This is a genomic window from Chitinibacter sp. ZOR0017 (genome assembly GCF_000799095.1).
Lineage (GTDB): Bacteria > Pseudomonadota > Gammaproteobacteria > Burkholderiales > Chitinibacteraceae > Chitinibacter > Chitinibacter tainanensis.
The window spans coordinates 57,672-113,394 of the sequence record NZ_JTLG01000021.1 but is presented as its reverse complement, the minus strand read 5'-3'; the positions used below and the strand labels follow the sequence as shown (position 1 = coordinate 113,394).

At 56.6% G+C, this 55,723-nt stretch carries 56 protein-coding genes (2 of these 56 only partly in view); 30 read left to right on the top strand and 26 right to left on the bottom strand.

Annotated elements, in window-relative coordinates:
• The 4 genes from L991_RS07545 to L991_RS07530 form a co-directional block, all read right to left on the bottom strand.
• Positions 1-2,266, bottom strand: partial view of a heavy metal translocating P-type ATPase gene (locus L991_RS07545; RefSeq protein WP_047393758.1) — the 5' portion only. The gene continues 167 nt to the left of window position 1, outside the view; 2,266 of the gene's 2,433 nt are visible here — the first part of the coding sequence; its start codon is at positions 2,264-2,266; the stop codon falls past the left edge of the window.
• An 85-nt stretch (positions 2,267-2,351) separates the two neighbouring features.
• Complete coding sequence (locus L991_RS07540) at positions 2,352-3,209, bottom strand: HDOD domain-containing protein (protein ID WP_047393756.1); 858 nt, start codon at positions 3,207-3,209, stop codon at positions 2,352-2,354.
• 75 nt (positions 3,210-3,284) lie between these two features.
• Positions 3,285-3,725, bottom strand: coding sequence for a SufE family protein (locus L991_RS07535; RefSeq protein WP_051258703.1), 441 nt, complete (start codon positions 3,723-3,725; stop codon positions 3,285-3,287).
• Positions 3,726-3,731: 6 nt separating this feature from the next.
• A complete protein-coding gene (locus L991_RS07530; protein WP_047393755.1) occupies positions 3,732-4,940 on the bottom strand; it encodes an aminotransferase class V-fold PLP-dependent enzyme in 1,209 nt (402 codons plus the stop codon).
• Positions 4,941-5,012: 72 nt separating this feature from the next.
• On the opposite strand from L991_RS07530, the gene nudB reads away from it, so the two are divergent.
• The 5 genes from nudB (at position 5,013) to L991_RS07505 (ending at position 10,380) form a co-directional block, all read left to right on the top strand.
• A complete protein-coding gene (gene nudB, locus L991_RS07525; RefSeq protein WP_028448981.1) occupies positions 5,013-5,456 on the top strand; it encodes a dihydroneopterin triphosphate diphosphatase in 444 nt (147 codons plus the stop codon).
• Position 5,457: 1 nt separating this feature from the next.
• On the top strand, positions 5,458-6,234 hold the full coding sequence (locus tag L991_RS07520; RefSeq protein ID WP_052190716.1) for an endonuclease/exonuclease/phosphatase family protein: 777 nt from the start codon (positions 5,458-5,460) through the stop codon (positions 6,232-6,234).
• Positions 6,231-7,400, top strand: coding sequence for a cardiolipin synthase ClsB (gene clsB / locus L991_RS07515; protein ID WP_047393753.1), 1,170 nt, complete (start codon positions 6,231-6,233; stop codon positions 7,398-7,400). Before L991_RS07520 ends, clsB begins: the two co-directional genes overlap by 4 nt.
• Before the next feature lie 325 nt (positions 7,401-7,725).
• Positions 7,726-9,759, top strand: coding sequence for an NADPH-dependent 2,4-dienoyl-CoA reductase (locus L991_RS07510; protein ID WP_052190751.1), 2,034 nt, complete (start codon positions 7,726-7,728; stop codon positions 9,757-9,759).
• Between the two features lie 333 nt (positions 9,760-10,092).
• Entirely contained in the window at positions 10,093-10,380 is a 288-nt protein-coding gene (locus tag L991_RS07505; protein WP_047393749.1) for a hypothetical protein, read from the top strand.
• A gap of 80 nt (positions 10,381-10,460) precedes the next feature.
• Here the strand turns inward: L991_RS07505 and L991_RS07500 are convergent, their stop codons facing one another.
• A complete protein-coding gene (locus L991_RS07500; RefSeq protein ID WP_047393748.1) occupies positions 10,461-11,366 on the bottom strand; it encodes a recombination-associated protein RdgC in 906 nt (301 codons plus the stop codon).
• A 128-nt stretch (positions 11,367-11,494) separates the two neighbouring features.
• On the opposite strand from L991_RS07500, the gene L991_RS07495 reads away from it, so the two are divergent.
• The 3 genes from L991_RS07495 to L991_RS07485 all read left to right on the top strand — a co-directional run bounded on the left by L991_RS07495 (position 11,495) and on the right by L991_RS07485 (position 15,247).
• Complete coding sequence (locus L991_RS07495; protein WP_047393746.1) at positions 11,495-12,502, top strand: extracellular solute-binding protein; 1,008 nt, start codon at positions 11,495-11,497, stop codon at positions 12,500-12,502.
• A gap of 102 nt (positions 12,503-12,604) precedes the next feature.
• Positions 12,605-14,200 carry an iron ABC transporter permease gene (locus L991_RS07490; protein ID WP_047393744.1) on the top strand — a complete coding sequence of 532 codons (1,596 nt, stop codon included), beginning with the start codon at positions 12,605-12,607 and terminating at the stop codon, positions 14,198-14,200.
• A gap of 3 nt (positions 14,201-14,203) precedes the next feature.
• On the top strand, positions 14,204-15,247 hold the full coding sequence (locus tag L991_RS07485) for an ABC transporter ATP-binding protein (RefSeq protein WP_047393743.1): 1,044 nt from the start codon (positions 14,204-14,206) through the stop codon (positions 15,245-15,247).
• A gap of 76 nt (positions 15,248-15,323) precedes the next feature.
• Here the strand turns inward: L991_RS07485 and L991_RS07480 are convergent, their stop codons facing one another.
• Genes L991_RS07480 through L991_RS07465 form a run of 4 tightly spaced genes read right to left on the bottom strand, consistent with a single transcriptional unit; the run spans position 15,324 to position 18,210 of the window.
• Positions 15,324-17,027: a SulP family inorganic anion transporter gene (locus tag L991_RS07480; protein ID WP_052190715.1), complete on the bottom strand. Its 1,704-nt coding sequence runs from the start codon at positions 17,025-17,027 to the stop codon at positions 15,324-15,326.
• Between the two features lie 2 nt (positions 17,028-17,029).
• Positions 17,030-17,446: a DUF6691 family protein gene (locus tag L991_RS07475; RefSeq protein WP_047393741.1), complete on the bottom strand. Its 417-nt coding sequence runs from the start codon at positions 17,444-17,446 to the stop codon at positions 17,030-17,032.
• A 10-nt stretch (positions 17,447-17,456) separates the two neighbouring features.
• Positions 17,457-17,882, bottom strand: a complete 426-nt coding sequence (locus L991_RS07470) for a YeeE/YedE family protein (RefSeq protein WP_047393740.1) — start codon at positions 17,880-17,882, stop codon at positions 17,457-17,459.
• Positions 17,872-18,210, bottom strand: coding sequence for a metalloregulator ArsR/SmtB family transcription factor (locus L991_RS07465; protein WP_028448991.1), 339 nt, complete (start codon positions 18,208-18,210; stop codon positions 17,872-17,874). Before L991_RS07465 ends, L991_RS07470 begins: the two co-directional genes overlap by 11 nt.
• Before the next feature lie 87 nt (positions 18,211-18,297).
• On the opposite strand from L991_RS07465, the gene L991_RS07460 reads away from it, so the two are divergent.
• From L991_RS07460 to L991_RS07450, 3 genes are read left to right on the top strand one after another with little or no spacing between them, the layout of a single operon-like run.
• A complete protein-coding gene (locus tag L991_RS07460) occupies positions 18,298-19,167 on the top strand; it encodes an MBL fold metallo-hydrolase (RefSeq protein WP_047393738.1) in 870 nt (289 codons plus the stop codon).
• A 12-nt stretch (positions 19,168-19,179) separates the two neighbouring features.
• Entirely contained in the window at positions 19,180-19,608 is a 429-nt protein-coding gene (gene trxC, locus L991_RS07455; protein WP_047393737.1) for a thioredoxin TrxC, read from the top strand.
• Between the two features lie 25 nt (positions 19,609-19,633).
• On the top strand, positions 19,634-19,837 hold the full coding sequence (locus tag L991_RS07450) for a DUF2892 domain-containing protein (protein ID WP_047393735.1): 204 nt from the start codon (positions 19,634-19,636) through the stop codon (positions 19,835-19,837).
• A 129-nt stretch (positions 19,838-19,966) separates the two neighbouring features.
• Here the strand turns inward: L991_RS07450 and pbpG are convergent, their stop codons facing one another.
• Positions 19,967-21,010 (bottom strand): D-alanyl-D-alanine endopeptidase, encoded by a 1,044-nt coding sequence (gene pbpG, locus L991_RS07445; RefSeq protein ID WP_047393733.1) that lies wholly within the window; start codon positions 21,008-21,010, stop codon positions 19,967-19,969.
• A 226-nt stretch (positions 21,011-21,236) separates the two neighbouring features.
• Between pbpG and L991_RS07440 the strand changes: the two genes are divergently transcribed.
• Positions 21,237-22,955, top strand: a complete 1,719-nt coding sequence (locus L991_RS07440; protein ID WP_231550506.1) for an alpha/beta hydrolase — start codon at positions 21,237-21,239, stop codon at positions 22,953-22,955.
• Positions 22,956-23,048: 93 nt separating this feature from the next.
• Positions 23,049-24,227 (top strand): acetyl-CoA C-acetyltransferase, encoded by a 1,179-nt coding sequence (locus tag L991_RS07435; RefSeq protein WP_047393732.1) that lies wholly within the window; start codon positions 23,049-23,051, stop codon positions 24,225-24,227.
• A gap of 100 nt (positions 24,228-24,327) precedes the next feature.
• On the opposite strand, the gene mscL is transcribed toward L991_RS07435, so the two are convergent.
• The 8 genes from mscL to L991_RS07400 all read right to left on the bottom strand — a co-directional run bounded on the left by mscL (position 24,328) and on the right by L991_RS07400 (position 30,338).
• Positions 24,328-24,759 carry a large conductance mechanosensitive channel protein MscL gene (gene mscL / locus L991_RS07430; RefSeq protein WP_047393730.1) on the bottom strand — a complete coding sequence of 144 codons (432 nt, stop codon included), beginning with the start codon at positions 24,757-24,759 and terminating at the stop codon, positions 24,328-24,330.
• Between the two features lie 45 nt (positions 24,760-24,804).
• Entirely contained in the window at positions 24,805-25,854 is a 1,050-nt protein-coding gene (gene rlmM / locus L991_RS07425; protein WP_047393729.1) for a 23S rRNA (cytidine(2498)-2'-O)-methyltransferase RlmM, read from the bottom strand.
• Between the two features lie 83 nt (positions 25,855-25,937).
• A complete protein-coding gene (locus L991_RS07420) occupies positions 25,938-26,948 on the bottom strand; it encodes a sensor histidine kinase (RefSeq protein WP_156129020.1) in 1,011 nt (336 codons plus the stop codon).
• A 66-nt stretch (positions 26,949-27,014) separates the two neighbouring features.
• Positions 27,015-27,473 carry a hypothetical protein gene (locus tag L991_RS16495; protein ID WP_052190713.1) on the bottom strand — a complete coding sequence of 153 codons (459 nt, stop codon included), beginning with the start codon at positions 27,471-27,473 and terminating at the stop codon, positions 27,015-27,017.
• Positions 27,474-27,511: 38 nt separating this feature from the next.
• Positions 27,512-28,171 (bottom strand): energy-coupling factor ABC transporter permease, encoded by a 660-nt coding sequence (locus tag L991_RS07415; RefSeq protein WP_052190712.1) that lies wholly within the window; start codon positions 28,169-28,171, stop codon positions 27,512-27,514.
• 3 nt (positions 28,172-28,174) lie between these two features.
• Positions 28,175-28,822: an alpha/beta hydrolase gene (locus L991_RS07410; RefSeq protein WP_052190711.1), complete on the bottom strand. Its 648-nt coding sequence runs from the start codon at positions 28,820-28,822 to the stop codon at positions 28,175-28,177.
• 42 nt (positions 28,823-28,864) lie between these two features.
• Positions 28,865-29,176, bottom strand: coding sequence for a ferredoxin (locus tag L991_RS07405; RefSeq protein WP_028449001.1), 312 nt, complete (start codon positions 29,174-29,176; stop codon positions 28,865-28,867).
• Between the two features lie 70 nt (positions 29,177-29,246).
• On the bottom strand, positions 29,247-30,338 hold the full coding sequence (locus tag L991_RS07400) for a hypothetical protein (protein WP_047394174.1): 1,092 nt from the start codon (positions 30,336-30,338) through the stop codon (positions 29,247-29,249).
• Between the two features lie 127 nt (positions 30,339-30,465).
• On the opposite strand from L991_RS07400, the gene L991_RS07395 reads away from it, so the two are divergent.
• The gene (locus L991_RS07395) at positions 30,466-30,939 is read left to right on the top strand and encodes a WbuC family cupin fold metalloprotein (protein WP_047393728.1); all 474 of its coding nucleotides are present in this window, start codon (positions 30,466-30,468) and stop codon (positions 30,937-30,939) included.
• 58 nt (positions 30,940-30,997) lie between these two features.
• On the opposite strand, the gene L991_RS07390 is transcribed toward L991_RS07395, so the two are convergent.
• Both L991_RS07390 and metG read right to left on the bottom strand, forming a co-directional pair.
• Positions 30,998-31,276, bottom strand: coding sequence for an acylphosphatase (locus tag L991_RS07390; RefSeq protein WP_028449004.1), 279 nt, complete (start codon positions 31,274-31,276; stop codon positions 30,998-31,000).
• An 88-nt stretch (positions 31,277-31,364) separates the two neighbouring features.
• On the bottom strand, positions 31,365-33,389 hold the full coding sequence (metG, locus tag L991_RS07385) for a methionine--tRNA ligase (protein WP_047393726.1): 2,025 nt from the start codon (positions 33,387-33,389) through the stop codon (positions 31,365-31,367).
• A 196-nt stretch (positions 33,390-33,585) separates the two neighbouring features.
• Here metG and L991_RS07380 point away from each other — a divergent pair, with 196 nt between their 5' ends.
• From L991_RS07380 to typA, 5 genes are all read left to right on the top strand, one after another.
• Positions 33,586-33,951, top strand: a complete 366-nt coding sequence (locus tag L991_RS07380) for an Hpt domain-containing protein (protein WP_047393725.1) — start codon at positions 33,586-33,588, stop codon at positions 33,949-33,951.
• 51 nt (positions 33,952-34,002) lie between these two features.
• Positions 34,003-34,626: a trimeric intracellular cation channel family protein gene (locus L991_RS07375; protein ID WP_034618910.1), complete on the top strand. Its 624-nt coding sequence runs from the start codon at positions 34,003-34,005 to the stop codon at positions 34,624-34,626.
• Positions 34,613-35,245, top strand: a complete 633-nt coding sequence (locus L991_RS07370) for a CoA pyrophosphatase (RefSeq protein ID WP_052190709.1) — start codon at positions 34,613-34,615, stop codon at positions 35,243-35,245. Before L991_RS07375 ends, L991_RS07370 begins: the two co-directional genes overlap by 14 nt.
• A gap of 74 nt (positions 35,246-35,319) precedes the next feature.
• The gene (locus L991_RS07365; protein WP_047393723.1) at positions 35,320-35,796 is read left to right on the top strand and encodes a DUF3592 domain-containing protein; all 477 of its coding nucleotides are present in this window, start codon (positions 35,320-35,322) and stop codon (positions 35,794-35,796) included.
• Positions 35,797-36,035: 239 nt separating this feature from the next.
• A complete protein-coding gene (gene typA / locus L991_RS07360; protein ID WP_047393722.1) occupies positions 36,036-37,853 on the top strand; it encodes a translational GTPase TypA in 1,818 nt (605 codons plus the stop codon).
• A gap of 207 nt (positions 37,854-38,060) precedes the next feature.
• On the opposite strand, the gene bamC is transcribed toward typA, so the two are convergent.
• A complete protein-coding gene (gene bamC, locus L991_RS07355) occupies positions 38,061-39,185 on the bottom strand; it encodes an outer membrane protein assembly factor BamC (protein WP_047393721.1) in 1,125 nt (374 codons plus the stop codon).
• Between the two features lie 37 nt (positions 39,186-39,222).
• Entirely contained in the window at positions 39,223-40,098 is an 876-nt protein-coding gene (gene dapA, locus L991_RS07350) for a 4-hydroxy-tetrahydrodipicolinate synthase (protein WP_047393719.1), read from the bottom strand.
• Between the two features lie 471 nt (positions 40,099-40,569).
• Here dapA and nagE point away from each other — a divergent pair, with 471 nt between their 5' ends.
• Together nagE and L991_RS17680 are read left to right on the top strand one after the other, a co-directional pair.
• The gene (nagE, locus tag L991_RS07345) at positions 40,570-42,051 is read left to right on the top strand and encodes an N-acetylglucosamine-specific PTS transporter subunit IIBC (RefSeq protein WP_028449012.1); all 1,482 of its coding nucleotides are present in this window, start codon (positions 40,570-40,572) and stop codon (positions 42,049-42,051) included.
• A 26-nt stretch (positions 42,052-42,077) separates the two neighbouring features.
• Positions 42,078-42,563, top strand: a complete 486-nt coding sequence (locus L991_RS17680; protein ID WP_028449013.1) for a PTS glucose transporter subunit IIA — start codon at positions 42,078-42,080, stop codon at positions 42,561-42,563.
• An 82-nt stretch (positions 42,564-42,645) separates the two neighbouring features.
• Here the strand turns inward: L991_RS17680 and L991_RS07335 are convergent, their stop codons facing one another.
• On the bottom strand, positions 42,646-43,329 hold the full coding sequence (locus tag L991_RS07335; protein WP_156129019.1) for a hypothetical protein: 684 nt from the start codon (positions 43,327-43,329) through the stop codon (positions 42,646-42,648).
• Positions 43,330-43,347: 18 nt separating this feature from the next.
• Positions 43,348-44,094 (bottom strand): fumarate/nitrate reduction transcriptional regulator Fnr, encoded by a 747-nt coding sequence (fnr, locus tag L991_RS07330; protein WP_081986573.1) that lies wholly within the window; start codon positions 44,092-44,094, stop codon positions 43,348-43,350.
• 151 nt (positions 44,095-44,245) lie between these two features.
• Between fnr and hemN the strand changes: the two genes are divergently transcribed.
• Positions 44,246-45,661, top strand: coding sequence for an oxygen-independent coproporphyrinogen III oxidase (hemN, locus tag L991_RS07325; RefSeq protein ID WP_047393716.1), 1,416 nt, complete (start codon positions 44,246-44,248; stop codon positions 45,659-45,661).
• Positions 45,662-45,677: 16 nt separating this feature from the next.
• A complete protein-coding gene (locus tag L991_RS07320; RefSeq protein WP_047393714.1) occupies positions 45,678-46,340 on the top strand; it encodes a sulfite exporter TauE/SafE family protein in 663 nt (220 codons plus the stop codon).
• Between the two features lie 49 nt (positions 46,341-46,389).
• Here L991_RS07320 and L991_RS07315 read toward each other — a convergent pair whose 3' ends face one another.
• A complete protein-coding gene (locus L991_RS07315; RefSeq protein WP_047393713.1) occupies positions 46,390-46,878 on the bottom strand; it encodes a GNAT family N-acetyltransferase in 489 nt (162 codons plus the stop codon).
• 75 nt (positions 46,879-46,953) lie between these two features.
• Between L991_RS07315 and L991_RS07310 the strand changes: the two genes are divergently transcribed.
• On the top strand, positions 46,954-47,292 hold the full coding sequence (locus L991_RS07310; RefSeq protein WP_047393711.1) for a YkgJ family cysteine cluster protein: 339 nt from the start codon (positions 46,954-46,956) through the stop codon (positions 47,290-47,292).
• Between the two features lie 123 nt (positions 47,293-47,415).
• Here the strand turns inward: L991_RS07310 and L991_RS07305 are convergent, their stop codons facing one another.
• Positions 47,416-49,221 carry a DEAD/DEAH box helicase gene (locus L991_RS07305; RefSeq protein ID WP_052190708.1) on the bottom strand — a complete coding sequence of 602 codons (1,806 nt, stop codon included), beginning with the start codon at positions 49,219-49,221 and terminating at the stop codon, positions 47,416-47,418.
• A 372-nt stretch (positions 49,222-49,593) separates the two neighbouring features.
• On the opposite strand from L991_RS07305, the gene L991_RS07300 reads away from it, so the two are divergent.
• From L991_RS07300 to L991_RS07275, 6 genes are all read left to right on the top strand, one after another.
• Positions 49,594-50,625: a hypothetical protein gene (locus L991_RS07300; RefSeq protein WP_047393709.1), complete on the top strand. Its 1,032-nt coding sequence runs from the start codon at positions 49,594-49,596 to the stop codon at positions 50,623-50,625.
• The gene (gene recJ / locus L991_RS07295) at positions 50,625-52,337 is read left to right on the top strand and encodes a single-stranded-DNA-specific exonuclease RecJ (protein ID WP_047393708.1); all 1,713 of its coding nucleotides are present in this window, start codon (positions 50,625-50,627) and stop codon (positions 52,335-52,337) included. Before L991_RS07300 ends, recJ begins: the two co-directional genes overlap by 1 nt.
• 22 nt (positions 52,338-52,359) lie before the next feature.
• Complete coding sequence (locus tag L991_RS07290) at positions 52,360-53,688, top strand: chitinase N-terminal domain-containing protein (RefSeq protein WP_047393707.1); 1,329 nt, start codon at positions 52,360-52,362, stop codon at positions 53,686-53,688.
• A gap of 27 nt (positions 53,689-53,715) precedes the next feature.
• Positions 53,716-54,147: a gamma-glutamylcyclotransferase gene (locus L991_RS07285; RefSeq protein ID WP_052190707.1), complete on the top strand. Its 432-nt coding sequence runs from the start codon at positions 53,716-53,718 to the stop codon at positions 54,145-54,147.
• A gap of 81 nt (positions 54,148-54,228) precedes the next feature.
• Positions 54,229-54,984 carry a 23S rRNA (guanosine(2251)-2'-O)-methyltransferase RlmB gene (gene rlmB, locus L991_RS07280; RefSeq protein ID WP_047394160.1) on the top strand — a complete coding sequence of 252 codons (756 nt, stop codon included), beginning with the start codon at positions 54,229-54,231 and terminating at the stop codon, positions 54,982-54,984.
• A gap of 194 nt (positions 54,985-55,178) precedes the next feature.
• Positions 55,179-55,723: the beginning of a DUF3422 family protein gene (locus L991_RS07275; protein ID WP_052190706.1), read on the top strand. Its footprint extends 790 nt past the window's final position; only the first 545 of its 1,335 coding nucleotides appear in the window; it begins with the start codon at positions 55,179-55,181; its stop codon lies beyond the right edge, outside the window.

Below are 55,723 nucleotides of genomic sequence, written 5' to 3'. Positions count from 1 at the left end.
GGCGAATGATCTGCCGGGTTTTGCGTGCCAATTGCAGTGCGGGTGGCAAAATGGCGAGCTCATTATTTAACAGCACCATATCCCCGGCTGCTTGGGCAATGTCGACGCCGGCACCCATGGCGACTGATACATTGGCTAGCGCTAACACCGGCGCATCATTGACACCATCCCCCAGCATCAAGACTCGGTGCTCCTCAGCTTGTAATGCTTGGATGTAGCGCAGTTTATCGGCCGGCTGTGCACCGCCTTGCTGCTGCGCAATACCCAGTTGCTGCGCCACTTGCTGCACGATGGCAGGCGCATCGCCAGATAATAAATGCACGCGGTATCCTGCAGTTTGCAGCGCCTTGATCGTCTGGGCGGAAGTGTCGCGTAGTTGGTCGGCCAGCTCAAACACCGCCACGATGGTATTGGGGGTGGCCAGTACAATCTGCGTCGCGGCTGAGTCGCTTAAATCTGCGGTCGACAGGCCAGTTTGTGCGGCGATAAAGCGGGGCGAGCCGATCCAGTAATGCTGGCCTTGCACTTGTCCACTTAAGCCTCCGCCTGGATGGTTGTGAAATTCATGCACCGGCAAGGCTGGCTCTTGCGCGGGCAAAGCAAAAGCGCTGGCAATAGGATGCTCGGAATGGCTTTCTAGTGCAGCAGCAATTGCTAGTGCTGTGGTCTCGCTGCCGTGGCGCACATGGGTATGGATTAGTCGTGGTGTGCCATGGGTGAGCGTGCCCGTTTTGTCGAACACAATGTCGGTGATACTGGCGAGCTGTTCGAGGCTATTGCCGCGGGTAGTCAATAAGCCCAGCTGGGCCAGGTGCCCGGTGGCAGCGGTGAGCGCGGCCGGCGTGGCGAGCGATAAAGCGCAGGGGCAGGAAATCACCAGCACCGCCACTGTATAGGGTAGGGCATGTTGCGGGTCGTGAATGTGCCAATACAGGTAGCAGGCGGCCGCGATCAGCAGCAATATCACAATAAAATACCCGGCAATCCGGTCGGCTAGCTGGGCTAGGCGGGGCTTTTGCTGGGTAGCTTGATCGAGCAGGCGCACCATATGCCCAAGGCGCGTTTGGCTACCTACTTGGCTGACGGCCACGGTGAGGGCCGAATGTAGGTTTTGGCTGCCGGCAATGACATTGGCGCCAGCTGTTTTAGCCACGGGTCGGCTTTCGCCGCTGAGCATGGCTTCATTGCATTCGCTCTCGCCCTGAAGCACCACGCCATCCACCGGGATCGTTTCCCCAGCTTTCACCACAATCTGCTCGCTCGCTTGCAATTGGTACACCGCCACTTCTTCAAGCTGACCTGTGGCGGTGAGCCGATGCGCGAAAGCAGGCACGAGCTTAACGAGCATTTCCGCCGCTGCGCCGGCTTTGCGGCGGGCTTTAAATTCCAGATAACGCCCACCCAGCAGCAAAAACACAAACATCGACACCGAATCGAAGTAAATATCGCCGTGGCCGGTGATTAGCGCATACAGGCTGGCAAAAAAGGCCACCAGCACGCCAATGCTGACCGGTAAATCCATGCCCGCACGGCCATGGCGCAATTCGCGCCAGCTGTTCTGATAAAACGGCCAGCAAGAATACAGCACCACCGGCAAAGTCAGCAGCAGACTGCCCCAATGCAATAAATGCAGCCACTGGGCGTCAATCTCGCCTGCGGCGGAGGTGTAGATCGGCACCACAAACATCATCACCTGCATCATCGACAGGCCGGCCACCCATAGGCGCAGCAGCGCGCTTTTGCGCTCTTGTTGCCACTGCTGGTCGGCGCGCTGATGGTTGTAGGGGTGGGCGTGATAGCCAATCGCCGCGATGTGCTCAAGGATGGTCGAGAGCTGAACTTGGGTGTTGTTCCAGCGGACCCGCGCACGGTGCGTGCTGTAGTTGATCGACACCGATAACACACCGGGCAAGCGGGCTAAGTGCTGTTCATTCAGCCAAATACAGGCGGCACAGCTGATGCCTTCCAAAATTAACGCGGCCTCGCGCTCATCGCTACCTAGCTGTTCAACGAAATCCTGCTGCAGCTGATCATCATCATACAAGCGCAGTTGCGCGCGGATTTCGGCGGGCAAAGGCTCGTTGCGGCTAGCGGCTTCGGTGCGCTGGCTGTAGTAACTCTCCAGACCACTGCTGATAATCGTTTCGGCCACAGCCTGACAGCCGACACAGCAAGCCGGATGTTGTTGTTCGCGATAGCGAATCTGGAAAGGGCTTGGGCTGGGGCAAGGCTCGCCGCAGTGAAAGCAGGAAGTCGTGTCGTTCATGGCGTGCTATTGTACTGCGAAATAGCCGGCGACGGGCGGTGCTGGGGTATCAGGCTGTAGCTTGAGCGTGATGAGCCTTTGCAGGCTATACATGGGTATGTAATAGGATAGAGACTTCGTCTACGATGTCTTCGTATTCTTCCAGCTTAAGCGCGAGGTGATCGAGTAGTACCGGCTCGATGGTGCGCCACTCGACATGCTCGAACTGCTCGATATTCATTTTGAGAATATGTTCGGCCAAGCCGGTCAGCGCGATCAGGGTGCAGATGTGATGCCACTGCGGGCTATGGCGATGCGCAAAGACTTCGAAATCATGATGATTCAAAATCGCCAGTTGCATATCTTCGGGCAGATACCAGGCGCGGCTGAGCAGATAGCCGACCACATTGTGATTGGTTTGGTAGATTTTATCTTCGTGCGCAATAAACTCGGCCCGGCTCATACGCTCGCCGCGCTGTAGGGTGCGCACATAATTTGAATAGCGCGCCGCCATCACGGCTTTGCCGCAACCACGAAATAGCCCAAAGGTGTAAGCCTCTTCGGCCTGAATGCCATGCACCCGGCTGGCCAGCTGGCTGGCGATCATCGCAGTTTGCGTGGCCTGATCCCAAAACAGGGCCATCCGTTCGCTTTGCTTGGGATCGAGAGTTTGTTTGAGGACCAAGCCTTCCAAAATGGTGCAGATATTGCGTAAACCTAATAACTGCAAGGCTTGATCGACTGAGGTGATTTTCTGGGTGAGCTGGTAAAACGGTGAATTTACGGCCTTGAGCATGGCCAGCGAGAGGGTGAGATCGTGGTTGATCAGGCGGCCGATCTCGCCAAAATCTGGGTCGCTACTCTGCTGGGCTGCCTGCAGGGCATCCAGAATGGCGGGCCGCGGCGGAATCACCAGATTGCGCAGCAGTTGCTCAGATTCAACATTCGGCAATTCACGTAGCATGGGTGTGCCTTCCAACAGATTGTCTTCAATTTAGCAGCCCGCTGGCCGAAATTAAATGCCCATGCTGGAAAAAACTTACTGGCGTTGCTTTTCGATGGTTTGCACAATCGCGCGCAGTCCATTGCCACGGCTCGCCGTCAGAAAGCGTTGCATGCCTCGCGCTTGCAGCCAGCCTTCAAAATCAAAGGTTTGTACGGCATTGGTGGGTTGGTGGTGATAGGCCGTGAGCACCAGTGCCAGCAGGCCTTTGACGATGCGTGAATCACTATCGGCGGCGACTTGCCAGTGGCCGTCGGCGCTGCGGTCTTGGCGTAGCCAGACCTGACTTTCGCAGCCGCTCACCTTGCAGTCGGCGGTTTTATATTCCGCCGGCCAATCGGGGAGTTGGCGCGATAGTTGCACCAAAAGGCGGTTTTTCGCTTCCCAGCTGGCAGCCGCATCGAGGGTCGCGGCCAGCTGCGTCAGGGTGATGGTTTGGCCAAATGGGTGGGCCAATAGCTCGGTAGGGATCATCATGGCGCCTTAATTGAGCATCTCTAAAGTCTCGGCCAGCACTGCCAGGCAGCGTGCCACATCGTCGGCGGTGTTGTAGGCGGCCAGCGAGATCCGCAGGCTGCTACTAATGCCCAAGGCCTGTTGCAAAGGCTGGGCGCAATGATGGCCGACCCGCACCGCAATCTGCTGTGCATCTAAAAACTGTGCGACGTCATAAGGGTGAACGTGGCCAAAGGTCAGCGCCGATAGGCTCAGTTTATGCGTCGCCTGCCCATGGATCACCACCCCGGGTATCGCGCGCAAGCCATCTTCCAGCTGTTGATGCAGGGCGGTTTCATGCGCCAGCAAGGCGGTGCGATCTTGTTGCGCCAGCCACGTTAGCGCCGCGGCCAGCCCCACTGCTTGCGCGATTGGCGGGGTGCCGGCTTCCAGATGCCCGGGTGGCGCGGCATAGCGGGTGCCGCTAAATGCAACCGTCTCAATCATCTCGCCACCGCCTTGCCACGGGGGTATACGCTGCAAAAGCTGATTACGGATATGTGCTACGCCAATACCCGTGGGGGCATACACTTTATGCCCGGAAAAAACATACATATCGCAGCCCAAAGCCTGCACATCGACCGGCAAATGGGCGACCGCCTGCGCGCCATCGACCGCGGTCAGGCAATTATGCTGGCGTGACATGTCACAGATGGTTTGAATGTCCTGAATACTGCCAATCGCGTTGGAAGCATGGCTGATTGCCAGCAGGCGGGCGCGTGGGCGAGCCAGTAATGTGGCCAGCTCCGTGAGATCAATCTCGCCGCTGTCGGTAATGCCCAGTGGCATGAGGCTCAGCTGACGGCGCTCGGCCAGCATTTGCCAGGGCACCAGATTGGCATGATGCTCCAAGGTGCTGACAATGATTTCATCACCGGGCGAGAGCAACATGCCGACGGTGTTGGCGAGTAAATTCAGCGCCTCGGTGGCGCCACGGGTGAAAATGATTTCGTCGCTGCTGGCGGCATTTAAAAATCGCGCCACAGTGTCGCGCGCGCCTTCATAAGCCTCGGTGGCGGCCACCGCCAAACGATGCGCGCCGCGATGCACATTGGCATTGCTGGTTTCGTAATACGCACGCTCGGCATCCAGCACACAGCGGGGCTTTTGCGTAGTGGCGGCGTTATCGAGGTAGATCAATTCCGGGTAGTGGCCCAACAGGGGGAATTGCTGCTTGAAGGCGGCAACGTCAAACATAGGCAAGAAAGGCTAGAGGGATTAAGTAGCGATTGTATAATGCCAGCTCCTGATCTGCCGAATAAAAGCCCCATGCCTTATAAACAGCCGGTATCCATCCTGTTGATCATCCATACGCCTGACTTGCAGGTGCTCTTGCTCGAACGCAATGATTTTCCCGATGCCTGGCAATCGGTCACCGGTAGTCGCGAAGGCGACGAAGCCTTGCGCGATACGGCCTGCCGCGAATTGTGGGAAGAAACCGGTATTCGTGTTGACCCAAGCCAGATTGTGGATTGGCAACAACAGCATGATTTCGAGATTTTTGAAGTTTGGCGCCATCGTTACGCCCCGGGTGTAACGCACAATACCGAGCATGTATTCAGTGTTGAGCTACCCGCCATCTGCGACGTGGCCATGGCGCCGGGCGAGCATCGACGCTTTCGCTGGGTGGGTTGGGAGCAAGCGGCCGAGATGGTGTTTTCGCCCTCCAATGCCGAAGCGCTGCGTGAATTACCGAGCCGGGTAGGCGCCTAAGATGCTGGCCACTGCCGCGCCCAGCGCTCCGCGCCAGCTCGTCGTGGCCAGTTACAATATCCATAAAGGCTTTTCGCCACTCAATGCCCGGCTGGTGCTGCATGATGTGCGCCATGCACTGAATCAGCTGGCGCCAGATCTGGTGTTTTTGCAGGAAGTGCAGGGCCAGCATGCGCGGCATTCGCAGCGCTTTGCCACCTGGCAAAATGCCCAGCACGAATACCTTGCCGGCGACAGCCTGCATAGCGCCTATGGGGGCAACGCCCATTACCGCTTGGGCCATCATGGCAATGCGCTGTTATCGCGTTTTCCGATTGCGGCGGCTGAAAATGTCAGCCTAACCCTGCATCGTTTTGAGCAGCGCGGCGTGCTGCATTGCCAGCTCAGCATTCCGCACTGGGATACCCCTTTGCATGCGCTGTGTGTGCATCTGAATTTGCGCGCCACCGACCGGCGCAAGCAAGTGCAGCTATTGGCGAGCTACGCCCGTAGCGCGATAGCCTCGAATGAACCTCTGCTGCTGGCCGGTGACTTTAATGACTGGCGCGGCGAGCTCAGCAGCATGCTGGCAGCTGAGCTGGGCGTACATGAGGCCTTTGAGGCACTGCATGGCGCACCGGCGCGCAGTTTTCCGGTGCGCTGGCCCTTGCTGACTCTTGATCGGATTTATCTGCGCGGCTTTCAGGTGCAGCGGGCCGAGGTATTGTCCGGTGCGCCGTGGCGGCAGCTGTCTGATCATGCGCCGCTATACACCATTTTGCAGGGGCTAACGCCATGAAACGCCCACCGCTACGCGAGAATAATCAGGTCAAATTATTACGCAATGGCGGTGAGTTTTTTCCGCTGTTGCTGCGGCAGATTGCCGCCGCCGAGCGCGAAGTGCTGCTGGAAAGCTATATCTTTGCCAGCGACGAAATTGGCCGCAGCGTGCTGGAGGCTTTATGCGCCGCCGCACAGCGTGGGGTGCTCGTGCGGGTCTTGCTGGATGGGTTTGGCGCACGGGATTTACCGGCCCACTGGCGGGCCGAACTCAAAACCGCTGGCGTGCAGCTGCTATTTTTCCGCCCGGAGGTGGAGCGCTTTGCGCTTAATCGCGCCCGTTTGCGGCGTATGCATCGCAAATTATCCTGCTTTGATGGCCGCATTGCGCTGGTGGGGGGCATTAACATCATTAGCGACTTTGATGAGCCTCATCTGGCGCCGCGCTACGATTACGCCGTGCAGCTGATAGGCCCGGTGGTGAACGATGTGCGCGCTGCCTTGCAACATGAGTGGCAGCACAGTGCGTGGGCGCAGCTCAAGCGCAAATGGGCCAATCGCTTGACGCTAGATACCCCAGTTGAGTATGTCGGCGCAACGCCGATTCAGTTTGTTACCCGTGACAATACCCGCAATCGAAATGCCATCGAGCAGGCCTATCTGCACCGCATCGAAGCCGCGCAGCAGGAAATCGTGATTGCCAATGCCTATTTTTTGCCTGGCCGGCGGATTCGCCAAGCGCTGTTGCAGGCGGCGCGACGGGGGGTGGCGGTGATTTTGCTGCTGCAAGATGAGCGTGATCACGCGCTGCTGCAGTATGCCAGCTGGGCGTTTTACCGCCCGCTGGTAGCTGCGGGGGTTGAGATTTACCACTACAAGGCCGGTTTCATGCATGCCAAGGTGGCGGTCTTTGATGGCGAGTGGGCCACGGTGGGCTCAAGCAATATCGACCCGTTTAGCCTGATGCTGGCGCGCGAAGCCAATGTGTTTATCCACGATGCGCACTTTGCACAAACCCTCAGGCATGACATCCAGCGGCATCTGGTGCGCGATGCACAGGCGATTTTGCCGCAACATATTCAGCGCGCCGGTTTTGGCTTGCGCACCTTGGTGTGGGGCGCATTTGCCTTGGTGCGCCTATTGTTGGGGGTGACGGGCTATGGCGGGCGCAAGTATTTGGAATAAACGAAAAAGAGCCTCGACTGGTTTCAATCACACTCGCTCTACTTGCGACAGGAGGAAACCAGCCAAGGCTCAAGTAAATATTTACTCACCGAGCACGATATTGTCAAAGACAATACGACTAGGCGTGGGGAATAAGCGTCTGGACTGAGCGCTCACCGTGACAGCTGCATCTAATCCGCCACAACTTCGGCGTAGTCATTTCAAGCTAACTACACTCATTTCAAGCGCATTGGCCATCTTGCGGGTCTTACCGTCTTGCCGGATGGCGCAAAATGCGGCAGATTGCAGCGTATTGTTTAAACGATCGTTTGAAAGTGAGGCTTGCATGACTAGCTTTTCGTCGCCATCGTCGCCCGCGGCCACGCCGTATCCGCATTTATTCGCCCAGCTTGATTTGGGCTTCACCCAGCTGCGTAACCGCACCGTGATGGGTTCGATGCATACCGGGCTGGAAGAATGGCCCGATGCGCCTGAACGACTAGCGGCCTTTTATGGTGAGCGCGCTGCGGCCGGAGTAGGGCTGATCGTGACGGGCGGGGTGTCTCCTAATCGCGCTGGCTGTGGCTACGAAGGCGCGGCCATGCTCACAGAGGTGGCGCAGCTACCGCGCCATACGCCTGTTACTGCTGCAGTCCACGCCGCTGGCGGCAAGATTGCTTTGCAGCTCTTGCACACTGGCCGCTATGCCTATCACAGCGAATCGGTCAGCGCTTCGGCCATCTGCTCGCCGATAACCCCGTTTACCCCGCATGCACTCAGCGAGGACGAAATTGCGCAAACCATCGCCGATTTCGCCCGCGCCGCGCAGCTGGCCCAGCAGGCGGGCTATGACGGGGTGGAGATCATGGGCAGTGAAGGCTATCTGATCAATCAGTTTTTGGTGCGGCGTACCAATCAGCGTAGCGACGATTGGGGCGGCAGCCTCGCTAATCGGCAGCGGCTGGCGCTCGAGATTGTACGCGCGGTGCGCACAGCGGTCGGGGCAGAATTCATTATTATTTTCCGCATTTCGCTGCTGGATCTGGTGGAAGATGGCGGCACACTGGAAGAGGCGATTTCGCTGGCCCAAGCGCTAGAAGACGCAGGAGTTACGATTTTGAATACGGGGATCGGCTGGCACGAAGCGCGGGTGCCCACCATTGCCGCGGTGGTGCCGCGCGGCGGGTTTAGCTGGGTGTCGCGCGCCATCAAGCCGCATCTGCGGGTGCCGCTGATTGCCGTGAATCGCATTAATACCCCGGAAATTGCCGAGCAAATCCTTGCCGCTGGCGACGCAGATTTGGTGTCGCTGGCGCGCCCCTTATTGGCGGATGGGGAGTATGTGCTCAAAGCCCAGACTGGGCGTGCCTTAGAGATCAATACCTGCATAGCCTGTAATCAGGCTTGCCTTGATCATGTATTTGAAGGACAGCCTGCATCCTGTTTGGTCAATCCGCGCGCCTGTCGCGAGATTGAGTTCCCCGCTCAGCGCGCAGCCCAGCAGCGGCGAGTGGCGGTAATTGGCGCGGGCCCGGCGGGGCTGTCGTGCGCGCTAACGGCCGCGCAGCGTGGGCATGCCGTGACTTTATTCGAGGCCAGCGATCATTTGGGCGGGCAGTTTGCCTTGGCGCAGCGTGTGCCGGCCAAGTATGAATTTGCCGAAACTCTGCGCTATTTCCAGCAGCAGTTGGCGCTGACTGGCGTAGACATTCGCCTCAATACCCGCATTCAGTCCGCGGCCGAACTGGCCGGCTTTGATGAAGTGGTACTCGCCACCGGTGTACAGCCTCGCGTGCTGGATTTGCCGGGCGCCGAGCATCCGATGGTGGTGAGTTACGCCGATTTGCTGGCCGGCAAAGTCGCGCCCGCCGCGCGGGTCGCGATTATTGGCGCGGGCGGGATTGGCGTGGATGTCGCTGATTTGCTGCTGCACGGTACGGCAACTGATTATTTGCAGGCCTGGGGCATTGATGTCAGTTTGCAGGCTGTGGGTGGCTTGGTGCCGCCCGCGGCGGCGCCGGCCCAGCGCGAAATCTGGCTGTTGCAGCGCAAAGCTGGCAAGCCTGGCGCCGGGCCGGGCAAGACCACCGGCTGGATTCACCGACTGAATCTGCAGCGCCATGGCGTGCATTTGCTGGGCAATGTGCGCTATCTGCAGATTGACGATGCGGGCCTGCACATTGAAGTGAAGGGCGAGCGCCAGCTAATCCCCTGCCAGCAAGTGGTGGTGTGTGCCGGGCAAGAATCAATAAATGACCTGTATTCCGTACTGCAAGCAGCCGGCTTGCGCGTGCATCTGATTGGCGGGGCAGAAAAGGCTGGCGAGCTAGACGCCAAGCGTGCCATTCGGCAAGGGTTTGAGCTGGCCTGGTCGTTTTAAACGGAGCGTCAGCTTGCCCGACTGATGGCAGGCTGACGAGCGGTGAAATTTGCCGCTCGTGCAGAATCTGACGAGTTTCGTCATAAATGGTCTGCAGGGGTGTTGGCTTGTACGCACAACGCCACAAACCGCGTACCTTTGTTGCAGCGCGGAATAACTAGGGTTTAGCAGGATTCGGTGAGTTACAGAGCAGGTTTTATGCCAACGGCAACTGGTGTTAGGCTGGCTTACGTAAGGCCAGCCAGCGTGGTGTGACCGTTTAGCGGTGATCTTGCTCAGCGAGCAGGCGTGTTTCTATCGTGGCCGTATGTTTTTCGCATATGGAGTCTCACGATGAAAACCTTATTTGCTTTTGGCCTACTGGCGGCCATGCTTAGTCCCGCCGTGGCTGGCGCCAATAGCTGCAGCGAACAAGTGCAAGCGGTCAAAGCCGAGATGGCCACAGGTCACTATGATTTGCAGCTGCGGCGCAAGGTGAATTCGCAGCTTGAACCTTTACTTAAGCCGCGCAAGGATTTAGGCCCAATCAATGAAGACTATTGCCGCAAAGAGGTAGATGCAGCGCGCTCGCTACTCAGTGGCAATCCGCGCCAGACTAGCTTGCAAGTGGCCCAGCGCTAATTAAAAAGCCCTGCCAATACCTGTGTGGGTATATGTTGCAGGGCTTTTTCTTATGCTGCTTCTAGGGCTATACCCCGGGTTTATTCGCGTTCGCCACCTAGGGCCGCCAAGAGCTCAGGAATAAAGCCACGCAGCTCACCCACCAGCAGCGCAAATTGCGATTCAAACAGTGCATCTTGCGTTTCGGCATCCATGTCTTTGAGCTCGTCTTTCAGCACATCCAGCATCGCCAGCGATTTGATTTCCAGCGCTTCGGTCAGGGTGAAGGTCAGCCGTTCGCCAAAAGCCAGGCTCAAGCGGGTGGCGATTTTGCCGGTGTCCAGATGCTGGCGCACTTCGGGGCAATCCATGACTTGCCGTTTAAAGCGGGCAATCGAGCCTTCGTCTCCCGGGGCTTTAAGCTCAGCATCTTGGCCAAGGCTCAGGGCATCGGGTGGCGTGGTCGTTAGCCAATCGGTCATAGCGGCGGCGGGGCTGATTTCGGTATCAATCAGCCGCGTGGGCAGGCTGCCCAAGGTATCGCGCAGGGTACTCAGTAAAAACTCGGCTTTCGCGGCGCTCGCAGCATCCACTAAAACCAGCCCTTGCTCTAGATCGATCAAGGCGCGCTGCACGCGCGAGCGGGTAAAGGCGCGCGGGGTGAGCTCTTCCACAATGCGGTCTTTCAGCTCGCGCTGTTCTTTGCGACCGACTTTGCGGTTTTCACTGGCTTCGATTTGCTGCACACGATAATCCAGCTCATCTTTGATTACGGCTGCGGGCAGAACTTTTTCTTCGCTTTTTAGCGCGACCAGCACGGCATCTTGTCGCGCGAGGGCGTAGCTTTCAGGCTCGTGGCGTGCCGGTGGCACCCAGCCATGCGATTCCATGTCCATGCTGCCGCAGGGGACAAAAGGGCGCTTGGCCAGTTCTTGCTGAATGCTGTCTGCTTGCAGCGCGTGTTCGGTGGCCAGACGATAAATTTGCAGGTTACGGAACCAAAGCATGCGTTCACTCTCAATAAGGGGTCGCTGATTGTACCGCCGGGGGCGGAGCGGCAAAACTCTTTTATGTATTTGAGAATGATTCTGCTTTAACTGTATAATGCGAATACTTCTTGTTAAGGACTCACGCAATGAAACGTCTCACCTTGTCTGTCTTAGCAATGTCGCTGTTGGCCGGTTGGGCCCACGCGGAAACTGTGACTGTCTACTCATCGCGCAATGAACAGCTGATCAAGCCGCTGTTTGATGCCTACACCAAAGAAACCGGCGTAGAAGTCAAAGTGCTGACCGACAAGGAAGGCCCATTGCTAGCCCGCCTGCAAGCCGAAGGCAGCAACACCCCAGCCGACATGCTGATCACGGTGGATGCCGGCAATCTGTGGCAGGCCAGCAATATGGGCTTGCTGAAAACCTTTAATTCCAAAGTAGTGAACGAGAATATTCCAGCGCATTTGCGTGATCCGCGCGGGCAGTGGACAGGTCTTTCGGTGCGTGCGCGCACCATGGTTTACAACCCAAGCCTGATCAAAGCCGAGCAACTCTCGACCTATGAAGATCTGGCCGATCCAAAGTTCAAAGGCAAGTTGTGCCTGCGTACCAGCAAAAAGGTCTACAACCAATCGCTGGTGGGCATGATGATCGCCCAGCAAGGTGAAGCCAAAACCGAACAAGTCGTACGCGGCTGGGTCGCGAATCTGGCAACCGATGTCTTTGCGGATGACACCAAGCTTATCGAAGCGGTGGCCGCAGGCCAATGCGCGGTGGGTATTGTTAATACCTACTATCTGGGCCGGATTCTGGATAAATTGCCGGCGGATAAACGCGAAGCGTATCCGGCTAAACTCTTCTGGGCGAACCAGAAAACCAACGGCGTGCACGTGAATATCTCGGGTGCGGGCATTACCCGCTTTGCCAAAAACGAAGCGGGCGCGCTTAAATTGATCGAGTGGTTGTCGTCGGATAAAGCGCAAAACCTGTATGCCGACAAAGATCTGGAATTCCCGGCTAACCCGAAAATCAAAGCCGATGTGATCGTAAGCAGCTGGGGCCCATTCAAGCAAAACCTGATCAATATGGCCAAAGCGGGCGAGCTGCAAGGCAAAGCTGTGCAGCTGATGGATCGCGCAGGCTACAAATAAGCTAGAATCGGTGTGGTGCACTGAGGTGCGCCCATTGAATGCCACAGGGGCAGCCGGCGAAAGTCGGGTCTGCCCTTCGTTTTTTCATCTCTGATCACGCTTATGTCCAAACACTCCTGGCGCGGTGCCGTGCTGGCCTTGCCGATTGCTTTGCTCACCTTGATTCCACTATTGGTGGTGTTGGCATCCTTTCTGCATCCGCAACCAGAAATCTGGGCCCATCTGGGCCAATATGTGTTGCCTGATGTGCTGCGCAATACCGCGATCTTGCTATTTGGCGTGGGCTTTGGGGTGTTGCTGCTGGGCGTGCCGCTGGCCTGGCTCACGGCCGTATGCGAGTTTCCTGGCCGCCGCTGGCTCAGTTGGGCGCTGATGTTGCCGCTGGCGATGCCCGCTTATGTGTTGGCCTTTGTGCAGGTCGGCTTGCTGGATTTCACCGGGCCGGTGCAGACGCTATTGCGCGAGCTGACGGGTGACAGTAGCTGGTTTCCGCGCATCCGCTCCACCGGCGGTGTGGTGCTGGTGCTGACGCTGGCGTTTTATCCTTATGTTTATTTGCTAGCGCGCAATGCCTTTCTCACCCAGGGCAAGCGCGCGCTTGAAGCCGCGCAAATGCTGGGCTATTCCCGCCCGGCGGGGTTTTGGAAAGTGGCGCTGCCCATGGCGCGGCCATGGCTGATTGGCGGGCTCACGCTGGCACTGATGGAAACCTTGGCTGATTTCGGTACGGTGTCGGTATTTAATTTTGATACCTTCACTACCGCGATTTACAAATCCTGGTTTTCTTTGTTTAACCTCACTGCGGCTTCGCAGCTAGCCTCACTCCTGGTGTTATTTGTGCTGGTGCTGGTGTTGGTGGAGCAACGTGCACGCGGCGCGCGAGCCTATCATGGGCGTATTGTGGCGGCCGAGCGCATTGTGCTCACCGGTTGGTCGCGCCCGGCGGCCACACTATTTTGCCTCGCAGTACTGGCGATGGCTTTTGTGATTCCGCTCTTGCAACTCTTGATCTGGGCCTACAGCGTACTCGCCACCGATCTGGATGCGCGGTACTGGGGTTTTACGCTGCGCTCGATGTTGATTTCCTTAGCGGCGGCGCTGGTGGTGAGTGTGCTGGCGCTGGTGTTGGTGCTGCTGCAGCGCCACTCTGCGAGCCGCGCCACACGCTTGACTGTGCAGTTGGCGACATTAGGCTATGCCGTGCCGGGCACGGTGCTGGCGGTGGGGGTGTTTGTACCGATCGCCTGGCTGGATAATCTGCTGCTGCCTTATGCCCATGCCTTGGGTTATGAGGGCTTTCAAATACTCAAAGGCTCGGTAGCGGTGATGCTGCTGGCGCTGGGCGCGCGTTTTATGGCCGTGGCCTTTCAGCCGCTGGAAAGCGCGATGCAGCGGGTTAGCCGCAATCAGGAAGACGCCGCTCGCTCGCTCGGTTTATCCAATCGCCAGCTCACCTGGCGGCTGCATTTGCCGATGCTGCGTGGCGGGGCGCTCACCGCGGTGTTGATGTGCTTTGTGGATGTAATGAAAGAAATGCCCATCACGCTAATGACCCGCCCCTTTGGCTGGGAAACTCTGGCGGTGCGCGTGTTTGAAATGACTTCGGAAGGCATGTGGGCCAATGCTGCACTGCCCAGTTTAATGATTGTGTTGACCGGGCTACTCCCGGTCATCCTGCTGGTACGAAAAGCGGAATAAGCGATGCCATTACTTAGCGTTAACCAAATTGCCATCGAATTTGCCGGCGCACGCCGGGTGGTGGATGGCTTGTCGTTTGCTTTGGAAGCCGGTGAAATTGCCTGTTTGCTCGGGGCCTCGGGTTGCGGCAAAACCACGGTGCTGCGCAGTATTGCCGGCTTTGAAGCGTTGCAGGCGGGTGAGATTCATCTGCAGACCCAGCTCTTGAGCGCGCCAGGCGTGCAGCTGCCACCGCAGCAGCGGGGCATCGGCATGGTGTTTCAGGATTACGCACTGTTTCCACACCTGACCGTGGCACAAAACGTGGGCTTTGGCCTGCGCTCGCTCACTAAACCCGAGCAAGCGCGCCGGGTGGCCGAGATGCTAGATTTGGTGGGTCTGGGTGAACTAGGTGGCCGCTATATTCATGAGCTGTCGGGCGGCCAGCAGCAGCGAGTGGCGCTGGCGCGGGCGCTGGCGCCGCAACCACGGCTGTTGCTGCTGGATGAGCCGTTTTCCAATCTGGATGTCGAGCTGCGCGAGCGGCTGGGGCAGGAAGTGCGGCAGATTCTGAAAGCCACCGGCACCACGGCGATTCTAGTGACGCACGATCAGCGCGAAGCTTTTGCCATGGCGGATCAGATTGGGGTGATGAGCGAAGGGCGCATCCGCCAGTGGGGCACGCCGTATGATCTGTACCACCAGCCTGTCGATCGCTTCGTGGCCAATTTTATTGGCGAAGGCGTACTGCTGCCGGCGCGCCTGACTGGGCCACAATGTATTGAATTTGAGCTGGGCGAGCTGTGTCGCACTGCGCCAGTGGAGTGCGGCATTGGTGCCGAGCTGGAAATCCTGATTCGCCCCGATGATATCCAGCACAACGATCGCAGCCCGCTACAAGCCAAAGTGGTGGCCAAGGCATTCCGTGGGGCGCAGTTTTTATACACGCTGGCGTTGCCCTCGGGCCAACAGGTGTTAAGCCTGGTGCCCAGCCACCATAATCACGCGCTGGGCGAGCTGATTGGTATTGAGCTGGAAGTCGAGCACTTGATCGTGTTCCGCAAGTAAGCCAAGGCAACAAGCCCTGGCGGGGGTATCGCTGGCTAAACCTTTCTATTTAAGGCTTTCTGGCAGATACCTTGGCTTAGATCGCGAAATCTTCCTCTTGCGCTGGGCTGTGCAGCGCACACACCGCCGCATGCGTTGAAATAAACGGTGGCGCGGCCAGCTGTGCGAGCAGATCGGCATGGGCCAGCGTATCGCGCACCGGGCCTTTTAGCTCGGCCAGATACAGCTCAATGCCGCGCTGGCGCAAGCTGGGCAGCCAGTTTTGCAGCGCTTGCACTGCGGTATAGTCCACCGAATTGACAGCCGAAAAAATCAGCAGCAGCTGTCGGCAGCTGCTCTGGCGCTGTAGTGCAGTTTCAAGTTGCTCCAGCACCGTAGCCACATTGGCAAAGTACAGATTTTCATCAATCCGCACTAGCAATTGCTCGGGGTGGGTTTCCACCGCAAAGCGATCGACATTGCGAAAATGCTCGCTGCCCGGCAGGCGACCAACAATCGCCACATGCGGGCGCTGGCTGCGCCAGAGGTAAAGCAGCAGCGTGACGACCACTCCCAACGCAATCCCCTGCATTGGTCCCACCCAGAGTACGCCCAGATAGGTCAGCAGCCAAGCCATGCCATCGCGCCGGTCATAGCGCCAGGCCTGCCAGCCCGTATGCCAGCTCAGCATGCGGCTCGTTGCCAGAATTATCGTGGCGCCCAGCAAGGCCAGCGGTAGAAAGGCAAAATAGGGGAGTAATGCCCACAGTGCTAGCCCTAGCAGGCCGGCGGTGAAGATACCCGCCAGGGGTGTGTGTGCGCCGGCTTGGGTGTTGACCATGGTGCGCGAAAACCCGCCACTCACCGGTAGGCCACCTAGGCTCGCGGCAGCCAAATTGCAGCTGCCGAGGGCTAATAGCTCGCGATTGGCGCTGATGGTTTGCCCGCGCTCGGCTGCCAACGTTTGCGCGATGGTGATGCTTTGCAAAAAGCCCGCCAGACTGATCAGCATAGCCGGCAGCAACAGACTCTGGATGCTGGCCCAATCGAGTGCTGGGCTAACCCACGCGCTGCTTTGGCCGGCGCTGAGCTGCAAACGCGGCAACGCCCAGGGCAGGGCCAGTGCGGCAAGCAATAGTAAGAGCACGATGGGGCCGAGTTTGCCGGCTAAATCGGCATGGCGGCTCGCTAAGCCCCAGCGGCGCAATAGTGGTGGCAGGCCAAACTGCGCCGCGGCCAGCAGGGCAAGACTGGCAAGGCCATAGCCCACATCCAGCGCGCGCAAGCCTTGCCAGCTGTGTGGTAATTGCTGCAGTAGTTGTGGCAGTGTATCGCCGCGCCACGGGCTGCCCAGCAACACCCCGAGCTGCCCCAGTGCGATTAGCAAAGCGGTGGCGGCGCTAAACGCCTGCACCACTGGCAGCGCCAGCAAGCGGGTGAGTTGCCCAAGTCGGGCTGCGCCCAGCCCGAGTAAAAAGAGGGCCGACAACCACGTGAGCGTGGCGGCCAGCGCCACATAGTGGGCACTGCCGGCAGGGGCCAGGGGGCTGAGTGCTGCGGCGGTCATGGCGGAGGTGATCGCCATCGGGCCAACCGACTGCGTCATGCTGGTGCCAAAGAGGCCATACAGCAGCAAGGGCCCAAGGCTGGCATACAGCCCCGCCAGCGGCGGTAAGCCGGCCAGCTGCGCATAGGCCAAGCCCTGCGGAATCAGTAGCAACGCCACAATCAGACTGGCGCTGGCGTCGCCCGCCAGCCATTGGCGCTGATAGTGCCGTGCCCAGCCCGGAAGTGCGCGCATGCTTAGCGGCGCTCCAGCCAGCTAAACAGCGCCATACCGGCCAGCATGGCCGCTACAAACAATACCCCTTCCAGTATGCCGCTGCCGACTAATACTAAGGCTGGCCCGGGGCAAATACCCCCGATACCCCAGCCCACGCCAAAGGCTGCCGAGCCCAGCAGCAAGCGTTTATCAATCACACTGCTGCTCGGTAATTGCATCGGCTCGCCGGTAAGGCGGGCGGTGGGGCTGCGTTTAGCCAGTAGAAAAAACGGCAAGGCCACACCAATCCCCCCGGCCATCACCAGCGCAAGGCTCGGGTCCCATAGGCCAGCCAGATCCAAAAAGCCCTGTACCTTGGCCGGATTGGCCATGCCTGCCAGTAACAAACCCAGGCCAAACAAGAGGCCGGTGAGCAAACCCAATAGATTTAAGCGCATGGTGGTGTCCTTATAACACATGCTTGATCACAAACACGGTGGCAAAGCCGGCACTCATAAAGCTCAGTACCGCAGCCAGTGAGCGCACAGAAAATCGTGACAAGCCACAAATACCATGGCCGCTGGTGCAGCCATTGGCGTAGCGGGTGCCGATACCCACCAGCAAGCCCGCGATCACTAACCCCAGCGGATTGCTCACCATCTGCAGCGCTGGCAGCGGGGCAAATAATTGCCACACCAGCGGGCTAAGCAGAATGCCCAGCACAAATAAGAAACGCCATTGCCGATCGGTTGCCCCCTGTACCAGTCCGCCAAGGATGCCGGCAATGCCGGCGATACGGGCGCCGAGCAAAATCAATAAGCCGCCCGAGAGGCCGATTAAGGCCCCGCCAGCCAGCGAGGCCCAGGGAGTGAAGTGGATGAGATCAATCTGCATGTTCAGGCTCCGGTACTTGTGCATCAATCGGGCAATACAGCTGGTACAACAGCCCCAGCAGGCTTTGCACTTCGGCGCTGGCCAACGAATAAAAAATCCGTTTGCCATCGCGGCGGGTATTCACTAGCCCAGCATTGCGTAACACGCCCAGCTGTTGTGAGAGTGTGGGCTGGCGAATGTCGAGCAAGGCTTCAAAATCAGAAACACATTTTTCGCCATCGACCATTTGGCATAACAACAGTAGGCGGTCTTCGTTGCCGAGATTTTTCAGTAATTGCGCCGCATCGCCGGCTGCGGCGCGCATGCGGCTCATCTGGGTGGGATCCATGGCTATGCTCCTCGAATACTTAGCGTTGACATATTATATAAAAAAATATATCGTAAAGTAAAGTCAGATCGATATAGGAGTTTTGCCATGTTCAAGCCCACGGTGGAGGCGTTTTATGATCCGGCCACATTTACGGTTAGCTATCTGGTGTTTGATCGACCCGGTGGCCATGGGGTTATTATCGATCCGGTGCTCGATTACGAGCCGCGCGCAGTGCGAACCAGTACCGAAAATGCCGGTCTGATCGTTAAACGGGTTGCTGAGCTGCAGCTCGAAATTGACTGGATCTTAGAAACCCACGCGCATGCCGATCATCTTTCGGCGGCTGCCTGGCTCAAAACGCAGCTGGGTGGGCAGATCGCGATTGGCACGGGCATCACGGCGGTGCAAAAAATCTTTAAACCCATTTTTGGGATGGAGGCCGAGTTTGCCACCGATGGCCGGCAATTTGATCGCTTGCTGGGCGCAGATGATGAATTACAGGCCGGCGATTTGACCATTCAGGCCTTGTTTGTGCCCGGGCATACGCCGGCTGATCTGGCGTATTTGATTGGCGATGCGCTCTTTTTGGGCGATACGCTGTTTATGCCGGATGTTGGTACCGCGCGCTGTGATTTCCCGGGGGGCGATGCGCTGGCGCTATATCAATCGGTACAGCGGCTGTATCAGCTGCCGGATGAAACCCGCGCCTTTGCCTGTCATGATTACCCACCGCCTGAGCGCACTACGCCACGCTGGGAAAGCACGATCGCTGAGCAAAAGCGCAGCAATATTCATCTGCGGGCGGATACTCCGGCGGCCGAGTTTGTGGCCATGCGAGAAGCGCGTGATGCGGGCCTGGCCATGCCGGTGTTGATCATGCCTTCAATTCAAGTCAATATCCGGGCCGGCGAATTGCCACCGGCCGAAGCCGACGGGCGCCAGTATTTAAAACTCCCACTCAATACACTGGGATAAAAGGAGACCACCATGAGCTTGCATTTAAGCTGCCCCCATTGCCACGCGACTAATCGGCTGGATGCCGAGCGCCTGAAAGATGCGCCTAACTGTGGCGCCTGTCATCACCCGCTGCTGAGCGGTGCGCCGTTGGCGGCCACCAGCGATAATCTGGCCGCGCTGATCAAACACAGCACGCTGCCGGTGGTGATTGATTTCTGGGCGCCTTGGTGCGGGCCTTGCCAGATGTTTGGCCCGACTTTCGCCGCCGCCGCTAAAGATCTGGCCGGCAAGATGCTGTTTGTTAAGGTCGATACCGAGGCGCAGCCAGAATTGGGCAATCAATTCCGCGTACGCAGTATCCCGACCCTGGTGGTGCTGGAAAACGGCATGGAGCTGGAGCGCATGTCGGGCGCTTTGTCGGCCGGGCAGTTTAAGGCCTGGTTGCAGCAATTTTTGTAAGCCGCTGGCGCGGCGAGGAGGCGGTATGCAAGTCAATGTGGGTGGTATTGACCGCGTGTTGCGGATCGGCGTTGGCGCTGGCCTGGTGATTTTAGCCGCGCTGGGTATTATCGGGGTTTGGGGTTGGTTAGGGGTATTGCCCTTGGTGACTGGCTTGATGAAGTTTTGCCCGGTATACCCCCTGCTGGGGCTGAATAGCTGTCCGCTCAAACCCAAGGCGGATGATTAAGCTCAAACGTACTACTTAGTTGCGCGACTATCGTCGTCAGCAAATATTCCGCGTGCCGGCAGCAGCTCTGCACCGGTAATAAAAAAGCCCAAGTGTTAACTTGGGCTTTTTGCTGTGCAATCAATACGGTTAACCCGCGCGCAAATTACCGGCCTGGCGGGTTTCTTCGATCCAGCGGCGTACGCGCTGTACATCACCGATCCGGGTTTGTTTGCCGGCTGAATCCATCAACACCATCACCACCGGCATATTATTGATTTTGGCTTGCATCACAATGCACCGGCCCGCTTCATTGATAAAGCCGGTTTTTGATACGCCGATTTCCCAATCCGGGTCTTTCACCAGCGGGTTGGTATTGCGATACGCCATGCTGTGGCCGGTTAAATTCGACACAAAGGTGTATTCGCTGGAAGTTGAAAACTGATGAATTTCGGGATAACGCATGGCCGCTTTCACCATCAGCGCCAGATCGCGCGAAGTGGCAACATTGCGTGGCGTTAGTCCGGTGGGATCGTAAAACTGGCTACGCGTCATGCCCAATTGCTGGGCTTTCTCATTCATTTTGCGCACGAAAGCTTCACGACCGCCCGGATAAGCATGGCTCAAAGATGACGCGGCGCGGTTTTCAGAAGACATCAGCGCCAAAAGCAGCATTTCACCGCGGGTGAGGGTGGTGCCCACCGCCAAGCGTGAGCCGGTGTTTTTCAGCGTGTCGACATCGTCTTGGGTAATGCTGATCAATTCATTCAGAGGCAGGCGTGCATCCAGCACCACCATGGCCGTCATCAGTTTGGTGATCGAAGCGATCGGCACCACCTGATCGGCGTTGCGCTCATACATCACTTCGCCGGTTTGTTGGTTTACCACTACCGCCGCCTGCGATTGAACACCAGGGCTGTACAGATTGACCGGATTGGCATTCACGCGGGTGACTTGCACATCGCGGCGGGCGCGGGCGATGGCCTCGCGTTTTACATCGGAGCGATTGCTACGCTTGGCCGATTTACTGGTGGCTTTTTTGCTACTGGCGGTTTTCTTTTTGCTGGCGCTGGAAGTGGCCTTTTTGCTGCTAGCAGTTGTTTTTTCTACAGATTTACTCGCCGCGAAGGCAGGAGTGGTAGCCAGAATGGCGCTGGAAACGATGACGCACAGGGCTCGGAGTAGGGTAGGCATGGCAATGGGCCCTCGGGGGTAAAGCAAGTGTTGCTATGTTAGTTGACGCTGATTTTAACGAAAGCAGCGTAAAAAGTCATTGCTAATCAAATAGTAGTGCCTTTTTTCTAAACTATGACATTAAAATTCTTGAGGCTTGCGCGCCACGTTAGCCAATTTGGGTGTTGCACTGCAAAATGGCTATGGTCACAATGTCAGCGATTACCCTAATCTTTCGGAGCAAATTGTGTTGAATCAAGAGGCGCTGCAAGCTTTTTTTGAGCAAGTTACCGAAGTAAACCGTCAGTGGACTGAGCAATGGGGTAAGTTTTTTCCGGTTGCCGAGCCTAACCAGCCGATGAACGTGATGCACGAAGTGTTGCATAAAATGCAACACTCGCAGCCGGAGTGGCTACAAAGCCAAAGTCAATTTTATCAGCAGCAAATGGATTTATGGCTGGGGCTGATTGGTGCTAAGCCGGCCGGCAAAGTGGTTGAAATGGATAAAACCGACCGCCGCTTTACCGCGCCAGAATGGGATAGCCCGATTTTTGACTATATCCGCCAAAATTATTTGCTGACCGCGCGCTGGCTGCTCGATCAGGTCAATTCGCCGCAATTTGATGAAGCCACGCGGGAAAAGATGTCTTTTTTCACCCGGCAATATATCGATGCGATTAGCCCGAGCAATTTTGCCTTTACCAATCCCGAAGTCATGAAGCTGGCGCTGGATACCAAGGGTGAGAGTTTGCAAGAAGGCATGAAGCAATTGATGTCCGATATGCAAAAAGGCGCCATCACCATGACCGACGAGGCGCAATTTGAAGTGGGTAAAAATCTGGCGGTTACCCCGGGTGAAGTGATTTTTGAAAATGACTTATTCCAGCTGATTCAATACAGCCCAAGTACCCCCCAGGTGTATAGCCGTCCAGTGCTAGTTGTTCCGCCGTGTGTAAACAAATACTACATTATGGATTTGCAGCCAGCGAATTCGATGATGGGCTACATTGTGAGCCAGGGCTTTACCACTTTCCTGGTTTCCTGGAAATCGATCGAAGCCGATCAGGGCCACCTGCAATGGGATGATTACATCGACAGCGGCGTTATCAAAGCGGCCGAAGTCGTGCGTGAAATTAGCAAGGCCGAGAAAATCAATGTGCTGTCATTCTGCATTGGCGGCGAATTGGTTTCGACGGCGATTCCGGTAATGAAAGCGCGCGGTTTGGATTGGTTTGAATCGATTACCCTGATGACCGTCATGCTTGATCACACCGACCCGGGCGAGATTAAACATTTCATCGACTGGAATCTGGTTCGCCAGCGTGAAAGTCAGGCGAGTGGTGTGGTGGATGGCAAAGAATTAGCCCGTACTTTCTCGGCCCTGCGTGCCAATGATCTGATCTGGAATTATGTGGTAAATAACTACCTGAAAGGGAAAACGCCACCACCATTTGATCTGCTGTACTGGAATAGCGATTCGGCCAATCTGGCTTTGCCGATGCATACCTTCTTCCTGCGCAATATGTATCTGGAAAACAACCTAATCAAGCCCAATTCATTTAGCTTATGCGGCGTGCCAATCGATTTGAGCACGATTAATGTACCCACGTATATTTTTGCGGCCCGCGAAGACCATATCGTGCCGTGGAAATCGGCTTTTGCCACCACCAAGCTATTCAAGGGCCCACTGCGCTTTGTGTTAGGGGCTTCGGGGCATATTGCCGGAGCGATCAATCCGGTTTCAACGAATAAGCGCAACTATTGGGTTAACGATAATGTGGCGCTCAGCGCGGATGACTGGTTTAACAGCGCTGAATCACGTCCGGGCAGCTGGTGGCAAGATTGGACGCAATGGCTGGTGCCGCACTCCGGTGCGCAGCAAGCCGCACCCAAGAAAGCCGGTAATACCAAATATAAGGCTATCGAGGCTGCGCCGGGGCGTTATGTTAAAGCGCGCTTGGCCTAATTGAAATTCAAGGCAAGACGTGGTGTCTTGCCTTTTTTGCAACTCAATGCTTACTGCATAATTTAGATCCAAACAAAGATAAAGGAAGATACCATGACCGAAGTTGTTATCGTTGCGGCCGCTCGGACAGCGCTGGGCAATTTTGCCGGCTCTTTGGCCAAAGTGTCAGCGCCAGAATTGGGCGCGACTGTTATCCGTGCCTTGCTGGAAAAAACCGGCGTGGCTGGTGAGCAGGTGTCAGAAGTCATTCTGGGCAATGTACTGACCGCTGGTCTGGGGCAAAATCCGGCCCGCCAAGCTGTGCGCAAAGCTGGCTTGCCAGATGCGGTACCTGGCTTGACCATCAATCAGGTTTGCGGCTCGGGTCTGAAAGCCGTGGCCTTGGGTGTGCAAGCGATTTTGGCGGGCGATGCCGAGATCGTGATCGCTGGTGGCCAAGAAAATATGTCGGCCAGCCCGCATTTACTCAATGGCAGCCGCGATGGTTTCCGTATGGGCAACGCCAGCCTCGTCGATAGCATGGTGTACGACGGCCTCACTGATGTGTATCAGGGCTATCACATGGGCGTCACCGCGGAAAATATCGCCAAAAAATATGGCATCAGCCGTGAAGAGCAAGATGCGCTGGCCTTGGCCTCGCAGCAAAAAGCCGCAGCTGCGCAAGCTGCCGGCAAATTTGCCGCGGAAATTGTACCCGTAGTCATCCCGCAAAAGAAAGGTGACCCAGTCGTATTTGCGAGCGATGAATTTGTAAAACCCGGCACCACGGCTGAATCCTTGGCCAAATTGCGCGCCGCCTTTGATAAAGAAGGCACGGTAACGGCCGGTAATGCCTCGGGTATCAATGATGGTGCCGCTGCCGTTTTGCTGATGAGCCGTGCTAAAGCGGCTGAGCTGAATCTGCCGGTGCTGGCGAGCATTAAAGCGGCCGCTAGCACCGGTCTGGACCCAAGCATTATGGGCATGGGTCCCGTATCGGCCACGCAAAAAGCCTTGGCTAAAGCCGGCTGGAGCATCGCTGAGCTTGATCTGATCGAAGCCAACGAAGCCTTTGCTGCACAAGCACTGGGCGTGGCGCGCGAACTGCAATGGGATCTGGACAAAGTGAATGTCAACGGTGGCGCGATCGCTCTGGGCCATCCGATTGGTGCCTCAGGCTGCCGTGTGTTGGTCACTCTGGTGCATGAGATGGTCCGCCGTGATGCCAAAAAAGGCCTGGCCACCCTGTGTATCGGTGGGGGTATGGGCGTAGCAATGTGTCTGGAGCGCTAAAAGCGATAGATACCCAGCTGGGTATCTAGGCTAGCCATAAACAAAAACCCGCCACAGTCGGGTTTTTGTTTATTCAGCAGCGGTAATTGGATGCTGCGGCTTATTTGTTTTTCAGCGCATCCCGAATCTCGCGCAGCAGCACGATGTCTTCAGGCGTTACTTCCGGCGCATGTGGCGCTGGTGGGGTTTCGCGGCGCAGTTTATTCATGGCCTTCACCACCAGGAAAATAGCAAACGCCACAATCACAAAGCTGATCAGGCTATTGATAAACAGACCAAAATTAAGCGTCACCGCGCCAGCATCTTGCGCGGCTTTCAATGTCTCGTAAGGTCCAGCTACTTTGCTGCCGTTTACCAAAGTCACAAACATATTGCTGAAATCGACTTTGCCAACCAGATAACCAATTGGCGGCATGATAATGTCTTTAACCAGCGAATCGACGATCTTACCAAAGGCCGCGCCAATCACTACGCCGACTGCCAGATCAATCACATTGCCACGCATGGCAAATTCACGAAACTCTTTAAACATGGCTTTTCTCAATTCAGGAAGTTGAAAGGGTGGCGTGATTTTTGGTTAATCGCGGGCTGTCGTCAAGTAAACGGTGATTTCTTCCCGATCATGATAAAGCTGCTTGGCGCGCCAGTGACACTGCATGCCGGCTTGTTCCAGCTTGGCTTCAATCAGGGCTAGGCATTTGCTTACCTCGAGATAGCGTTTTTTCATTGGCAGCTTCAAGTTGAAGATGGTGCGCCGGGCCATGCCGCTGGCTAGCCATTTGGCAATCAGCTCGGCCACGCGAATAGGCTGCTCCACCATATCGCACACCAGCCATTCCACCGGGTTTTTCGGGCGGAATTTAAAACCATCATCGCGAATGTGTTTGACCTGATGATGGCGCTCCATACTGCCTTTCATGGGGCCATTATCCACGGCAAATACCTTCAGGCCGCGCATCACCAGCTGATAGGTCCAGCCACCGGGGGCCGCGCCCAAATCGACGCCGGTCATGCCTTCGCGGAATTTGCGTTCGGGTTCATCCACTAGCATCAAAATCGCTTCGTGCAATTTCAGCGTTGAGCGGCTAGGGGCATCCACCGGCATGCGCAGGCGCGGAATACCGCACAACCAATCCGTCTCTTTAGCCGGGCGGCTGGCGATAAAGACTTCGTTTTGTTGCGGGAAGAATAAATGTAGACGTTGCTCGCCCAGATTGTCGATCCAGCCATGCTCGCTGGTGGCTTTGAGCACATAATCGCCAAATTTACGGCAGAAACTGGAGAGCGATTTACCTTCGTTGGTATCAGGGTATTCCAGCCAGATATCGCAGAACTCTTGTTGTAGTTCATTGAGCGCCGCCACGATGGGGGTTAGCCGGTCGCGGCTGCCAAGCTCAAGTCGCGCGTGCACCAGCACGCTCTGGCGGGCAAAAATCAGCTTGGCCTGGATGAGGCTATTGAGCGCCCGAGGATTGGCTTTCTTGGGAGTAAAAAGCACCCAGCCGGCCCCTTTTTCAATCTGCCCGTCGCAGCTAGCCACATCTTGTAGCTCTTCAGCGCAATCGGGTTCAAAACCCGCGCGGCAATATGCCAAGAGGGCAAAGGGTTGGGCGGCAATAGCAGTCATGGCGGGCCTGAATCAAAAAAGCGGTGCGAAAGGCGGCAAGGATACCCAAGAATCCCTAGCCTGACCATGCCCGATGGGCGGGATTATTTATGCCCATGGGTCGGAATGCGCATTTCAAAGCGCGTTCCTAGGCCTAAATCCGAAAAGACTTTGATCGTGCCGCCCAAGGTTTGGGTCACCAGGTTAAAGACGATATTAAGGCCCAGGCCGCTACCGCCGTTGGCGCGTTTGGTGGTGAAGAAGGGGTCGAATACTTTATCAATGATATTGGCGGCGATCCCTTGGCCGTTATCGCTGAAATTCAGCACGGTTTCGCCGGCTTCTTCATGCGCGGCAATCGTAATTGTATTTTGCCGGCCGGTTTCGTTATTGGGGCCAAAAGCATGCAGCAACGCATTCTGCAGCAGATTGGTCAATATCTGCGAGAAAGCGCCGGGGTAACTATCGATTTTGATTTCATCGGGGCAATCAATCACGATTTGCACTGCCGCGTGTTTGGTAAGAGGGCGCAGGCTTAGCAAAATCTCGTTCAGATAGGCTTTAAGCTCAAAATCGCGTTTAACTTCAGAAGTCTGATCAACCGCCACGCGTTTAAAGCTTTGGATTAGATCGGCGGCGCGGGTGGCATTGCTCAGAATCAGGCTAGAGGATTGTTCGGCGGTTTCGCCGTAGCTGAGCACGTCTGATTTTTTCACTTGGCCGTCTTCGATCATCTGGCGAAATTTCACCGATTCATCGCGCAAGACCGAGGCACTGGTCAGAATTACGCCGACCGGGGTATTGATTTCATGCGCAATGCCGGCCACCAAACTACCCAGCGAAGCCATTTTCTCGGATTGGACCAGGCTTTTTTGTGCCTCTTGCAGTTGCCGCAAGGCTAGCTCAGCTTCTTCCTTGGCTTGGCGCATTTGGGCTTCGGTGCGCGAGAGATTGGCCACATCATCTTGCAAGCGATGGGCAATACGGTTGTAGCCAATCGAGACTTCGTCGATTTCCTGATAGGGATTACGCGGCAGATCGATATTGTTGTAGTTGATATCGCGCTCGGCGATCTGGTTGATCCGATCCCGCAGCAAAGCCAGTGGGCGAATCACAATTTGCTGCAGCGACCGCGAAAGGGCCAGCACCACTAGCAAATCGAGAATAATAATCTCGATAATTTATTCTAATACCTGCTCACGCAATTGCTGCTGAATCAATTTACGATTGGATTCAAAGCGCACATGGCCCAGCACTTTCTGGCTTTCGGCGCCGCTGAAATTAAGTGCAAAGCTTGGGCTATTTTTCTCGAGTACGGCATGATCGAGTTTATTGATTTGGCCATCAGGGCCGCGCTGGCGACCATCGAGAAAAGAGTCGCCGTTATAGACTTCCAGCGTCGTGATGGCTTCGTAGCTCATCTCGGCATCCAGCACTCGGGCAAGCTGAATATCATCGAAATTCCACAGCACGCCTGGTACTACGGTTTCCATGCGCAGACGCATCCGTTGTTCGTAGCTTTTTAGCTCTTCTTCCAGGCGCTGCTCGGTGCGCAAATAGGAAATGGCGCCGGAAATTGACAGCGCCATCGTCAGGATGACCACAAAAATCAGATTGAGGTGGGTGCGGATTCGGCGCATGACATCGACAAGCGGGAAAATTACTTCAAATCTAGCAGTTAATCCCGCTTTTGCAGATATTTTCTGTCATCAAAGGTGCTAATCAGCTGCGGTTGCCACACTACCAAGAGCGTGAGATTCAGCCCAGTGATAAAACCCTCCGGCCAGCCCATTAAAAAGTAATAGGGCAGGATTTCTTCGAGGAGGAAACTTGCGCCATAACTGCCGGAGGTGGCCAGCACCAAGGCATGGCTGATGCCAAAGGCCCACATGCTCAGCGCCGCGGCGGCAAAGCAATTGATAAAAATGTAGACAAAGTAATTGAGCGGTAATTTACGTTGCGCCCAGTGCAGCAAGAGCGCGGTGAGGCTAATGGGAATGAGTGCCTTCAGTGTCCAGATAATGCCAATCCGCTCGAGGGGTATATGCCCATACAGCCCTTGCAGACTGAAGAGTACGGCCATACCCAGCAGGGCACGCCAAGGGCCGGCAATCAGCATCAGTGCGGCGCTACCCAAGATATGAAAGGCAATGCCGGACTGGATTTCGGCTTTTAGCTGCCAGCTGAGCAAAATCAGCACGCAGGCCGCGAGCCAGCCGGTGAGCTGGCCTTGCGGGATGGCGCGCCAGGCTTCGTGCCGCAGCGCCACGACACAGCCCCACGCTAAGCAAAACCAGCCCAGAGTGAGCCACGAATCCGCGTAGAGTGGGGTGCCCATCGCTTAAAAACGCCAGTTTTTATCAACCAGCTCGGCCAATTGGGTGAGCCGGCCATGAAAGAAGTGGCCGACGCCAGGCACTACCAGCACGGGCAATTGCTGTGGTCGCGCCCAATCCAGTACCGCGGCCAGGCTGATCACTTCGTCTTCTTCGCCGTGAATGACCAGAGTGCCTTTGGGGACGGTGGGGAATTCATAGCGGCTCACGGCGGGGCCGATCAGAATCATGCCTTCGACTTCATGCTCGGCCAGCCGTTGGCGCAAGCGCGATTGCACCAGGGTACCAAACGAGAAGCCGGCCAGCGTGAGGCGTGTGATGCCCGGGTTTTCGGCGCGGGCGTGTGCCAGCACTGCGGCCATGTCGTCGGGCTCATGCTCGCCACGACTGTGCGTGCCGGCCGAGTGACCAACGCCGCGCAGATTCGGGCAATACACCACATACCCCAAGCGCGCCAAAGTCTTAGCCAGCGTATGCACCACTTTATTATTAAAAGTGCCGCCTTCCAGCGGGTTGGGGTGGGCTACCAAGGCGATACCCACGGTGCTGGACCACGCGGATTCGAGCTTCAGGCATTCCAGTGTGCCGACCGGGCCGGCAATTTGGATTAGTTCAAATGTGGCGGCCTTTCGGGGTATGTTGCTCTGGGTCATGAATGTAAATACTTTGCTGTTAATACTGGGTGTGGGTATAGCTTAAATCTTCAGGCGCTCAACCACTTGGCCTTGCACCAGATGCTGCTCGATGATTTCGTCGATGTCGGATTTATCCAGATAGGTGTACCAGGTTTCCTCCGGGTAGATCACCATGACAGGACCTTCTTCGCAGCGATCCAGACAGCCGGCTTTATTGATGCGCACTTTGCCCGCGCCACTCAGGCCCAGACTTTTGACCCGGTCTTTGGCGTAGGCGGCCAGCTCGCTGGCGCCACAGCTATTACAGCTTTGGCGCTCGCCCGGCTCGCGCTGGTTTTGACAGAAAAACACGTGATGTTGGTAGTAGCTCATGCGCAGGCTCCTTGGCGGGGCTGAACAGGGCGGCAGCACAAGGCAGGCCGCCCACGGTAATCACTGACAATTATTGAATGCTGGCGATGGCCGAGCCCAGATTATGGGCGGTAATAAACAGCGGCAGGCCGTCGGTGTCGAGTACGGGCTGCACATTGCCAATGATTTTCACTTGCTCAACACGGCATTCGCGCATCAGTTCAGTCACATATTGCTCGATGTAGGCGACCTGATCATTAGCAGCCAGTGGCCAGACATAGCCTTCCCAGCGCTCGGGGTCTTCCTGGCTACTGAATGTAATCCGGATTTCGGCGTTTTCGTGCGCGGCCACCGTCACTACCGGCGTGCGGCCTTTGCTGCGAATGGAGCGCAGCGCATTGCTGGTCATTACTTGCAGGCGTGTTTCCAGCTGGGTGACCCGGCCGGCATCTTGTGCCGCCAGCCAGCTCAATGGCGTGCGCGGAATGGGGAATAGCGTCACGCCATCAGCTTTGAGCGCGTCGCCAATCAATTGGGCAAATGGCATGCCCCACGCGCCCACGCTACCACCGAGCTTAATCGCTGGGGCGGCATCCTGACTTTGCATCGCCACGCCCACCAGATAGCGCAGCGCAACGATTTCGTCTTTCACCACAATCGGTGCGCCGGCCGAATCCAATGGAAAATCGCGGGCGCTGCTTAGATTGGCCTTCCATTCGGCCACTTGTGCCGGGTTGATGGCCGCCAAAAGGCTGGCATCCAGCAACGCGCCAGAGAGCCACACATCGGCATCAGCGGCGACAACGCCATGCTCGCGCAAAATGGCCAAGGCTTTGTCGCCATCGATTTCGCTTGGCAAGGTGGTTTCACCTTTTAAGCCAGCCACCAGCACCACCGGAATCGCAAACGGCATCGCATAGCGCGGCGCGGTGGATTGCTCGACCTCATCGCGGATGCATTGCCACAATTCAAACCACGCCTCTTGCGATGGCACCTGAGTAATCGCGCCATTCAAGCCATAGTGATCACGCGCGGCCAGCAATTCGGCGATCAGCTGGCGCAGCCCCTGGCGTTTGCTCGCCACTTGGCTAGCTTCACGCTCGGTGAGTAGCGACATCAGTTGGCGAATAACCGGATTTTGCGGGTTAACTCGGGGATATAGGCGTGGATCTGGCAGCGTCATGATCAGCAATCGGTAGCAATATTCAAGGCTGCGATTATAGCTGCGCCAAGGCGTGCTTGTCGCCACTGCTGAAAGCACGGGCGCATCGTGGTTTAATTGCGGCATTTCACCTGCCCAGAGCCGATAGATGCCGCACTACAGCTTACTTGATCAAACCTTGCTGACCGATTTGCTCGCAGAGGCTGCGGCTAGCCCGCGCTTACGCAAAAACCGGAATTTTCATGCCGGAGATGATGCGGCCTGTCATCGGCTGGCCAATGCCTTGCAGCCGGGCACCTATGTGCAGCCCCACCGGCATCTGAACCCTGCTAAGGCTGAATCCATGTTGATGCTGGCGGGGGAGCTGGGCGTACTGATTTTTGCGCCGGATGGACAAGTGGAAGCCAAGCATCATTTGCGCGCCGGAGGTGAGCAGTTTGGCATCAATATCGAGGCGGGCACATTTCATGCCGTGGTGGCCTTAACGCCCTGTGTATTCTTTGAAGCTAAAGCCGGGCCCTATGTGCCGGTGGCACCAGCAGAGCTAGCGGCTTGGGCGCCGCCGGCTGGTGCGGCCGAGAGTGAGGCTTATTTGGCGTGGATGCGGGCGCAGTTTGCGTGATTGGCTGGCTGGGGTATCTGGCTTTAGCGCTTGATACAATTGGCTTTGCGAGCAATATCTAGGCGGTCATCATCTCGTGAAAGGCGGAATAGCCTTTGGCTTTTACCCGGTGGCGCTTAACGTCATCAACCCGCGCGTCTTCCGGGCCGGTTTCTAGCCATTCGGCCAGTTCATCTAGATCATGTGGGTCGCCCTCGGCCCAGACTTCAACGCGGCCATCATGCCGATTGCGGACCCAGCCGGTGAGGTGCAGGCGTTCAGCCTCAACGCAGGTGGCCCAGCGAAAGCCAACGCCCTGCACGTGGCCGCTAACAAAGCAATGAATGGCGTGGCTCATGGTGATTCCTACCGCGGATTTGTATTGCATTGTAGGCATAAAAAAACGGCAAGGGTGAGACCTTGCCGTTTTTGCTCAGGACATGCGTTTATTTCACGCGCATACCTGGTTTGGCGCCATCGTGCGGCTCGAGGATATACAAGCCACCATCGCCGCCGGCGGCCAACACCATGCCTTCAGATAGGCCGAATTTCATCTTGCGCGGGGCCAGATTGGCCACCATCACCGTGTGTTTGCCGATCAGATCTTCCGGCTTGTAGGCCGATTTGATGCCGGCAAAGACATTGCGGGTTTCATTGCCCAGATCGAGTGTTAGCTGCAGCAGTTTTTCTGCGCCTTCCACGTGTTGGGCATTGGCAATGCGGGCAATGCGCAGATCCACTTTCATGAAATCATCAATGTTGATGGTTTCACTGATGGCCGGGATCTCATAGCTTGGCGCCGCAGCTGGGGCTTCGGCTGGCGCGGGCAGGGCTTGTTTGTTTTCTTCGATCATGGCTTCGATCTGTTTTGGGTCAATCCGCGTCATCAGATGGTTGTAGGTATTGATGGTGTGATTGGTGAGCAGTGTCTGCGCGTCTTGCCATTGCAGCGGCGCCACATTCAGGAAGGCTTCAACATCGCTAGCCAGTTTTGGCAATACCGGTTTCAGGTAAATGGTCAGGATGCGGAAGGCATTAATCAGAATGCTGCACACCTGCTGCAGATCCTGCTCGCGGCCTTCCTGTTTGGCCATTTCCCATGGTTTGTGCAGATCGACAAACTGGTTCACTTCATCGGTGAGTGCCATGATTTCGCGTATAGCGCGGCTGTATTCGCGCGCCTCGAAATGCTGGGCAATCGATTCGCTAGCGGCTTGCAAGCGGTTTAAGAGCTCAACCTGGCCCAATTCGCTGGCCAGCTGGCCGGCAAAACGCTTGCTGATAAAGCCGGCGGCCCGGCTGGCGATATTGACAAATTTACCGATCAAATCGCTGTTCACTCGTGCGGCGAAGTCTTCAAAGTTCAGATCGATGTCTTCAAAGGTATTTGAGAGCTTCGCCGCAAAGTAGTAGCGCAGCCATTCTGGGTTCAGGTGGTTGAGGTACGATTCGGCAGTGATAAAGGTGCCGCGCGATTTGCTCATCTTGGCGCCATCCACGGTCAAAAAGCCATGGGTGTTGATCGCTGTCGGGGTGCGGTAGCCGGAAAATTCCAGCATCGCCGGCCAGAACAGGGCGTGGAAATACAGAATGTCTTTACCGATGAAGTGGTACAGCTCGGTGCTTGAGTCTTTTTTCCAGTACTCGTCAAAATCCAGCCCGAGGCGATCGCACAGGTTTTTGTGGCTGGCCATATAGCCCACCGGCGCATCAAGCCATACATAGAAATATTTGCCCGGCGCATCAGGGATTTCAAAGCCGAAATACGGCGCGTCGCGCGAGATATCCCAGTCCGACAGGCCAGATTCAAACCATTCCTGCATTTTGTTGGCGGCTTCGGCCTGCAGTTTGCCCGGGGTGGTGGTCCAGCCTTTGAGGAAAGATTCGCAATCGCCCAATTTGAAGAAATAGTGCTCTGATTCGCGCAGCTCGGGCGTCGCGCCAGAGACGGCTGAGAACGGGTTGATCAGCTCGGTAGGGCTATAAGTTGCGCCACAGACTTCACAGTTGTCGCCGTATTGATCTTTAGCATGACACTTCGGGCATTCGCCTTTTACGAAGCGATCAGGCAAGAACATGTTTTTGACGGGGTCGTACAGCTGATTGATCGTACGGCTAACGATCTTGCCATTGTCTTTCAGTTGGCGATAAATCGTGCCGGCAAAGTGACTGTTTTCTTCGCTATTGGTGCTGTAGTAGTTGTCAAAGCCAACATGAAAGCCGGCAAAATCCCGTGAATGTTCGCCATGCACCCGCGCAATCAGCGCTTCTGGGCTGATGCCTTCTTTCTCTGCGCGCAACATGATGGGCGTGCCATGGGTATCATCTGCACAGACATAGTGGCAGGTGTGACCGCGAGATTTTTGAAAACGTACCCAGATGTCGGTCTGGATATATTCCACCAGATGGCCGATGTGAATCGCCCCATTGGCGTAAGGCAGAGCGGAAGTGACAAGGATTTTACGAGTCATGGCAGGCCAGAATTGTTGCGAAAAATGGGTCAATTATACCGCAGCCGGCCGAGTGCGGGGGCAGACGGGCGCCCCTGCTCACTAGTGTGGTTTTCCCCGTCTTGGCGCAGTGCGGCAAAGCCAGCTAAGATGATCATCTGGCTGTCAGAATAATGAAATTAAATCACCCACCAGCCATGACTGTGCGGAGAACATCATGAGTACTGCCTTGTTAAATGAAGTTGACCACGAGCTGCGTGATATCGAGACCATGTTCCAATCCCTTGAGCAAGCGGTGGGCATGGATATGCGCGAAGAATTGCTGGCCTTGTTTTACCCTACGCTGGATGAGTGTTTGCAGGGCTTGCAGCAAGCTATTCCGGCGCAAGATGCGGGGCAAATTATTAGCTTTGCCCACAAGCTCAAAGGCGCGGCTGGCCAGCTAGGGGCGACGCGGATTGCTCAGCAAAGCAAAGATATTGAAATGCAAGCCAAGCGCAGCGAGCTAAGCGACATCGCGCCGGCGTTTGATGTGCTGCAAACCTTGTGTGCGGCGGTCAAAGCTAAACTGCTCGGCGTTTAATCATAAAAAGTTGTTTTGGCCGTCGGCCGTGTGGAAAGGTGTATTTTGCAGTTGCCTGAATTTACTTGGTTGTTTTTGATTGGTACCGCGTCGTTCACGATTTCGGGTTATTTGATCGGCGCGAAAAAGCAGTTTGATTTGCTCGGAGTGGTGATCCTGGCGCTGCTCACCGCGATTGGCGGCGGCATGATTCGCGATGTGCTGGTGGCGCAACTGCCACGGGTGTTTCTGGATAATGGCCCATTCCTGACGATCTTTCTAACGCTGGGTCTGGCCTGGTTGGTGCGCCTACATCGGCTGAATGTGGGGCTACTGAATAAAATTTTTATCGTGGCCGATTCGATCGGGCTGGTGGCTTTTAGCATCGCGGGCGCGCAGGTGGCGATGTCGATGGGCGTGAATTTGTTTGGCGTCTGTGTGTTGGCCTTTGTCACTGCGGTGGGCGGCGGTTTGGTGCGCGATATGCTGGTGAATGATGTGCCGTTTATTCTGCATGAAGATTTTTATGGCACGGTGTCGATTCTGGTGGCGCTGGCGTTTTACTTTTCCCAGTCGGCCGGCTTTACTGCGGCCGGCTGGGTGTGGCTTCTCTTCGCGGCTGGCCTAGCCCTGCGGCTATTTGCGCATTGGCGTGAGCTGAAACTTCCTAAGGTGATGGATGATGTGGCCCGCTGAGGCTGCGGCTTTTCAAGCTTGGGCTGTGCAGCGCCTGCAAGGGGTGACGTGGCCAGCGGCGGGCGATGGGGCGCGACAAGGGCAGCGGCCAGCGGCGGTGTTAGTGGGAGTGGTGCTGCGTGAGGAATTAAGCTTGTTGCTTACGCAACGGGCCGCCCATTTAGCCGCGCATGCTGGCCAGATTAGTTTTCCGGGTGGCGGGGTCGAAGCACAAGATGACGACCGCATCGCCACCGCGCTGCGCGAAACGGTGGAAGAGGTGGGTATCAATCCACAGCATATCTCCCCCTGGTGCCAATTGGGCCACTATCACACCATTAGCGGCTATTGCGTAACGCCAGTACTGGCGGGGATTGATCCGGCGTATCAGGCGCAACCGGATCACAATGAAGTGGCCGATGTATTTGAGATTCCCCTTGCGATTGCACTTGATCCAGCGCGCTATGCCCGCCGGCGGGTGCAGCGCGGTGCGCAGCAGGGGGAGGCGCTATTTTTAAGCTGGCAGGATAGATTGATCTGGGGTGCTACTGCGGGTATGTTGCTGCAGCTATCATCTGCCTTGGGTTTGCCGGGTATACCGGTGGATGCTCGCTCGGGCGAAGTGTTTGTGATTGCCTAGGCCACTCGCAGCGGTTCGTCAATTCGTCAGCTTGTCTGCTTGGCAAAAGCTAGTCAGGCCGCAAGGGAGGCAGTATGCAGATCGATCCTTCAGCGCTGGAGCAATCAGCGCAGCGCGTAGGTCAGGGATGGATACGCTGGCTTTGGTGTTTGCAGCTAGTGGTGGGCTTGGCATTGTTAGGCTTAAGCTATGTGCTGGGCGCCGATCGCTATCCTTTGGTGTTGCGTGGCGAGCTTGTGCAGGGGCAGTTGCTCCGTTATGAGCGGCTGCCGCCCGATCAAACGCAGGCTGAACGCTATCGTGTTTACGTTTCCTTCATTCATGATGGGCGGCGGTATCAATTTGCCGATTGGAATTTACTGCGCGCTCGCGGTGGAGTGGCCGAGCAACCGGCCGTGATTTACGACCCAACCGAGCCTACGCTGGCCATGCTGGATCGCGGTGCATGGCGCAATGCTTTGCCATGGTTGCCGCCAGCGCTGGTGGGTGTGTTTTTGCTTCTAGTGGGTTTGCGCTCGGGTTGGAAAGCTCGATCAGCTGAACGCGGCTAGATACCTATCTGGATATGCGCTAGAAAGCATTATCCAATATGGATTTCATCGTTATACCCGGACGGAGAGTGTCTGCAGGTTCTAGCGTCAGGCTCATTCCGTGGCTTCGTACTTCTCATTTCGCCATGATGTACAGCCTTTGTACTTATTAACCGCCAGTCGGTACTTGCCAAAGTACGGTGATTGTCATTAAGCCATGATACAATCCGCCGTTTTCGCAAATCCTGAATTTGAGACCCATGACCCGCGCACTTCGAAATGTCGCCATTATTGCCCACGTTGACCACGGCAAAACCACGCTGGTAGACCAGCTTCTACAACAAGCCGGTACTTTCCGCGAAAATCAGCAAGTTGCTGAACGCGTAATGGATAGCAACGATCTCGAAAAAGAGCGCGGCATTACCATTCTGGCGAAAAATACCGCTATTAATTACGAAGGCACTCACATCAACATCGTGGATACCCCAGGGCACGCGGACTTCGGTGGCGAAGTTGAGCGCGTATTGGGTATGGTGGATGGCGTGGTGCTGCTGGTGGATGCCGTTGAAGGCCCAATGCCACAAACCCGCTTCGTGACCAAAAAAGCGCTGGCCCAAGGCCTGCGCCCGATCGTGGTGATCAACAAAATCGACCGTCCAGGCGCACGTCCTGATTGGGTGGTGGATCAAACTTTCGATCTGTTTGACAAGCTGGGTGCCACTGACGAGCAGCTGGACTTCCCAATCGTTTACGCTTCAGGTCTGAACGGCTTTGCCAAGCTGTCGCTGGATGCTGAATCAGCCGATATGCGTCCACTGTTTGAGACTATTCTCTCGCACGTGCCAACCCCACCGGGCGATGCCAATGCGCCATTGCAGCTGCAGATTGCCGCGCTGGATTACTCAACCTATACCGGTCGCCTTGGCGTTGGTCGCGTGCTGAACGGCCGCATCAAGCCAGGTCAGCAAGTGGTAGTGATGAATCACGACGACCAAGTGGCTTCAGGCCGTATCAACCAAGTGCTCGGCTTCAAAGGCCTGGAGCGCGTTGAAGTGCCAGAAGCTGAAGCCGGCGACATCATTATTATCTCGGGTCTGGAAGATATCGGTATCGGCGTCACAATCTGTGATAAAGAGCAGCCGATGGGTCTGCCGATGCTAACCGTGGATGAGCCAACGCTGACCATGGACTTTATGGTGAACACCTCACCATTGGCCGGTACTGAAGGTAAATTCGTGACCAGCCGTCAGATTCGTGATCGTCTGACCAAAGAGCTGCTGACCAACGTGGCGCTGCGGGTTGAAGACACCGATGACACCGACGTGTTCCGCGTTTCTGGTCGTGGCGAGCTGCACCTGACTATTCTGCTGGAAAACATGCGTCGTGAAGGCTACGAGCTGGCCGTTGGTAAACCACGCGTGGTGTACAAAGAAATCAATGGCGAGCGTTGCGAGCCATATGAAAACCTGACTATCGACGTTGAAGATGGCCACCAAGGGGCGGTGATGGAAGAGCTGGGTCGTCGCCGTGGTGAGCTGACCAATATGGAAAGTGATGGTCAAGGCCGTACGCGCGTGGAATATCATATTCCAGCCCGTGGTCTGATCGGTTTCCAAGGTGACTTCATGACCATGACCCGTGGTACTGGTTTGATGAGTCACGTTTTTGATGACTACGCACCGGCCAAGGCTGACATGCCAGGTCGTCACAACGGCGTGTTGATTTCCCAAGAGCATGGTGAGGCGGTTGCATATGCGCTGTGGAACTTGGAAGATCGCGGCCGGATGTTTGTGAGCCCAGGCGAGAAACTGTACGAAGGCATGATCATCGGCATTCACAGCCGTGATAACGACCTGGTGGTAAACCCGATCAAGGGTAAAAAACTGACCAACGTGCGCGCTTCAGGTACTGACGAAGCGGTTCGCCTGACCACGCCAGTGAAACTGACGCTGGAATCGGCAGTTGAGTTTATCGATGATGATGAATTGGTGGAGATCACCCCGCAAAACATCCGTATTCGTAAGCGCTATCTGCAAGAGCACGATCGCCGCCGGATGAGCAAGGTGGAAAGCAACTAAGGCTCATGCCTCACAAAACGCCAGTCTACGGACTGGCGTTTTTTTTTTGCCTATCGAGGTGAGGTACGGCAATGAGGTGGCTTGGTGCTAGATCGGTGGTTTGTTTGGTGTAGGAAATAAAAAACGCCAGCGGTTTCGCTGACGTTTCTTTGCTTGATGTATAAGCCGCAAGAGCTTGTTCTAATTGGCTTGCGAAGCAATACCCTGTTATTTCAATTGATTGAGCAGATCGTTCAGCATTTTTTTCTGCACCGCTGGCTCGATTGGATCTTTGCTGGTGATGGTCAGGCGGGTTTTGTCGCCTTGAGGACTTAGCTTCACTTCAAAGGTTTGCGCATTGCTGCCTTTGCCATCTACTTTGCCGCTTTCATCTTTTTTCCAGAATGCTAAGGAGCTGAAGTAGCTAGACTCAACTTCTTTGTCGATATCCGTTGCAGCGCGCTGAACAGTGAAGAGGCCAGCGCTACGGTTGCGATCTTGAATGTTGTAACCCACGCGGTCAAAGGCAAGGCCTACACGGCGCCATGCGCGATCAAAACCATCGCTGATCAGCAGGCTGTTGTTGTCGAGGCTGGCGCGAGCCACCGGTTTGGCGCTTGCTTGCTGTACTGCTTGCGCACTCTCTTCTTTGCTTAGCCCAAATGACTGCATCAACAGGCCCATCATTTCCAGCTCAAGTTCTGGATTAGGTGGCGCTGCGGTATAGGCAGTGCCACCCCAGTTTTGGGTTTGCGCTGAGCCTTCTTTGTAGACTTCGGTCATGCCGCGATAGGTTAGATAAATATTGACGTGTTGATCGTCATTGCCGCGTTCAATCCGCGTGCGATATTTATCCAGACGGCCGGTGGAGACAAAATAATCAGCAAATTTACGAACCAGATTTGTCATGAAATCATTCGGTAGATCCGCGCGATTTTCCAGCCAATCTGTTTCCATGACGCCAGTCGCTGGTTTTTCAGTAGTGAGAGTAAAGCCATTGGCAAGCCAGAATTCACGGCTGCGCTCCCATGCTTCGTTGGCACTGAGCGTGGCTTCAATAAAACGTAGCCCGTCCTGATTCACGATGCGTGCATTCGCGGGCTTGGGTAGTAATTCACGATTAGTATTGTTGGCTTGTGCCGCTGTTGTGGCACTTAGCGTCGTATTGGCGGTGGCGTTCGGCGTGGCTACTTGCGATAGGTCGGGTGGCACTTCAAGCGGGTTGCGACTCACGTTGTCACTGCCACTGCGATAATCCACCTTGCTGGTGAGAATGTTATCAGTAGAGCAGGCGCTTAACGCAGTCAGCAGTGCGGTAGAGAGCAGCAGTTTGGAAGGAGTTTTGATTTGCATGAATCGTGATTCCGAAAGGGCGGGTCTACCAACAAAATTAGATAATATGAGCTGCTTGCATGGCTTGTTTGAGCGTGCTTTGGGCGCCCTCACTCAAACGAGTCAGCGGTAGGCGCAGGCCAGCGGGGATTTTGCCCATGGTTTCCAGCGCCCATTTAACCGGGATGGGGTTGGCTTCAATAAACAGATGCCGATGCAGTCCTTGCAGCGGGTCATTCAATTCGCGTGCTCGAGCGATGTTGCCTTGTGCAGCCGCGGCGCACATTTCACTCATGGCTTTGGGGGCTACGTTTGCAGTTACCGAAATGGTGCCATGGCCACCCAGCAAAATAAAGGGCAGGGTGGTGGCGTCGTCTCCACTGTAAAGGCCAAATCCAGCTGGGGCGCGCTTGGCTAGCTCGGCGGCTCGCTCCATATTGCCCGTGGCATCTTTGATGCCCACGATATTGGTCAATTCAGCTAACTGCAGTGCAGTATCGTTGCTCAGGTCGCAGCCAGTGCGGCCGGGTACGTTATACAGCAGGGTGGGCAGTGCCGTATTTTCGGCAATGCTTTTGAAGTGCTGATAAAGGCCGGCTTGCGTGGGTTTGTTGTAATACGGTACGACGCTCAGGCCGTAGTTAGCGCCGACGCGCAGCGCTTCATTCGAAAGGTGAATGGCTTCGCGGGTGGAGTTGGCGCCCGTGCCGGCAATGACCGGCACGCGGCCGGCCGCTTGTTCGACCACTGCTTTTACTACTGCGATGTGCTCATGCACATCCAGTGTGGGGGATTCACCTGTGGTGCCAACGGCGACGATGCCATTGGTGCCTTGTTCAATATGCCAGTCAACGAGTTTACGCAGGGTGGGGAAATCGATTTCACCGTTCACGTCCATCGGCGTGACGAGTGCAACAAGGCTACCTGTAAGCATGTGTGGATAAACCAGTGACAGATAAAAAAACTATTCTAACCGAAGCTGTGCGGCGGTGTAACCAATCGATTGCCGACTTTTCACCATTTTGCTTGCGATGGCGATACCCCGGTGGTGTATCGGCTGGTGAATGTAAAGAAATCTTGCAAAGTATTAAGAAGCAGACTCATTGGTTGTAATCATTGAGCAATCTCAACATGATGCGCCTCACACAATGACAATCTTTGCCGCACGGATCTTCGTTGTTTCGTGCGAGCTTTCAAATGGTTGTTTGAAGATTTTTGCTTTCTTGCACAGCTTGCAATGGAAACATTGCACAGATTGTGACGGCGGGCAGATAATCAAGTGGCCATTTTGAACCTCTCGTCTGCGCAGCAAACGATGTTCTGGGGATGAAGTTGTAGTGTTATCAGCTCTAGCTGGTTCTTCAATCTAATAGGGTCGAAGTACTACTTAAAAGGTGAAATAAGCATGAATATTTTGGGCTATTTGCAAAAAATCGGCCGGTCACTGATGGTGCCGGTAGCTGTATTGCCAGCCGCTGCGATTTTGATGGGTATTGGTTACTGGATTGATCCGGATGGTTGGGGTGCAAGTAATGCACTGGCAGCTTTCCTGATTCAAGCTGGTGCTGCCATCATTGACCAGATGCCAATCCTGTTTGCGGTTGGTGTGGCATACGGTATGTCGAAAGACAAAGATGGCGCTGCTGCGCTGGCGGGTCTGGTGGGTTTCCTCGTGGTAACCACCCTGCTCAAACCTAACGTGGTATCGCAAATCCAGGGTATCCCTCTGGATCAAGTGCCAGCCGCGTTCAAGAAAATCAACAACCAGTTTGTTGGTATCTTGTGCGGTGTGATTGCTGCAGAACTCTATAACCGTTTCAGCGGTGTTGAGTTGCACAAAGCACTGGCGTTCTTCTCGGGTCGCCGTCTGGTGCCAATCGTTACTTCTGTCGTGATGATCGTTGTATCGTTCATCCTGATGGCAGTATGGCCACACATCTACGGTGGTCTGGTGCACTTCGGTGAATCGATCGTTGGCCTGAAAGCTGTTGGTGCTGGTATCTATGCCTTCTTCAACCGCTTGCTGATCCCAGTAGGTCTGCATCATGCCCTGAACTCTGTGTTCTGGTTTGACGTAGCCGGCATCAACGACATTCCTAACTTCTTGGGTGGTGCGAAATCACTGGCCGAAGGTAAGGCTGTTCAAGGTGTAACCGGTATGTACCAAGCTGGTTTCTTCCCAATCATGATGTTTGGTCTGCCAGGTGCTGCATTGGCGATCTACCAAGCTGCTAAGCCTGAAAACCGCGCTCGCGTAGGTTCAATCATGCTGGCTGCTGCGGTAACTTCATTCTTCACTGGTGTAACCGAGCCGCTGGAATTCTCCTTCATGTTCGTGGCACCACTGCTGTATGTGGTTCATGCCTTCCTGACTGGTGTGTCTGTGTTTATCGCTGCACAAATGCAGTGGATTGCAGGTTTTGGCTTCTCAGCCGGTCTGGTTGACTTTGTTCTGTCTAGCCGCAACCCGCTGGCCCAGAACATGATCATGCTGATCGTTCAAGGTGTGGTGTTCTTCGCGATTTACTACTTTGTATTCCGCGCTGTGATCGCAGCTCTGAACCTGAAAACGCCTGGTCGTGAAGATGAAGAAGCCGTTGCTGCTGCTGCTCCAGTAGCTGCCCCAGCTGCTAGCGACACCCTGTCACTGGCTCAAGGCTACGCGGATGTAGTTGGTGGTGCTGCTAACGTGACCAACGTTGACTCATGCATTACCCGTCTGCGTCTGTCGGTAAATGATGCTGATCTGGTGAATGAAGCTGCTGCCAAGCGTCTTGGCGCTAGTGGTGTTATCAAGCTGAACAAACAAAGCGTACAAATCATCGTTGGGCCGAAAGCCGAACTGATCGCTGACGCGCTGCGTGGTGTTCTGGCCGGAAAAAAGTAACAGAGGCTGCGCCACAGCCTGCGGCTGTGGCGGTTGTAGCCTCTAACCCCGGCGAAATCGTACTGCTGTCCCCGGTAACGGGTGAGGTGGTAGCTCTGGAAGATGTGCCCGATGCGGCATTTGCGACCCGAGCAGTGGGTGAAGGTGTGGCGATTCTGCCAACCGGTAATCAAGTTGTTGCGCCGTGTGATGGCCAATTGGTGAAGATCTTCAACACCAACCATGCTTTCGCACTGATCAATGATGCCGGTGTTGAGCTGATCGTGCACATCGGGATTGAAACCGTGAAGCTGGGCGGGCAAGGTTTTACCCGTCTGGTTGAGCAAGGTAGCCAAGTGAAAGCCGGCCAGCCGGTGCTTGAGCTGGATCTGGAATACTTGCGCAACAATGCTAAATCGGTGATCAGCCCGGTGGTATTGACCAATGCTGATCAATTTGCCCCATTGGCCAATCTGGCTAGCGGCGCAGTGGTTGCAGGTCAAACCCCGCTCTACACCATCAAAAGCAAATAAGTAGTTGAGTAATAAAAAAGCCACCTTCGGGTGGCTTTTTTATTTGCTTACGCCTGTAAGAGCTTGAGCGAGACTGCTCGCCTTATTGCTGGCTGAGTAGTTGCGCCAGCTGGTGAGTGGGGCTGTATTCGTTGCTAATTAATGGCGCAAAGGCCTGCTCAAGCTGTGGGTGGTGTGCCTGAAATGCTGCAGGTGGAAAATCCTGCAAAAAGCGATGGGCGAGGCCGCGCAGGGTAGAGAGCTGTAGCTGTTGTTGCAAGAGCTGATGGCTCAGTGCCGTTAGCAGTGGCCCTTGCTGCTGAAACGGGTTGGGCTGTTGCAATGTGCTGAGGATGGCTTGCCAGTCTTGCTGTTCGGCGCTTTGCGAAGACGGCAATAGCGTCTGCCAGATCTGCTGAATAAACCCGCCGCAGCCGCGCGGGCCGAGGTGCAGCCAGCCATTGGCCAAGGGGGCGAGCAGATCCAGTATTTCGACAGATTGTTCAAGCGCGGCATGCTCGCCGCTGGCCGCCAGCATAAAGCCGTGCAGGCCGGCCAGAGGGCTGGGCAGGATGATGACTTCGCACAGCGGATGCTCAGGATAGTGTTGCTGCAGATAGGGAGAGCAGGGGTGAAACAGCAAAATTGCTTCATCCGTGGCGATGCTGGGTAGCTGTTGGCTGAGCGGGTGCAGGCAGTAGGCTGTTTGGCGCGGGGCTTGCCAGTGCAACCGGCTGGCTATTAGGGGTATAAGGCTAGAGGGGGCAATCAAATGGGCGTGGCGCATGATACCCCCGGTGGTGTTTTATTCGTCGTGACAGGTATTCAAGAGTTTTTTCAGACTGTCGATGTTTTCCAGTTCGATTAAGCGGTTTTGCACTTTAATCAAACCTTGGTCCTGGAATTTGGAGAGTGTACGGCTCACGGTTTCCAGTTTCAGTCCCAGATAGCTGCCGATTTCTTCCCGCGTCATGCGCAGATGGAAGCTGCTGGATGAATAGCCGCGTACTGCAAAGCGTTGTGACAGATTCAGCAAGAATGCGGCAAGGCGCTCTTCGGCTTTCATATTGCCCAGCAATAGCATCACGCCGTGATCGCGCACGATTTCGCGGCTCATGACTTTGTGTAGATGGCGTTGCAGCAGCGGTACATCGCGCGAGAGGTCTTCGATGTCGCTAAATGGCAGCTCACATACTTCGCTGTCTTCCAGGGCGATGGCATCGCAAGTGTGTACATCGGTGCTGATGGCATCCATGCCCAGCAATTCGCCCGACATGTGAAAGCCGGTGACTTGCTCGCGGCCGTCTTCAGAAATCACGCTGGCTTTGAAGAAGCCCAGACGCACCGCATACAGCGAGCGGAATGGCTCTCCGGCACGATACAGCGCCTCGCCACGTTTGATGGGGCGGGCCTGGGTGATCAGTTTATCCAGCTCAGACATTTCATCCTGGGAGAGGCCGATGGGCAGACACAGCTCACGCAAACTGCAGTTAACACATGAATTGCGCAGATGGCGTGGGGTCATGTCGCGTACTTGGATGGGGGAAATCATCAACTTCTCACCAGAAAACAAAAACAGGGAAACATTGTACCGCTAGCGCGTGCTAATTACCGCATGCGCTGTCACGATGAATTGATTTTAATCAAACCAGAGGATTAGGCCAGCTCTTATTCTGCAGGGGTAGAATCGGAGTAGAGTCACGATGACATTTGTAACAAGCCAGCATCCGCACCCGAACGGCCAAATCGAATTTGATCGCGAGCTGATCGTGCGTTACGACGGCAAAGGGCCGCGCTATACGTCTTACCCGACTGCGGATCGCTTTACGCAAGCCATGACCAGCCCTCAGCTGGAGCAGATATTACAACAACGCTTACCCGGCGCGCTAGCCAATCCGCTATCGTTGTATTTTCACATCCCTTTCTGCAATACCGTATGTTATTACTGCGGCTGTAACAAGATTATTACGAAAGACACCAGCAAAGCGGATGTGTATCTGGATTATCTCGGGCGCGAGCTGGCCCAGTATGCGCAGGCCTTGCCACAGCGCTCGCGGGTCAGTCAGCTGCATTTAGGTGGTGGTACGCCCACATTTTTAAATGAGGCGCAGCTTGAGCGCCTGCTGGGGATGGTGCGTGGCCATTTTGAGCTATTGCCGACAGGCGAATACTCCATCGAGATTGATCCGCGCAAAGTGGGCGAGTCGATGATCCGCATCTTGGCGCAGCTGGGTTTTAACCGGATGAGTGTGGGTATTCAAGATTTCAACCCCGCGGTGCAAGAAGCCGTGAATCGGGTGCAATCGCAAGAAGAAACCCGCACCGTGATTGAAGCCGCCCGCATGCATGGCTTTAAGTCGGTGAGTGTTGATCTGATTTATGGCTTGCCCAAGCAAACCGTGGCTAGTGTCGCTGAAACCATTGCGCAAGTGCTGACGCTGCGCCCGGATCGCATTGCGCTCTACAATTACGCCCATTTGCCCGAGCGCTTTATGCCGCAACGGCGGATTAATGAGGCCGAATTGCCCTCCGCCAGCGATAAGCTGGATATGCTGCAAAACGCCATTCGCGATCTCTTGGCGGCGGGCTACGTGCTGATCGGCATGGATCACTTTGCCTTGCCGAATGATGATCTGGCCGTGGCGCAGCGCCGTGGACGGCTACAGCGCAATTTTCAGGGTTACTCTACCCATGCCGACTGTGATTTGCTGGCCTTTGGCGTGTCGTCGATTGGCAAGGTAGGCGGGCAGTACTACCAGAATGTAAAAACGCTGGAAGAGTACTATCAGGCGGTGGATGCGCAGCAGTTGCCGGTGCAGCGCGGGCTGACGATGAATCGCGATGATGTGATTCGCCGGGCGGTGATTCAGGCGCTAATGTGCCAGTTCGAGCTGTATTTTCAGGCGATTGAAGTCAGCTATATGATCGATTTTGCCGAGTATTTTGCTGACGAGCTGCAACTGCTCGCACCGCTGGTTGAAGATGGTTTGCTGCAGATCGAAGCCGATGGCCTGTTTGTAACCGGCAAAGGCCGGTTGCTGATCCGTTCGATTGCCATGGTATTTGATCGATATTTGCGGACAACGGTGACGCAAGCGCGGTATTCTCGCCTGATTTAACGGTGGGCGGGATAGCGTGCTGGAAGTAGATCTGCTGGCCTTGTTTTTGGCTGGTTTGCTCGGTGGCGGGCATTGCGTGGGCATGTGCGGTGGCATTGTTACTGCCTTTAGTTTGCAATTGCCGGCCACAGCTCGCTGGCCGTATTTGCTGGGCTTTAATCTGGGCCGACTGGCCGGCTATGCACTGATCGGCGCCTTGCTGGGTGGTTTGGCAAGTTTTGCGCTGCTTTTGCAATTGCAGGCGCTCAAACTCTCGCTGTTTATCCTCGCCAATCTGCTGCTGCTATTACTGGGGCTGTATATCGCCGGCGTAAATCGCTGGCTCACTCGCGTCGAAGCCTTGGGGCAGCCGCTGTGGCGGCGAGTGCAGCCGCTGATGCGGCGCTTGCTGCCGGTGCGTTCGTTGTGGCATACACCGCTAATTGGCCTCTTGTGGGGCTGGATACCCTGCGGGCTGGTGTACACCGCCTCTTTATCCGCGCTGGCGAGCGGCAGTGCCAGTCACGGGGCGGGGGTGATGCTGGCCTTTGGCCTAGGAACTTTGCCCAATCTATTGTTGATGGGCTTGTTTGCCCGCCAGCTACAGCAAGGCCTCCAAAAACCGTGGGTGCGGCCACTGTGCGGCGGGCTGATTGTGGCGATGGCGCTGTGGCAGCTTTATACCCTGCTGGGTATCTAATATTTAGCCCTTTTCTTATCTGATTTAGCTGGCAATACCCCTTGGTTAGCTACAGTGTGCGGCTCATTAACTCGGAGGCGCCGTATTTGCGCAGATCAGCGCCGTTGCGCTCGGCCACAAAGCCATGCCGTTGCCAGAATGCCGGTGCGCGCCCCACCGCGATCAGCATCGCGCGTGGTAGTTGCTGTGCCCGCGCCCAGCTCAGTGCCGTATCAATCAATTGCTCAGCCACCCCAAGCCCACGCGCGCTGGGCGCGACGGCCAGATCGTGCAGATAAAAGCAGTCCGCAGCGGCCTGTGGCTGTGGCCAGTAAAGCTGCCGGCTATCGAGATCGGGTGGATGCCAGCCTTGCCAGGGGTGGCAAAACAAATACCCTAGCGCTTCGCCATCGCGCTCGGCCAGCCAGTGGCTGGCGGGCGAAAAGGCAATTTTGGCGGCAAAGCATTCGGCTTGCTCTAAGAGTTCCGGTGGGTAGCAGCTGGCTTGAATGGCGGCAACCGCTGGCAAATCGGCGGCGGAGAGTGGGCGAATCAGCATGGTAAAACTTGACCCCAGGCGGGGAATTGGATTGAATGCGGCCCTGATTGTAATCGCTGGGTCGGGTGGCTGAATATGGAAAATGTGTGCTTGAGCTGTGGCGCCTGCTGTGCGGCGTTCCGGGTGTCATTTGATCGCTCGGAGCTTAGTAGCGAAGGCGGCACGGTGCCCGATAGCTTGGCGGATGACGAAACGGCCTACACCGCCCGTATGCGCGGCACCGATTATGCGCAGCCGCGGTGCTTGGCGCTGGTGGGCAAGGTGGGTGAGCGGGTGTCGTGCGGTATCTATTTCGAGCGTCCATCGCCCTGTCGCGAGTTTGGCGCGCTGGCCGAAATCGGCGTGTATAGCGCGGCCTGTAATCGCGCCCGCGCGCGGCATGGCCTGCCGCCGCTGGAGATTGCGGGCGATTAAGCGCTGGTACGATTCTGTTGGGCTCAGCGATCGCCACGCAACTGAGCAAGCCCAAAGCGCAGCCCTGGCGGGCAATAAAAAAGCAGCCCGCAGGCTGCTTTTTTATTGGGTAAGGTGTGATGCTTAGCTAAAGCGACCGCCGCCCCGTTTGCCATCTGGCTTGCCGCCAAAATCGCCACGTGGAGCGCGAACTTCGCGCTGACCGCCTTCACGTTGCTCACGCTGGCCACCGTAGTTACCGCGTGGGGCGCGCTCGCCACCGAAATCACCGCGCGGCGCGCGATCAAAGTTACTGCGTGGCGCACGTTCGCCGCCAAAATCGCCGCGCGGTGCGCGGTCGAAATCACGACCACCACGATCGCCGCGATCACCACCATAGTTGCCGCGTGGAGCACGCTCGCCACCGAAATCACCGCGTGGAGCGCGATCGAAATCGCCACGTGGCGCACGGTCACCGGCGAATTCGCCGCCGCGAGGGGTGCGATTGCCGTAGCCGCCGCGCGATTCACGATTGTCAAATTGACGCTCGCGCTGGCCGCCAAAGCCTTCGCCACGTGGTTGACGCTCGCGCTCGCCGTAGCTGCCGCGTGACGCTTCGCTGCGATGACCTTCAGTGTGACGTTGGCCGTCTTCACGTTGGCGCTGGCCTTTATAGCCACCAAAGCTCTTGTTGTAGCCGCCATCGCGACCACGGCCACGGCCTGGGCCGCCCGCGCCACGACGATCGCCACCTTGGTGGCCACGGCCTGGCTGGAAGCGTGCTTCCAAACCTTCGATTTCTTGCACGCCAAATTCGATTTGGAATTGGCGGCGGATTTTGGTCAGCAGCGAGAAATCGCTTTTCGTCACCAGTGATACGGCCACGCCAGAGCGACCAGCCCGGCCGGTACGACCGATCCGGTGGATGTAGTCTTCCGCAAAGCGTGGCAGATCAAAGTTAATCACCAAGCTAATGCCGGCCACGTCGATCCCGCGTGCCGCCACGTCGGTGGCCACCAGTGTGTCGATGTCGCCGCGACGCAGACGATCCAGTGTGCGGCGACGATCGCGCTGAGCCAGGTCACCGTGCATGGCCGCAGCTTTAAAGCCTTCCAGCTTCAGCCATTCAGCCAGTTCATCGGCCGACAATTTAGTGGCGGTAAAGATAATGGTTTGCTGGCCGTCGTTGTCACGCAGCAGTGCGGCAACCAGCTTTTGTTTGTGCTCATAGCCATCGGCATAGTGCACACGTTGTTCGATTTGGGGCTTAGATACTTCTTGCGGCGCCATTTCCACCAGTTTTGGCGAGCGCAACATTGGCTCGGCAAAGCTTTGTACCGATTCGCTCAGCGTGGCCGAGAAGAGGGCGGTTTGGCGCTCTTTGGGCAGTTGCTCAACGATGGATTCCACTTCATCAATAAAGCCCATGTCCAGCATGCGGTCGGCTTCGTCCAGCACCAAGAGTTCCATGCGGCGGAAATCAATGCGGCCATTGCGCATCAGGTCGGTCAAACGGCCTGGGGTCGCCACCAGCACTTCATACGGCTGCGCCAGCATTTTGTTTTGCACTGGATAGGGTACGCCACCCACGACGGTCACCACCTTGCAGCGCGGAATCTTGCGGCAGAATTCGGTCGCCACTTTAGACACCTGCTCAGCCAATTCGCGGGTTGGCGTCAGCACCAGAATACGCGGGCCGCGGCCATTGTGTTTTGGCTCTTTGGTCAGTTTGTGCAGGGCGGGCAGCAAGAAGGCGGCGGTTTTACCGGTACCGGTTTGCGCTGAAGCCATGATGTCGTGGCCGGCCATGATTTCAGGAATGGCGGCTGCCTGAATCGGGGTTGGGGTGTTAAAGCCTTGGGCTTCCAGGGTGGCGGTAATTTGTGGCGCCAGGCCCAGTTCGATAAAAGCGTTAGGCGTGTCTGTAGCCGTAGCAGCGGTATGCGGCATGTTGGCAGTCCTTATATGTGTGGCCAAGTCCATGACTTGACTCAGCATCGACGCCAACCAGAAGTTCCGCTATCAACAACTGCAGTGCGGGGAAGAAGGTCAGAGGCGATGAGATCTATGAAAAAGCAAAACGCCCACCGAAAGAAATAAAGTGTGCAACAAACCTGCCATCGGCAGCGGAACTGTTGCAATGCAGCGGGCAATGCATCGAAGGGGGCGAATTATGCCTAGGTGTTGCCAATAATGCAACACACATTTTCGGATGCTTGAATTCGCTGCGGGATGCTGCTAGCCAATGCGGGTTTTTACTCAGCGGTTTTTTCTTGTGCTAGGTGGGCGAAAGCTGGGGCGTGGCGATGTTAAAATGCACGCATGACGACCTTGACCCAACTTGAACTAATTCTGCCCGGCGCGCTGTGGCCGCAGCTCAATACACGTGCCGCGATCTGGCAAAACCAAGCCCTGCCGGCGCTGGCCAAACTGTATGGCGCGAGTCGCAAAAGCATTTTGCCACTGCGCGGGCGGGCGGCCTATCTGGCCAGCCTGGCGGGGCTGGCGCAGCTACCCGCCGGACCAATTTTGGCGGCGCACTATCAAGCCCAAACTGCTACGCCACTCACGGCGGGCTACTGGTTGCTGGCTGAGCCGGTGCACCTGCGCCTTGAGCGTGATCATCTCACCGTCTTGGGTGAGCCGTATCTGGCCTGCCAGCAGGCGGAAGCCGAGGCGCTGGTGGCCAGCCTGAATGGCTTGTATGGTGCGGATGGCTGGCAGTTTATTGCCATTAGCCCGAGCCAGTGGCTGCTGCGCCTGCCGGCCGATCCGCAGCTGGACTTTATCCCGCTGGATCAGGCGCTTAATCGCGATCTGAATGAAGTCTTGCCTGCGGGGCCGAAAGCGCTGCAATTTCATGCCTTATTGAATGAAATGCAAATGCTGCTGTACCAGCATCCGGTGAACGACGCCCGCGATGCGGCAGGCCAGCCATTGGTGCACAGTGTGTGGCTATCGGGTGGTGGGGTATATCCTGCTGAGCAACAGATGGCAATGCCTGCGGCGCTATACGCCGATGACGTATTGCTCAATGCCGTGGGGGCGCAAGCGTCTGTGCCAGGCAATTTTGCTGCGGCCCAAGGGCTGAATATCAGCAATGCCTGTGTCTTACTCGATGATTTGCGCTATCCGGCTATTTACGGTGAAGGCTATCAGTGGCAGCAAATCTGGCTGCGCTGGGAAGCCGACTGGTTAGCGCCAGCTTTGGCCGCACTGCAAGCCGGCAGCCTGACTGAGCTATGCCTCACCTTGCCCGATACCGGCGAGCAATGTCGCATTCGGCGCGGTGATTTATGGCGCTTCTGGCGGCGTCCCGCTTTGCCGATCGGGCCGTTGACGGAGGAAGGCTGATGTCTCTGATTCGTCCGCGCCCCATCGCGCCGCAAGCAGTCGCCGCCCTGCAGCAAGCGGGCTATACCCCGCTGCAGGCGCGAATATACGCCGCCCGTGGCATTGCCGATCCGCAAGAGTTGGAGCATGAACTCAGTCGCCTGCTACCGTTTACCCTGTTAAAAAACGCCACCGCCATGGCGGCGCGCTTGGCCGATGCGATTGCAGCAGGCCAGCGCCTGCTGATCGTGGGCGATTATGATGCCGATGGCGCCACCGCCACCACCTTGGGCATGAAGGGCCTGGCGGCCTTTGGTGCGGTGGTGGATTTCATCGTGCCTAATCGCTTTGAGTATGGCTATGGGCTGACGCCCGAGATTGTCGATCTGGCGCGGGCCAAGGCGCCGGATGTGATCATTACCGTGGATAACGGGATCGCGAGTCTGGCTGGGGTGCGCCATGCGCAGGCTCACGGCATCGAAGTCTTGATTACCGATCACCATTTGCCCGGCGATGAGCTGCCGCCGGCCTTGATCGTGAACCCGAATCAGCCCGGCTGTACCTTCCCGAGCAAAAACCTGGCCGGTGTCGGGGTGATGTTTTATGTGCTGATGGCCTTGCGGGCCGAATTGCGCCAGCGCGGCGTGTACGCCAATGGCCAGCAGGCCGAGCCGAATCTGGCGCAATGGCTGGATCTCGTGGCGCTGGGCACGGTGGCCGATGTGGTGAAGCTGGATGCCAATAACCGCATTCTGGTCGAGCAGGGCCTGAAACGCATGCGCGCCGGCCGTGCCTGCACCGGCATCATGGCGCTGTTTGCGGCGGCGGGGCGTTATCACGGCCGCGCCAGTTGCTTTGATCTGGGCTTTACGCTGGGGCCGCGCTTAAATGCGGCCGGGCGGCTGGATGATATGAGCTTTGGCATCAACACCTTGCTCGCCACCGATGAAGGTCAGGCATTGCAACAGGCCAAGGCGCTGGATCAACTCAATCGCGCGCGGCGCGAAATTGAGCAGGGCATGCGCGAAGAGGCCGAACGTGCCTTGCTGGCTGTGGATGTGGCTGATCGCTACAGCTTGTGTCTGTATCAGCCCGACTGGCATCAGGGCGTGATCGGGATTGTGGCCTCGCGGGTCAAAGATCAGTTTCACCGCCCCACACTGGTGTTTGCCGATGGCGGTGTCGACGGTGTGGTGTGCGATGAAATCAAGGGCTCGGGCCGCTCGATTCCCGGTTTGCATCTGCGCGATGCGCTCGATCTCGTTTCCAAGCGCCAGCCGCAATTAATCCGCAAATTTGGCGGGCATGCGATGGCGGCCGGCCTGACGATTGCCAAGGCCGATTACGCCGCTTTTGCGGCCGCATTTGAGGATGTGTGTCGTGAACTTCTGGATGAGAGCCAGCTCACACGGGTGATCGAAACCGATGGCGAGTTGCCGGCCGATGCGCTACAAATCGCCACCGCCGAACAACTGGATCGGCAGGTCTGGGGGCAGGGCTTTCCAGCGCCCGTTTTTCAGGGGCGTTTCCGCGTGGTTGAGCAGCGCATCGTGGGTGAAAAACACAGCAAGCTCAAGCTCAGTAGCCCTGAGGGTATGGTGCTAGACGCTATGCGTTTCAACTACGCCGAGCCGATACCCCGGGATATTCAGGCCGTGTATAAAATCGCCGTTAACGAATTTCGCGGCGAGCGGCATTTGCAGTTACAGTTGGAATATTGCGAAGCAGTTTAAAACCCCGCCAAGGAAATTGCGCATGGCTCCGCGTTTTGCCCTTCTTGTTCGTGCTACTGGCTGGCTGTTGGCTGGCGCCTTCTCGGCCGCGGCCCACGCCGGATTTTTATTGCCCAGTAGCGAAGCGGCCAAACGCGATCAGCTAGCCTGCCAGCCCACCGCCGTGCTGGGCGTGCTTGAGTGTGAGCAGCTGAGTGCGCCGCCGCCGCCCGTGCGCAATGATCCGAGCATTTATGCGCCCGAGTTTGTGGCCAATAGCGGCCCCAGCATTCCCGAGCAACAAGTCGAAGCGCCGATGCTGCCGGTGCTGGATGCCTTGCCGGCACGGCTCAAAAACGGGCCGCTCACCATCGCCTGGGATATCTGGTTTGGTACGGCCGGGCAGTGGTGGGAAGTATGGGATAACGACGTGCTGCGCTATCGCGGCCGTGATTTTAGCCGCCGCACGCGCGACAACGCCCCGCCGGTGCAAGGTGAGCGCGTGCAAGTCACTGAGCTGGCCGAGGCGCGGCTGGAGTCGGTGCAAAGCGGCGTTTTTCAACTGGCTAAACTCACCCCGGGTGAGCATCAATTTCGCATCAGACTCTGCAACGGCACGCTCGAGGCGCCGCTATGCACCGAAGTGCGCGCCGCGACTTGGGTGGAGGCGGGTGAAGAGCCCGGCGCCGTGGCCGAAGCCGGCCCGCCCGATGCGCCAGCCTTGGCGTGGATTCCGCAAATCACCACCGATGGCGTGGTGACGGTGGCGTGGAATTTATGGTGGGGGAATCCCGGTACCCATTGGGAAGTGCTGAACGGCAGCAAGGTGGTGTATCGCTCGGATAAATTCACCGAAAACAATGATCGCAGCCAAGCCGGGCAAGTGAATCTACCGCTGGCCAATGGCGTACACGAATTATCGGTGCGCCTGTGCCGGCGCACACTGTGTACAGGCTCGGAGAAAATTCGCGTCGAGGCCATGCTCGGGCCCGAGCTTCTCCCTGCCAAGCCGGTGCTGGCGCTGTTTACCCCGGATGATCCTGACTTGGGTGATGGCTTATTGCCGACGCAGGTTTTATTAAGCTGGAAAACCGAGCAACCCGGCGTGGCGCCGGATCGCTGGTTGCTGATTGATCAAACGACCCGCGAAGTACTGTACAGCCAGGCGCTAAAAACGGATTGCGGCAATGGCGTATGGTGCGGCAGCTGGCAAGGCGTGCCGGCCAGCCGCCCGGCCAGCTGGCGAGTGAAGCTCTGTCAGGCCAAGCGCTGCGTGGATTCGGACGTGCTGCAAGTGCCCGCGGTGGGCGAAGAAAGTGGCCCAGCGGTGGTGGAGCCGCTAGGCAAACCCACGGCTGCACAGGCACAATAGCGCTCCATCATTTCAGGCTATGTCAGCATGATTGAGTCGCGCGCCTCTGCCGCCCCAGCCCCGGATTCGGCCACGCCTAGCGCCGAGCAGTATTTGTTTGTCTATGGCACGCTCAAAGCGGGTTTTGCCAATCACCATTATCTGGCGCAGGCTAGGTATATTGCGCCAGCCTGCACCGAGCATGAGTTTGCGCTGTATACCCTTGATTATCCCTTTCTAGCCAAAAGCCCGGCGCTATACCGTGTGCAGGGTGAATTGTATGCCCTGGATGCGGCCACGCTGGCGCACGTCGATCAGTTAGAAGAACACCCTAGCGATTATTGCCGTGAGCTGAGCCCGATCATCACGGCTGCGGGCGAGCGGATCTGGGCGTGGGTGTATTTTCATCCGGCGCCGCAAGGGCGCTTGTTGCCGCGCGGCGATTATCAGGCTGATCTGGCCACGCTCTCAGGTCGCTAGCGCGCGGCCTAAGTCGCAATCTTGCAGCGCAGCGGGGCAAAAAGCCGTAAAATCCCGCCTTTGAATGGGGAATTGCGCCAAATGCAAAAAAAAATGATCCACGGTTTTCATGCCGTTACCGCGCGTTTGCGCCGTTTTCCGGATAGTGTGCTCGAGCTCTATGTCAGCAACGAGCGCAGCGATCCACGGATGAAAGACCTGCTGCGTCTGGCCAAAGAAGCCGATCAGAAAATCACCCCGATGACCGCCGAGCGTATGGATGGCCTGGCCGGCAATGTGCGCCATCAGGGCGTGGCGGCGCTGATTGATAGCGATAAGAGCTATCTGTCGATTGAAGATGTGCTCGATGATCTGGATGAGCCGGCCTTTTTGCTGATTCTGGATGGCATTACCGATCCGCATAATCTGGGTGCATGCCTGCGGGTGGCAGATGCCATGGGCGTGCATGCGGTGATTGCTCCCAAAGACAAATGTGTGGGCATTACCGCTACCGTCTCGAAAGTGGCGTGTGGCGCGGCCGAAGTGGTGCCCTATGTGATGGTGACCAATCTGGCGCGCACTATTCGCGATTTGAAAGAGCGCGGTATCTGGATCGTAGGTACTGCCGCCGATGGCCAGACTGATCTGTATAACTACGATCAAACCGGCGCGATTGCCTGGGTCTTGGGCAACGAAGGCGAGGGCATGCGCCGCCTGACACGCGAGCTGTGCGATTCGCTGGTGTCGATTCCGATGTTTGGTACGGTAGAAAGCCTGAATGTGTCGGTGGCCACGGGCATGGTGCTGTCCGAAAGCCGTCGTCAGCGTTTGGCTGCGAGCAAAGCCGCTAGCGCCTAAAGCAGGCGCAGTGCTGGTGCGCGCGCCGCGCGGGCTGATCCGCACTGGTGCAGAGCGTGAATTATGTAAGGGGTATTGCTGCTAGGGTCTTATTTTATAAGGCGCTGGTGGCAATACCCCTTGCTTCGTTATGTGGCATGGCTTTTGCATTGCTCTATGGGTAAAGATCGCCGCCCAACGGTGAGGAGACCCACATGCCCCACGACGCCAACACCGAGACCGCCGCTGTCGAATTTAGCTTGCGCCTGCATGAGCATCCGCTGCGCCGGCAGGTGGCCAGCGAAACACATACCTTGGCTTATCCCGCGCTGCAGATTCCCGGCCAGGTGAGCCATCTGGCGTATGCCAATCAGCATCTGAGCCTTGCCAATGAGTTGTGGCTATTACAGCGGCTTTGTCGCCATTTTGGCGTGGCGGGGCCGGCGGGCGAAGTCGCTGCGTTCAGTACGCAGTTGGGCGAGTTGCAACTGTTTTGGCAGCGCCACGCCGAACATTCCATGCTGAGCATCAGCGCGCCGCTAGATTCGGCGAGCCCGCCTTTTGCCCAGCCGGCCTTGGCGGGCTTGCCGGCCGAATGGCTGGATTTATTGCCCGGGCAAGTCTTGGTGGCGATCCATGCCTTGGTGTTGCCAGCGGCTGCGCTGCCGCAGGCGGTGCCAGAGCTTGCGGCGCATTTCTTTACCGGCCATGAGCTAGTGGGTGGTGAGGTGGGGGATGGCGCCGGTTGGCTGTTTGGTGA

Bases quoted from the DNA above. Each gene is read 5' to 3' on its own strand.
- metG (WP_047393726.1), bottom strand. From the start codon at position 33,389: ATGACTCGTAAAATCCTTGTCACTTCCGCTCTGCCTTACGCCAATGGG.
- L991_RS07475 (WP_047393741.1), bottom strand. From the start codon at position 17,446: ATGCGCTTAAATCTATTGGGTTTGCTCACCGGCCTCTTGTTTGGCCTG.
- L991_RS07370 (WP_052190709.1), top strand. From the start codon at position 34,613: ATGTGGCCCGCTGAGGCTGCGGCTTTTCAAGCTTGGGCTGTGCAGCGC.
- L991_RS07505 (WP_047393749.1), top strand. From the start codon at position 10,093: ATGAAAACCTTATTTGCTTTTGGCCTACTGGCGGCCATGCTTAGTCCC.
- L991_RS07480 (WP_052190715.1), bottom strand. From the start codon at position 17,027: ATGCGCGCACTTCCGGGCTGGGCACGGCACTATCAGCGCCAATGGCTG.
- L991_RS07485 (WP_047393743.1), top strand. From the start codon at position 14,204: ATGCCATTACTTAGCGTTAACCAAATTGCCATCGAATTTGCCGGCGCA.
- L991_RS07410 (WP_052190711.1), bottom strand. From the start codon at position 28,822: ATGACCCAGAGCAACATACCCCGAAAGGCCGCCACATTTGAACTAATC.
- L991_RS07305 (WP_052190708.1), bottom strand. From the start codon at position 49,221: ATGCCGCATACCGCTGCTACGGCTACAGACACGCCTAACGCTTTTATC.
- L991_RS07380 (WP_047393725.1), top strand. From the start codon at position 33,586: ATGAGTACTGCCTTGTTAAATGAAGTTGACCACGAGCTGCGTGATATC.
- L991_RS07460 (WP_047393738.1), top strand. From the start codon at position 18,298: ATGTTCAAGCCCACGGTGGAGGCGTTTTATGATCCGGCCACATTTACG.
- L991_RS07365 (WP_047393723.1), top strand. From the start codon at position 35,320: ATGCAGATCGATCCTTCAGCGCTGGAGCAATCAGCGCAGCGCGTAGGT.
- L991_RS07435 (WP_047393732.1), top strand. From the start codon at position 23,049: ATGACCGAAGTTGTTATCGTTGCGGCCGCTCGGACAGCGCTGGGCAAT.
- rlmB (WP_047394160.1), top strand. From the start codon at position 54,229: ATGCAAAAAAAAATGATCCACGGTTTTCATGCCGTTACCGCGCGTTTG.
- L991_RS07405 (WP_028449001.1), bottom strand. From the start codon at position 29,176: ATGAGCTACTACCAACATCACGTGTTTTTCTGTCAAAACCAGCGCGAG.
- L991_RS07510 (WP_052190751.1), top strand. From the start codon at position 7,726: ATGACTAGCTTTTCGTCGCCATCGTCGCCCGCGGCCACGCCGTATCCG.
- L991_RS07450 (WP_047393735.1), top strand. From the start codon at position 19,634: ATGCAAGTCAATGTGGGTGGTATTGACCGCGTGTTGCGGATCGGCGTT.
- clsB (WP_047393753.1), top strand. From the start codon at position 6,231: ATGAAACGCCCACCGCTACGCGAGAATAATCAGGTCAAATTATTACGC.
- mscL (WP_047393730.1), bottom strand. From the start codon at position 24,759: ATGTTTAAAGAGTTTCGTGAATTTGCCATGCGTGGCAATGTGATTGAT.
- L991_RS07520 (WP_052190716.1), top strand. From the start codon at position 5,458: ATGCTGGCCACTGCCGCGCCCAGCGCTCCGCGCCAGCTCGTCGTGGCC.
- L991_RS07315 (WP_047393713.1), bottom strand. From the start codon at position 46,878: ATGCTGATTCGCCCACTCTCCGCCGCCGATTTGCCAGCGGTTGCCGCC.
- trxC (WP_047393737.1), top strand. From the start codon at position 19,180: ATGAGCTTGCATTTAAGCTGCCCCCATTGCCACGCGACTAATCGGCTG.
- L991_RS07310 (WP_047393711.1), top strand. From the start codon at position 46,954: ATGGAAAATGTGTGCTTGAGCTGTGGCGCCTGCTGTGCGGCGTTCCGG.
- pbpG (WP_047393733.1), bottom strand. From the start codon at position 21,010: ATGCCTACCCTACTCCGAGCCCTGTGCGTCATCGTTTCCAGCGCCATT.
- L991_RS07500 (WP_047393748.1), bottom strand. From the start codon at position 11,366: ATGCTTTGGTTCCGTAACCTGCAAATTTATCGTCTGGCCACCGAACAC.
- nagE (WP_028449012.1), top strand. From the start codon at position 40,570: ATGAATATTTTGGGCTATTTGCAAAAAATCGGCCGGTCACTGATGGTG.
- L991_RS16495 (WP_052190713.1), bottom strand. From the start codon at position 27,473: ATGCGCCGAATCCGCACCCACCTCAATCTGATTTTTGTGGTCATCCTG.
- nudB (WP_028448981.1), top strand. From the start codon at position 5,013: ATGCCTTATAAACAGCCGGTATCCATCCTGTTGATCATCCATACGCCT.
- recJ (WP_047393708.1), top strand. From the start codon at position 50,625: ATGTCTCTGATTCGTCCGCGCCCCATCGCGCCGCAAGCAGTCGCCGCC.
- L991_RS07390 (WP_028449004.1), bottom strand. From the start codon at position 31,276: ATGAGCCACGCCATTCATTGCTTTGTTAGCGGCCACGTGCAGGGCGTT.
- bamC (WP_047393721.1), bottom strand. From the start codon at position 39,185: ATGCAAATCAAAACTCCTTCCAAACTGCTGCTCTCTACCGCACTGCTG.
- L991_RS07335 (WP_156129019.1), bottom strand. From the start codon at position 43,329: ATGCGCCACGCCCATTTGATTGCCCCCTCTAGCCTTATACCCCTAATA.
- typA (WP_047393722.1), top strand. From the start codon at position 36,036: ATGACCCGCGCACTTCGAAATGTCGCCATTATTGCCCACGTTGACCAC.
- rlmM (WP_047393729.1), bottom strand. From the start codon at position 25,854: ATGACTGCTATTGCCGCCCAACCCTTTGCCCTCTTGGCATATTGCCGC.
- L991_RS07290 (WP_047393707.1), top strand. From the start codon at position 52,360: ATGGCTCCGCGTTTTGCCCTTCTTGTTCGTGCTACTGGCTGGCTGTTG.
- L991_RS07285 (WP_052190707.1), top strand. From the start codon at position 53,716: ATGATTGAGTCGCGCGCCTCTGCCGCCCCAGCCCCGGATTCGGCCACG.
- L991_RS07415 (WP_052190712.1), bottom strand. From the start codon at position 28,171: ATGGGCACCCCACTCTACGCGGATTCGTGGCTCACTCTGGGCTGGTTT.
- L991_RS07540 (WP_047393756.1), bottom strand. From the start codon at position 3,209: ATGCTACGTGAATTGCCGAATGTTGAATCTGAGCAACTGCTGCGCAAT.
- L991_RS07465 (WP_028448991.1), bottom strand. From the start codon at position 18,210: ATGGATCCCACCCAGATGAGCCGCATGCGCGCCGCAGCCGGCGATGCG.
- L991_RS07470 (WP_047393740.1), bottom strand. From the start codon at position 17,882: ATGCAGATTGATCTCATCCACTTCACTCCCTGGGCCTCGCTGGCTGGC.
- L991_RS07530 (WP_047393755.1), bottom strand. From the start codon at position 4,940: ATGTTTGACGTTGCCGCCTTCAAGCAGCAATTCCCCCTGTTGGGCCAC.
- L991_RS07495 (WP_047393746.1), top strand. From the start codon at position 11,495: ATGAAACGTCTCACCTTGTCTGTCTTAGCAATGTCGCTGTTGGCCGGT.
- fnr (WP_081986573.1), bottom strand. From the start codon at position 44,094: ATGATTTCCCCCATCCAAGTACGCGACATGACCCCACGCCATCTGCGC.
- L991_RS07490 (WP_047393744.1), top strand. From the start codon at position 12,605: ATGTCCAAACACTCCTGGCGCGGTGCCGTGCTGGCCTTGCCGATTGCT.
- L991_RS07300 (WP_047393709.1), top strand. From the start codon at position 49,594: ATGACGACCTTGACCCAACTTGAACTAATTCTGCCCGGCGCGCTGTGG.
- L991_RS07400 (WP_047394174.1), bottom strand. From the start codon at position 30,338: ATGACGCTGCCAGATCCACGCCTATATCCCCGAGTTAACCCGCAAAAT.
- L991_RS07535 (WP_051258703.1), bottom strand. From the start codon at position 3,725: ATGATGATCCCTACCGAGCTATTGGCCCACCCATTTGGCCAAACCATC.
- L991_RS07395 (WP_047393728.1), top strand. From the start codon at position 30,466: ATGCCGCACTACAGCTTACTTGATCAAACCTTGCTGACCGATTTGCTC.
- dapA (WP_047393719.1), bottom strand. From the start codon at position 40,098: ATGCTTACAGGTAGCCTTGTTGCACTCGTCACGCCGATGGACGTGAAC.
- hemN (WP_047393716.1), top strand. From the start codon at position 44,246: ATGACATTTGTAACAAGCCAGCATCCGCACCCGAACGGCCAAATCGAA.